The following is a 53,134-nucleotide window of genomic DNA, read 5'->3' as shown; positions in this document are numbered from 1 at the left end:
ATCCAGACCGGGCCCGCCTCCCCGGCTTCCGCGCGGCGACGGGCCTCGGCGTTGGTCGAGTCGATTTCGTCCAGGACGACGACGGGCGCGGGCGAAAGAGCGCCCGTCACGTCACGCGTGGCCAAAGGCCGCCGCGGCGGCCCTGGCCGCGGGGTCCAGCCAGATCAGCGCGACCAGCACGATCGGGAACGAGAAGGCGGCGGCCACGAATCCGACCGCGCGGGCGATCGGCTGCGGCTTGTCCACCGCGCCGGCCGGTGCGTCGAACCACATCGTCTTGATCAGACRCAGATAGTAGAACGCCGCGACCACGCTGCCGACCAGGCCCAGCACCGCCGCCCATTGCAGCAGCACGTCGCCCGAACCCATGGCCGCGCCGAAGACGTAGAACTTGGCCCAGAAGCCCGAGAACGGCGGCATGCCCAGGGCCGACAGCGAGAACGCGGTCATGGCCACGGCGATGCCCGGACGGTGCTTCACCAGACCGGCCATGTCCTCGATGGTCTCCATCGGCTTGCCGTCGCGCGACAAGGCTTGAAGGCAAGCAAAGAAGCCGGTGACGTCGACCATGTACAGGGTCATGAACAGCAGCATCGAGTGCAGCCCGGTCTCGCCGCCGGTCGCCACGCCCAGCAGGGCGTAGCCGACATTGGCGATCGAGCTGTAGGCCCACAGGCGCTTGAGGTTGTTCTGGGCCAGGCCCGCGAAGGCGCCGACGAAGACCGAGGCCAGGGCGGTGATGACCAGGATCTGGCGCCACTGGGCCACCGAGTCCGGGAAGGCGTCGCCCAGCACGCGGGCGAACATCATCATGGCGGCCAGCTTCGGCGCGGCGGCGAAGAAGCCGACGACCGGGGTCGGGGCGCCTTCGTAGACGTCCGGGGTCCACATGTGGAACGGCGCGGCCGAGACCTTGAACGCCAGGCCGCAGAGCAGGAACACCAGGCCGAACAGCAGGCCCGTGCCGTGCCCGCCATGGGCCATGGCGGCGCCGGCGGCGGCGATGTCTTCGAAGCGGGTCGAGCCGGCGAAGCCGTAGATCAGCGACGCGCCGTACAGCAGCAGGCCCGACGACAGCGCGCCCAGCACGAAGTACTTCAGGCCCGCTTCCGACGACTTGGCGTCGTCGCGGCGGAAGGCGGCCAGGACGTACAGCGCCAGCGACTGCAGCTCGACGCCGATATAGAGGCTGATCAGGTCGCCGGCCGAGGCGGTGACGCCCATGCCCAGCGCCGACAGGATCACCAGCACGGCGAACTCGAACTTCTGGTCGCCGCGAACGGCCAGCCAGCGGTCGCCCAGCACGATCGCCACGGCGCTGAAGCCGAAGATCGCGACCTTGGCGTAGGTGGCGGCCGCGTCGGCGGAATAGACGCCGTTGAAGGCGTGGCCGTGCGGCCCGACCACGGCGGCGACGGCCGCGCCCAGCAGGGCCAGGACGGCCGCGCCGGTGAACAGCGGCGTGACCTTGCCGTGGAAGGCGCCCCAGACCAGCAACACCAGGGCCGAGGCCCCGAGGATCACTTCGGGAAGAACGAGGGAGAAGTTGGCGGCGAACGTCATGGGGTCCCTCACCCGCCCACGGCGGCGCGCCAGGCGCCGACGAGCCCGTCGACGGACGACGCGGTCAGGTTGAAGATGAGATTGGGATAAACACCGAGCACCAGGGTGCCGATGATCAGCGGAGCGAAGATCAGGATCTCGCGCTTGTCGAGGTCGGTGATGGTCTTGAGCTCGGGATTGACGATCTCGCCGAACATCACGCGACGGTACAGGTTCAGCGCGTAGACCGCCGACAGGATCACGCCCGTCGTGGCGACGATCGCCGTCCAGGTCGAGGCCTGGTAGGTCCCGGTCATGGTCAGGATCTCGCCGACGAAGCCCGAGGTGCCCGGCAGGCCGACATTGCCCATCGTGAACAGCATGAACACCGCCGCATACCAGGGCATGCGGTTGGTGAGGCCGCCGTAGAAGGCGATCTCGCGGGTGTGCATGCGGTCATAGACCACGCCGACGCAGAGGAAGAGCGCGCCCGAGATCAGGCCGTGGCTCAGCATCTGGAAGATCGCGCCCTGCTCGCCCGCCACGTTGCCCGAGAAGATGCCCATGGTCACGAAGCCCATGTGGGCCACCGACGAATAGGCGATCAGCTTCTTGATGTCGGTCTGACGGAAGGCGACCAGTGAGGTGTAGACGATGGCGATGGCCGACATCGCGAACACCAGCGGCTGGAACAGCTCCGAGGCGTTGGGGAACATCGGCAGGCTGAAGCGCAGGAAGCCGTAGCCGCCCATCTTCAGCAGGATGCCCGCCAGGATCACCGAACCGGCCGTCGGCGCCTCGACGTGGGCGTCGGGCAGCCAGGTGTGGACCGGCCACATCGGCATCTTGACCGCGAAGCTGGCGAAGAAGGCCAGCCACAGCCAGGTCTGCAGCCACGGGGCGAACTTGAAGACCATCAGCGCCGGGATCGACGAGGTGTGGGCGATGGCGATCATCGACAGGATGACCGCCAGCATCAGCACCGAGCCGAGCAGCGTGTAGAGGAAGAACTTGTAGGCCGCGTAGACCCGGCGCTTGCCGCCCCAGATGCCGATGATCAGGAACATCGGAACCAGGCCGCCCTCGAAGAAGAGGTAGAACAGGATCAGGTCCAGGGCGCAGAACACGCCGACCACCAGGGTCTCCAGGACCAGGAAGCAGATCAGGTACTCGACCACCCGCTTGTCGACCGACTTCCAGCCGGCGATCACGCAGATCGGCAGCAGGAAGGTGGTCAGCAGGACGAACAGGATCGAGATCCCGTCCACGCCCATGCGGTAGTGCAGGCCCGCGAACCAGTTGAGGTCTTCCACGAACTGGAAGCCCGGGTTCTTCGGGTCGAACTGGGCGACCAGCACGACCGACAGGGCGAAGGTGACCAGGGTGGTCGCCAGGGCGATCCACTTGGCCAGGTTGTCCGTCTTGGCGCTGTCGCCCTGCATGGCGCGAACCGCCAGCAACAGGACCACGCCGACGAGCGGGGCGAAGGTGGTGAGGCTGAGAAGGCCGGTCATCGATCTTCCCTAGTGGAAGCGGAACAGGGCGTAGGCCAGCAGACCGGCGACACCGAGCAGCATGACGAACGCATAGTGGTAGAGGTAGCCGGACTGCAGCTTGCCGGTCCGACGGCCGACGCCGTAGCTGACGGCGCTGACGCCGTCCGGTCCGAAGCCGTCGATCAGCTTCTGATCGCCGCCCTTCCAGAACAGGTCGCCGAGGAACTTGGCCGCGCGCACGAAGGTGGCTTGGTACAGCTCGTCGAAGAACCACTTGTTGTAGAAGAACACATACAGTGGGCCGTTGCGGGCCGCCAGGGCGGCGCCGAGGCGCTCGTTGCCCTTGATCAGATAGACCCAGACGGCGATCAGCAGGCCGACGATCGAGGCGATCAGCGGGCTCCACTTCACCCACTCGGCCACTTCGTGGGCCTCGTGCAGCACGTGGTTGGTCGGGGCGTTGAAGATCGCGCCGCGCCAGAACTCTTCCTGATGGTGGCCGACGAAGAAGTCGGTGAAGAAGAAGCCGGCGAAGATGGCGCCGACCGACAGCACGATCAGCGGAACCAGCATCACCCAGGGGCTCTCGTGCGGCTTGTGATCATGGCCGTGGCCATGGTCGTCGTGTGTATGATCGTCCGGCAGCGGCTCGTCGTGGGTTTCGATCTGGGCGTGCGAGGCATGGTCGTCATGACCATGCGCATCATGCGCGTGATGATCGTCGTGACCCCAACGGGCCTGGCCGTTGAAGGTGAAGAACGCCAGGCGCCAGGAGTAGAACGAGGTCAGGCCGGCCACCAGCACGCCGATCACCCAGGCGAACATCGCGATGCCGTTGTGACCGCCGGCGGCGTAGGCCGCCTCGATGATGGTGTCCTTCGAGTAGAAGCCGGCGAAGCCAAGGTGCAGGGGCGGAAGGCCCAGGCCCGTGATGGCGATGGTGCCGATGGTCATGGCGAAGAAGGTCACCGGCAGCAGCTTGGCCAGGGCGCCGTACTTCCGCATGTCCTGCTCGTGGTGCATGCCGTGGATAACCGAACCGGCGCCCAGGAACAGCAGCGCCTTGAAGAAGGCGTGGGTGAACAGGTGGAACATCGCCGCCTGATAGGCGCCGACGCCGGCCGCGAAGAACATGTAGCCCAGCTGCGAACAGGTCGAATAGGCGATGACCCGCTTGATGTCGTTCTGGGTCAGGCCGACCGTGGCCGCGAACAGGGCCGTGATCGCGCCGATCACCGTGACGATGTTCTTGGCGACGGGCGCGTATTCGAACATCGGCGACAGCAGGCACAGCATGTAGACGCCGGCGGTGACCATGGTCGCCGCGTGGATCAGGGCCGAGACCGGGGTCGGGCCTTCCATGGCGTCCGGCAGCCAGGTGTGCAGGAAGAACTGCGCCGACTTGCCCATCGCGCCGATGAACAGCAGGAAGCAGGCGATGTCGACCAGCGGGAAGGTGTGGCCCGCGAACTCCCAGGTGCGCGCCGCGCCGGCGGCGATCTGCGGGAAGATCTCGTGGAACTGGATCGAACCGAACGCCCAGTAGGTGGTCATGATGCCCAGGGCGAAACCGAAGTCGCCCACGCGGTTCACGACGAAGGCCTTGATGGCCGCGGCGCTGGCCGAGGGCTTCTTGAACCAGAAGCCGATCAGCAGGTACGAGGCCAGGCCCACCCCTTCCCAGCCGAAGAACAGCTGCATGAAGTCGGCGGCGGTGACGAGTGCCAGCATGGCGAAGGTGAACAGCGACAGGTACGCGAAGAAGCGCGGCTTGCTGTCGTCCTCGGCCATGTAGCCCCAGGAATAGACGTGCACGAGGGCCGATACCGTCGTCACCACGATCAGCATCACGCACGACAGGGCGTCGATGCGGATGGACCAGTTGGAGACGAAGTTCCCCACATGGATGAAGGGCAGCAGGTCGACCGTGAAGGCCTCCATGTGGCCCCAGGTCCACTGGCTGAACGTGTACCAGGACAGGCCGCAGGCCAGCAGCAGGCCGCCGGTCGTGATCGCCTGCGAGGCGACGTTGCCGATGCGGCGGCCGAACAGGCCGGCGATGATCGCGGCGATAAGCGGCGCGAAGACGATGATGGTGACGAGAGTCTGCACTGCGATCAGCCCTTCATCACGCTGGCGTCGTCGACGGCGATGTCTCCGCGGTTACGGAAGAACGTCACCAGGATGGCCAGGCCGACGGCCGCTTCGGCCGCGGCGACGGTCAGCACGAACATGGCGAAGACCTGCCCCACCACGTCGTGCAGATAGACCGAGAAGGCCACCAGGTTGATGTTCACCGCCAGCAGGATCAGCTCGATCGACATCAGGATGACGATGATGTTCTTGCGGTTCACGAAGATGCCGAAGACGCCGATCGTGAACAGGATGGCGGCGACGACGAGATAATGAGACAGGCCGATCATTCGCTGATCCCCGCGCCGGGCTTGATCTGCACGATTTCCATTCCGGTCTTGGGCGTGCGGGCGTTCTGCTGGCCGATGTTCTGGCGCTTGACGCCCGGCTTGTGACGCAGGGTCAGGACGATGGCGCCGATCATGGCCACCAGCAGCACGAGGCCCGCCAGTTGGAAGAAGAAGATGTAGTCGGTGTAGAGCACCCGGCCGATCGCCTCGGTGTTCGGCACGCCGCCCGGTGAGGCGTTGGGGATCGCGTTCTTGCCGGCCGCGCCGCCCGTCACCACCGAGGCGGCGACCATGATCATCTCGATCGTCAGCACCCCGCCGACCAGACCGCCGACCGGCAGGTACTGGGCGAAGCCCTGTCGCAGCTCGGCGAAGTCCACGTCGAGCATCATCACGACGAACAGGAACAGCACCGCGACCGCGCCCACATAGACGACGATCAGCAGCATCGCCAGGAACTCCGCGCCCAGCAAGACGAAGAGACCGGCGGCCGAGAAGAAGGCGGTGATCAGGAAGAGCACCGAGTGCACGGGGTTCTTGGCCGAGACGACCAGAAGACCCGCCGCCACGGTCGCTACCGCGAGCAAATAGAAAGCTATCGCCTGCAAGGCAGGTGCTCCCTCAGAAAACCACAAAAACCCGACGTGCCGGACGGCCCCGCCGCTAACCCTCGGAATCGCGACCCGTCCTTTAGCGGTAGGGCGCGTCCAACTCCAGATTCTTCGCGATCAGCCGTTCCCAACGGTCGCCGTTGTCGAGCAGCTTTTCCTTGTCGTAGTAAAGTTCCTCGCGCGTCTCGACGGCGAACTCGATGTTCGGCCCCTCGACGATGGCGTCCACCGGGCAGGCCTCCTGGCACAGGCCGCAGTAGATGCACTTGACCATGTCGATGTCGTAGCGGGTCGTGCGGCGGCTGCCGTCGTCACGCGGCTCGGCCTCGATGGTGATGGCCTGGGCCGGGCAGATGGCTTCGCACAGCTTGCAGGCGATGCAGCGCTCTTCGCCCGACGGATAGCGGCGCAGGGCGTGCTCGCCGCGGAAACGGGGCGACTGCGGGCCGCGCTCGTTCGGATAGATCACGGTCTTCTTGGGCGCGAGCATGTACTTGATGCCCAGGCCGAAGGCGCCCGCGAAGTCGAGCAGAGCCACGCCCTTGACCGCCTGTGTGATGCGCTGGAACACCAGAGCTCTCCTAACACTTCATCTCTTGGGAGGGACGAACGCCCCTGCCCGCGTCGATCCGTTCGCGGCCGCCCACCCACCGGATGAGGACCGTTCGCGTCACTTGCCCGACTTCGGGATGACGCAGGTGTAGTTCGAAAGCTGGGTGGGGTCGCCCCCGTCCTGCTTGGCTTCGATCTTGCCGCCGTCGGCGGCGCATCTCTCGCTGTCGCGACGCAGCTGGTCATAACCGGCCGTGCCGCGCCCCAGCGAATAGGACGTCTTGGCCGGAGCCGCGCCGTCGGTCGCGCAGCCGGCCAGGATCAGGCCGAGGGCGGCGACCGCCAGATATGCCCTTCCGCCGATCACCCCTGGATCCCGAAGACGCGCCAGGCCGAGACCAGCATCACCAGCACCAGCGACATCGGCAGGAAGACCTTCCAGCCCAGGCGCATCAGTTGGTCGTAGCGGTAGCGGGGCACGATGGCCTTGGCCATGGCGATCATGAAGAACGCCACCACGATCTTGAAGTAGAACACCAGGGCCAGCAGGAAGTTGACCAGGAACGGCGGCCAACCGGCCGTGAAGCCGATCGGGAAACCGGGGTTCCAGCCGCCGAAGAACAGGACGCTGATCATCGCGCACATCAGGACGATGTTCGAATATTCGGCGACCATGAACAGCAGGTACGGGGTCGAGCTGTACTCGACCTGGTAGCCGGCCACGAGTTCGGATTCAGCTTCCGGAAGGTCGAACGGAGGGCGGTTGGTCTCGGCCAGGGCCGAGATGAAGAACATGCCCATCGCGATGATCATCACCGGGGCCAGGATGATGTTCTTCAGGCCGGAGCCGCCGAACACGTTCCAGTTCCAGATCCAGCCGGCTTGCTGTTCGACGATGGAGCTGAGGTTCATGGTGCCGGCCAGCAGGATCACCGTGATGATGATCAGGCCGATCGACACTTCGTACGACACCATCTGCGCCGCCGAACGCAGCGCGCCCAGGAACGGGTACTTCGAGTTCGAAGCCCAGCCGCCCATGATGATGCCGTAGACGCCCAGCGAGCTCATCGCCAGCAGGTACAGGATGCCGACATTGAGGTTGGAGACCACCCAGCCCGGCGCGAACGGCACCACGGCCCAACCCACGAAGGCCAGGACCAGGCTCAGCAGCGGGGCCAGCAGGAAGATCACCTTGTCGGCGCCGGCCGGGATGATGATTTCCTTCAGCACGAACTTGAAGAAATCGGCGAAGGACTGCAGCAGGCCGAACGGACCCACCACGTTGGGGCCCTTGCGCATCTGCACGCCGGCCCAGATCTTGCGGTCGGCCAGCAGCAGGAAGGCCAGGCTCAGCAGCACCCAGATCACCACCAGCAGGATCCCGCCGGTGGTCAGCAGGGTCCAGGTCACGGCGGGGTTGGAGAAGAATTCGCTCACCGGCCTACTCCGCCGCGATCTTGGCGGCGCCGGAAACCGTGGCCGCGCATTCGGCCATGGTCACGCTGGCGCGCGCGATGGGGTTGGTCAGGTGGAAGGCCTTGATCGGGCTTTCGAACGGGGCGTCCGAAAGCTCGCCGGCGGCGCCCAGGCCCGCCAGGTCGAACGACGTGGCGATCGAGCCCGGCGCGAAGTCGATCTGGCCGAAGGTCGGGTGCTCGGCGAAGAGCTTGGCGCGCAGCTGGTCCAGGCTGTCATAGGGCAGCTTGACGCCCAGGTGCTCGGAGAGGGCCCGCAGGATCGACCAGTCTTCCTTGGCGTCGCCCTTGGGGAACACCGCCCGCTCGCCCATCTGGACGCGGCCTTCGGTGTTCACATAGAGGCCGTTCTTCTCGGTGTAGGCCGCGCCCGGCAGGATGACGTCGGCCTTGTGGGCGCCGGCGTCGCCGTGGGTGCCCAGATAGACCTTGAAGGCGTCCGAGGCGGCGGTCTCGCACTCGTCTGCGCCCAGCAGGAACAGCACGTCCAGCGCGCCCGGCTTCAGCATCTCCGAGGCCGACAGACCGCCCTCGCCCGGGAGGAAGCCGAGGTCCAGGCCGGCCACGCGGGCGGCGGCGGTGTGCAGCACGTTCCAGCCGTTCCAGCCGTCGCGCACCACGCCGAAGGTCTTTGCCACCGCGGCGGCCGCCTTCAGCACGGCGGCGCCGTCGGCGCGCGACAGAGCGCCCTGGCCGATGATGATCGCCGGACGCTGGGCGTTCTTCAGGGCCGTGACGAAGTCGCTCTTGCTCTTGGCCAGGCCCGACAGGGTCTGGGTCCCGGCGCCGAGATAGTCGTAGTCGAAGGTCAGGTCGGCCTGTTCGCCGATCACGCCGAAGCGGGTCTTGCCGGCGATCCACTGCTTGCGGAAGCGGGTGTTCAGGACCGGGGCCTCGAGGCGCGGATTGGCGCCGATGAACAGCACCACGTCGGCGTTCTCGATGCCGGCGATCGTCGAGTTGAACAGCCAGCTCTCGCGCGGACCCGCGCCCAGGGCCGAACCGTCCTGGCGGGCGTCGAGGTTCTTCACGCCCAGGGCGGTGAACAGGTCCTTGGTCGCCTTCAGGCTCTCGGCGTCCTGCAGGTCGCCGGCGATCACGCCGATGCGGTCAGCCGGAGCGGCCTTGATCTTGGCGGCGACGGCGGCGAAGGCCTGGGCCCAGCTCGCCGGTTGCAGCTTGCCGCCGACGCGGACGTACGGGCGGTCCAGGCGCTGACGCTGCAGGCCGTCCACGGCGTAGCGCGTCTTGTCGCTGATCCACTCTTCGTTGACGTCCTCGTTGACGCGCGGCAGCACGCGCAGCACCGCGGCGCCGCGGGCGTCGACGCGGATGGCCGAGCCCAGGGCGTCCATGACGTCGACGCTCTCGGTCTTCTTCAGCTCCCAGGGCCGCGCCTCGAAGGCGTACGGTTTGGAGGTCAGGGCGCCGACAGGGCAAAGATCGATGACGTTGGCGCTGAGCTCCGACGTCACCGCCGCGCCCAGATAGGTCGTGATTTCAACGTCTTCGCCGCGCGAGATCAGGCCGATCTCCGGCGAGCCGGCGACTTCGGTGATGAAACGGACGCAGCGCGTGCACTGGATGCAGCGGGTCATCACGGTCTTGATGAGCGGGCCCATGGCCTTCTCTTCGACCGCGCGCTTGTTCTCTTCGTAACGGCTGTCGTCGCGGCCATAGCCCATGGCCTGGTCCTGCAGGTCGCACTCGCCGCCCTGGTCGCAGATCGGGCAATCCAGCGGGTGGTTGATGAGCAGGAACTCCATCACCCCTTCACGGGCCTTCTTGACCATCGGGGTCTTGGTGAAGATCTCCTGGCCCTCGGCGGCCGGCAGGGCGCACGACGCCTGCGGCTTGGGCGGGCCGGGCTTCACCTCGACCAGGCACATGCGGCAGTTGCCGGCGATGCTCAGACGCTCGTGATAGCAGAAGCGCGGGATCTCTTCCCCGGCCAGTTCCGCCACCTGCAGAACCGTCATGCCGGGCTCGAACTCGACCTCGACGCCGTTGACCTTGGCGATTGCCATAATCGTTTACTCCGCCGCGATCAGCTTGGCGCCCTGCACGTGCAGGCGACCGCTACGATAGGATGCGATCCGGTCCTCCACCTCGTGGCGGAAGTGACGGAACAGGCCCTGGATCGGCCAGGCGGCCGCGTCGCCCAGGGCGCAGATGGTGTGACCCTCGACCTGGGTCGTGACGTCCAGCAGGGTGTCGATCTCTTTCGGATCGGCCTCGCCGGTGGCCATGCGCTCCATGACCCGCCACATCCAGCCGGTGCCTTCACGGCACGGCGTGCACTGGCCGCAGCTCTCGTGCTTGTAGAAGTACGACAGGCGGGCGATGGCGCGGACCAGGTCGGTGGACTTGTCCATGACGATGACGGCCGCGGTGCCCAGACCCGAGCGCAGGTTGCGCAGGGCGTCGAAGTCCATCGGCAGGTCTTCGCACTGTTCGGCGGGGATCATCGGCACGGACGAGCCGCCCGGGATCACGGCCTTCAGGTTGCCCCAGCCGCCGCGAATGCCGCCGCAGTGGTCTTCCATCAGCTGACGGAAGGGGATGCTCATGGCTTCTTCGACGTTGCACGGCAGGTTCACGTGGCCGCTGACGCAGAACAGCTTGGTGCCCGCGTTGTTCGGACGTCCGAAACCGGCGAACCAGGCCGCGCCGCGACGCAGGATCGTGCCGGCGACGGCGATCGACTCGACGTTGTTGACCGTGGTCGGCATGCCGTACAGGCCCGCGCCGGCCGGGAACGGCGGCTTCAGGCGCGGCTGGCCCTTCTTGCCTTCCAGGCTTTCCAGCAGGGCCGTCTCTTCACCGCAGATATAGGCGCCGGCGCCGTGATGGACGTAGAGGTCGAAGTCCCAACCGTGGACGTTGTTCTTGCCGATCAGCTTGGCCTCGTAGGCCTGCTTGATGGCGGCTTCCAGCACTTCGCGCTCACGAACGTATTCGCCGCGAATGTAGATGTAGCAGGCGTGGGCCAGCATGGCGCGCGAGGCGATCAGGCAGCCTTCGATCAGGAGGTGCGGGTCATGCCGCATGATCTCCCGGTCCTTGCAGGTGCCCGGCTCGGACTCGTCTGCGTTGACGACCAGGTAGTGCGGACGACCGTCCTTCACTTCCTTGGGCATGAACGACCACTTCAGGCCGGTGCCGAAGCCCGCCCCGCCCCGGCCGCGCAGGCCGGAGTTCTTCATGTTGTCGATGATCCAGTCGCGACCCGCGTCCAGGATGTCCTTGGTGCCATTCCAGCAGCCGCGCTTCTTCGCGCCCTCGAGGCCCCAATCGTGGAGACCGTAGAGGTTCGTGAAGATGCGGTCCTTGTCTTCGAGGATACCGACCATGACTCAGCTTTGCGGATCGAATGGATGGGCGCGCACATAGCGCGTCCGACGAATGATGACATAGGCGAAAAGCACCCAAGCGGCGCCTATCACCAGGAAAGCGACAGGAACGGCCCAGGCGGGCGCTTCCGGGCTCATCCGGCCCCAGATCAGGAGCAGAGCCCCGACCAGAGAGCCGAGCAGGCCGGCGATGCGCTCGTTGCGGTAAAGACCACGGATGGTCCTCACATAGGCCACGCGCTTGGCAAGGAGTTGGTCGTCGGTCACGACGGCTTGCCCTCCTCGTCCTGCTTGGCGGCCTTCATCCAGCCCAGGATGAACCAGATCTGCGCGCCCAGGCCGACGGCGATGGCGCCGATGAACACGGGCGCCAGCCAGGCGATCTTGGCGGCGACGAACCCGATGATCGCCGCGCCGGCCAGCACGAAGCAGACCACGTCGATGGCGAACATCGTGGTCAGGCGCTTCTTCTGGATGGCGTCGGCGTTTTGCATCAGGCCGCCGGCTCCGTCTTCGGAGCCTTCTTCGGCTTTTCGGGCAGGTTCGGGATCTTGATCTTCTTGGCCAGCGAGCCGTCGAACAGCTTCGGGTCCGTCAGGGTCTGGATCTTGCCCTTGGGTTCCGACGCGCCACGGCCTTCATAGCTGCCCGGCTTGGGCGAMTTGCCGGCGGCGAAGTCGTCGAGGATCTGGGCCAGGCTCTCCGGCGTCAGGTCCTCGTAGTAATAGTCGTTGATGGCGGCCATCGGCGCGTTGCAGCACGCGCCCAGGCACTCGACCTCTTCCCAGCTGAACTTGCCGTCGGCCGAGACGTCGTTGGCTTCGCCGATCTTGGCCTTCAGCACGGCCTTCAGGTCCAGCGCGCCGCGCAGCTGGCACGGCGTGGTGCCGCACAACTGGACGAAGGCGACCTTGCCGACCGGCTGCAGCTGGAACATCACGTAGAAGGTGGCGACCTCCAGCACGCGGATGACCGGCATGGTCAGCTGCTTGGCGATCTCCTGGATGGCGGGCTCGGAGACCCAGCCTTCCTGCTTCTGGGCCAGCCACAGCATCGGGATCACCGCCGACTGCTTGCGCTCGGCGGGATACTTGGCTTTCCACCAGTCGGCCTTGGCCTGGCTCTCGGTCGAGAACGCGAAGCTGGCGGGCTGGTCCTTTGCTAAACGACGGACGCTCATCGTGCGAAATCCACGCGGGCGATCTTGTCGCCCCTGAAGGTGTAGATGGCGGCGACCTGGAAGGGCGCGTCGCCGTTGCCGCGGTCGACGTGCTCGTGATCGATCACGTTCGCGCCCACCACGATGCGGTTGAGAAGCTTGGCCTTATTGTTCGGGAACTGCGCGAACGCGGCCTCGTACCACGCGCGATAGGCCTCGATCCCCGTGCGCGCCACGTCGCCGTTCAGGCCGGCGACCACGACGTCGTCGGCGAAATGGGCGCAGTGGGCGTCCAGGTCCTGGGCGTTGTAGGCGTCCAGCTGGGCCTGAGCGATCGCTTCCAGGCTCACCGGTCGACCTCGCCGAACACGATGTCGAGCGAGCCCAGGATGGCCGAGACGTCGGCCAGTTGGTGGCCGCGGTTCATCCAGTCCATCGCAGCCAGGTGCGAGAAGCCTGGAGCCTTGATCTTGCAGCGGTACGGCTTGTTGGTGCCGTTCGACACCAGGAACACGCCGAACTCGCCCTTGGGGGCCTCGACCGACGCGTAAACCTCGCCCTCCGGCGTGCGGAAGCCTTCGGTGTAGAGCTTGAAGTGGTGGATCAGGGCTTCCATCGACCGCTTCATCTCGGCGCGGCGCGGCGGGCTGACCTTGTTGTCCTCGGTCATCACCGGGCCGGGCGTGGCGCGCAGCTTGGTGATGGCCTGCAGGATGATCTTGGTCGACTCGCGCATCTCCTGCATGCGGCACAGATAGCGATCGTAGCAGTCGCCGTTCTTGCCCAGCGGGATGTCGAACTCGAAGTCGTTGTAGCACTCGTAGGGCTGGTTGCGGCGCAGGTCCCAGGCGATGCCCGAGCCGCGCACCATCACGCCCGAGAAGCCCCAGGCCAGCGCGTCTTCCTTGGTCACCACGCCGATATCGACGTTGCGCTGCTTGAAGATGCGGTTGTCGGTGATCAGGCCTTCGATGTCGTCGCAGATCTTCGGGAAGGCTTTCGCCCACTTCTCGATGTCGTCGATCAGCGACGGGGTCAGGTCCTGGTGGACCCCGCCCGGACGGAAGTAGTTGGCGTGCAGGCGAGCGCCGCAGGCGCGCTCGTAGAACACCATCAGCTTCTCGCGCTCCTCGAAGCCCCACAGCGGCGGCGTCAGGGCGCCGACGTCCATGGCCTGGGTCGTGACGTTCAGCAGGTGGTTCAGCACCCGGCCGATCTCGCAGAACAGCACGCGGATCAGGCTGCCGCGCATCGGCACGTCCACGCCCAGCAGCCTCTCGATGGCCAGGCAGAACGCATGTTCCTGGTTCATCGGCGCCACGTAGTCGAGGCGGTCGAAGTACGGGATGTTCTGGAGGTAGGTGCGGGCCTCCATCAGCTTCTCGGTGCCGCGATGCAGCAGGCCGATGTGCGGATCGACGCGTTCGACGATCTCGCCGTCCAGCTCCAGCACCAGGCGCAGCACGCCGTGCGCGGCCGGGTGTTGCGGGCCGAAGTTGATGTTGAACTTGCGCACCGGGGTTTCCGGCACGGCCGGCAGCGACGGCGCGTCGTGGAAGAAGTCGGTCGCGGCGGCGGGGGAGTTGGAACCAGTCATGACTCTTACGCGTCCCCTGCCCGCTTCTCGGCCTTCTCGTCGCCCGGCAGGGCGTACTTGGCGCCCTCCCACGGAGACATGAAGTCGAAGGCGCGGAACTCGGTGATCTTCACGGGCTCGTAGACCACGCGCTTCAGCTCGTCGTCGTAGCGGACCTCGACATAGCCCGTCATCGGGAAGTCCTTCCGCAGCGGGTGGCCGTGGAAGCCGTAGTCGGTCAGGATCCGGCGCAGGTCGGGGTGACCGTCGAAGAAGATCCCGTACATGTCGAAGGCTTCGCGCTCGAACCAGTCGGCCACCGGGAACACCGGCGTGACGCTGGGAACGGCGGTGTCCTCGTCGGTCTGGACCTTGAGGCGCACCCGGTGGTTCTTGATCAGCGACAGCAGGTGATAGACGACGTCGAACCGGCGCTCGCGCTCCGGGTAGTCCACGCCGGTCAGGTCGACCAGTTGGTGGAAACGGTAGTCGGGGTGGTCGCGCAGGTAGGTCAGCGCCTGGACGATGCGGTTGGCCGGACCCAGCAGGTTCAGCTCGCCGAACGCCACGGACCAGGCGGTGATCGCGCCGGCCGAGTTGGCGACAATCGCCTGGCCCAGGGCCTCGAGCGGCGACAGGGCCGGCTCGGGGGTCACTTCGGTGGAAACAACGTCGGTCATCGCTCGATCGTCCCCGTGCGACGGATCTTCTTCTGCAGCTGCAATACGCCGTAGACCAGGGCCTCGGCGGTGGGCGGGCAGCCGGGAACATAGATGTCGATCGGCACGATCCGGTCGCAGCCGCGCACGACGCTGTAACTGTAGTAGTAGTAGCCGCCGCCGTTGGCGCAGCTGCCCATCGAGATGACGTAGCGCGGCTCGGGCATCTGGTCGTAGACCTTGCGCAGAGCCGGAGCCATCTTGTTGGTCAGGGTGCCGGCGACGATCATCACGTCCGACTGGCGCGGGCTGGCGCGCGGCGCGAAGCCGTAGCGCTCCAGGTCGTAGCGCGGCATGGCCGAGTGCATCATCTCGACGGCGCAGCAGGCCAGGCCGAAGGTCATCCACATCAGCGAGCCGGTACGGGCCCAGGTGATCAGGTCGTCGGCGGCCGCCATGACGAAGCCCTTGTCGGCCAGCTGGCCCGACAGACCGTCGAAATAGGGGTCGTGCAGCTTGGGGTCATAGCCCTGCACGGTCGACCGCGCGGCCGAGCCGGCGGGAACGAGCGGGGAGCTGGGCGCCGCGCCGGTGGGGGGAACGATCACTCCCATTCGAGGGCGCCCTTCTTCCATTCGTAGATGAAGCCGACGGTCAGAACACCCAGGAAGACCATCATCGACCAGAACGCGAAGGCGGCCACGTCATGCGGCAGCTTCATCAGCGAGACGGCCCACGGGAACAGGAACGCCACTTCCAGGTCGAAGATGATGAACAGGATCGAGACCAGGTAGAACCGGACGTCGAACTTCATGCGCGCGTCGTCGAAAGCATTGAAGCCGCATTCGTAGGCGGACAGCTTTTCCGGGTCCGGCGCCTTGGGCGCGAGCACCGCGGCGGCAAGGATGAAGGCGATGCCGATGACCGCCGCGATCCCTAGGAAGATCACGATCGGCAGATACTGGAGAAGGAAGGCGTTCATGACAGCCCTTGGCTTGAATCGAGCGGGTTGTAGCCCAGTGTCGCCGACGCTTCAAACGCCTGCGCCACATTGAGAAACGGTCGCAACTAGACCGCCTTTACCTAACGGCGATCTGTGAAAAACGGACACCGGCGCGTGCATCGCGAACAGCACGTCGGATTGTTGCTTTTTGGCCGGTCCGGATGAAATCCCGCCCGCCTCGGCCACGTTTTGTCGCTTCTTCGATATGGCCGTTGACACGAGTCTTCGCCCGACATATCAGACGCCCCTCGCCGCACGGCGGGTCGCACTTCGCTTCGGCGGAGCCTGATGCGGATGTAGCTCAGTTGGTTAGAGCGCCGGCCTGTCACGCCGGAGGTCGCGGGTTCAAGTCCCGTCATTCGCGCCACTTCCCTGAAGTTGGCTGCTTCCCACCGCCAGGCTAGTCTATGGAACGACCGCGCCGGACATTGGTTCGCGCCCGACGCGGATGTAGCTCAGTTGGTTAGAGCGCCGGCCTGTCACGCCGGAGGTCGCGGGTTCAAGTCCCGTCATTCGCGCCACTTCCCCTTCCCTTGCAGATCAGCCGCCACGACGCGTAGCGGCCGGCGGATCGCTGGCCGGAAAGCTTTCTTCCAGCTCCTCATCCAGCACGATGTCCTGATGCAAGTCATCCAGCACGGCGTCATGCACGGGCCTTTCGACGGGTTGTCCTGCCAGCCAGAGCGCCACGTTACGCGCATAGAGCCTGATGTCGCGTTGAGCCTGCGGCGAACGCGACAGGGTGTCGCCGGGCGGTTCGGAGACGAAGCTGGGCGCACCGACGGCGGGATCCCAGTTGTAGTTGGCGAAGTGATGGAACGTGGATTGGGCCACCGCGGGGCCGCCATCCGGCGAGGGTTCGAACGCCACGGCCAGGTTGAAGGCCGCGCCGCTGACTTTGCTGACGCCCGTGGCGATCACCCGCGCGGTCGAATCATCGGCCGGCGCGCCGACCGCCCCTTCGTGAGGATGCGACGGCAGGAAGCGTATGGCCCCGCTTTCCGAGGCGGCGTCGCTCAGGACGGGATGGACGTCGCCCACGATCTTGATGGTCTGGAAGTCGCCGTTCGCGCCGGAATGATAGTTCGGCCAGCTGATGTAGGTCGTGAACGGGTCGTCGATCTGGTGGCGTGATCCGTCCGGATCCTGATTCTTGCTGTGAAAGTAATGCGCCGCCCCGACCCCGCCCAAGGTGCAGACGCTGCTGCCCAGGTCCTGGTGGTCGCGCGTCACCATCAGGCCGCCGCCACGAGCCCGGAACCGCGAGATGGCCGTGCATTCGTCAGCGCTGAGCCCGTCGCCCACATCGACCGCAAACAGCCACATCGCCGCGAAATCCGACTCCTCCAGCTCCGATAACACCGGATCGGGCCTGTCGAGCGGTCCACGGTCGCGAGCCACGACCTCGAAGACCGGTTCGCCGTCAGGGTCGCGAAGCTGCCCCAAATAGTCCGCCAGCATCGAGAACCGGGCGATCGACCAGTCTTCGGCGGCCGTCTGGATGGTGGTCTGGAGGAGAATCTTGCTCGGCTTGCCCATGGCGGAGGTCTCGACGCTCGATCAATAGAAACGTGGGATGGGCCCAGGATGTGGGGTCGGCGCATCGAATTCGAAGAACTCCTCGTCGACATAACACCATCCCCAGCCTTCCGGCGGGTCGTAGCCCTCGATGATCGGGTGGCCCGTCAGTTTGAAATGCTTGGTGGCGTGCTTGTTCTTGGACTGGTCGCAGCAGCCGACATGACCGCACGTGCGGCAAAGCCGAAGGTGCAGCCAAAGATCGCCGGACTGCAGGCATTCCTCGCAGCCGGCCGTTCCCGGCGTCACGTCCTGGATCTGGTCGAGGTGGGTGCATTTCAAGGCCATGGCCGTCTCCCGCTCACCGCCAGCGCGGTCTCACATCGCGATTAGTGCGCGGATCGCGATGACGCGGCTAGTAGGAAGCTGCTGCCTTGAGGTTCGCCCTTCGCGTCCCGATCTAGCGTGCATGTCGCACGCCCATCCCCTGCCCTTTTCCGTCCTCGACCTGGCCCCCGTTCCGCAAGGAACCAGCGTCGGCCAAGCCCTTCACAACAGCCTGGACCTGGCTCGCCACGCCGAAGGGCTGGGCTATCACCGCTACTGGCTGGCCGAGCACCACAACATGCCGGGAATCGCCAGCGCCGCGACCGCCGTGGTCATCGGCCACGTGGCGGCCGGCACCTCGACGATCCGGGTCGGTTCGGGCGGCGTCATGCTGCCCAACCACGCGCCGCTGATGGTGGCCGAGGCGTTCGGGACCCTGGCCGCCCTCCATCCCGGCCGCATCGACCTGGGTCTGGGCCGCGCGCCCGGCACCGACCAGGCCACCATGCGGGCCTTGCGCCGCTACATGGGCGCGGTCGACAGCTTCGCCCAGGACGTCGTCGAGTTGCAGGCCTGGTTCCAGCCGGCCCAGCCGGGCCAGGCCGTGCGCGCCGTGCCTGGCGAAGGCCAGGACGTGCCGCTCTGGCTCTTGGGCTCCAGCACCTACAGCGCCCAGTTGGCCGCCGCCCTGGGCCTGCCCTTCGCCTTCGCCGCCCACTTCGCGCCCGACCAGTTGATGGAGGCGATCGCCGTCTATCGGCGCACCTTCAAGCCGTCGGCGGCCTTGGCCCAGCCTTACGTCCTGGTCTGCATCGGGGTCTGCGCGGCCGACACGGATGACGAGGCCCGCCGCCTGTCCACCTCAAGCCAGCAGCAATTCGTGGCCCTGCGTCGCGGCAAGCCGGGCCTGCTGCCGCCGCCGGTCGACGATATTCGCGAGGTCGCCTCGGAGGCCGAGATCGCGGGGCTGGACCACACCTTCCGCTATTCGGCGATCGGCTCGCCCGACACGGTCCGCGCCAAGATCCAGAAGGTGCTGGACGCCACCGGCGCGGACGAGTTGATGGCCGCCTCGCAGATCCACGATCACGGGGCGCGCCTGCGGTCCTACGAGATCCTGGCCCAGGTGCGCGGCCAGCTGACGAAGGCCGCCGCCTAGTTCCAGCCGATCAGTTCGGGGACCGGCGCGGCGGCCACGTCCTCGAAGGCGGCGCAGCCGGTGAGCCGGCCGTAGATCGCCGACAGCTTGCGAAACACCGGGTCCCAGCCGTGCCGCAGCTCGGCCCGCTGTCGCGCGGCCTGGCCCAGGGCCCTCACGTCGCGGGCGAACACCGACTCGACCGCCTCGGCGAATGCGCGGGCCTCCGAGGCCGTGGCCAGGGCCCCGACCGTTTCGTCCACCGACTCGGCCACGCCGCCGGCGTCGACGCCGATCACCGGCAGGCCGCAGGCCATGGCCTCCAGCACGATCAGGCCGAACGGCTCGTTGTCGTTGGCGTGGACGAAGGCGTCGCAGCCGGCCAGCACGGCGGCCAGGCTCTGCGGGTCGCGCTGATAGTCCATGCAGATCACCCGATCGCTGGACGGCGCTCCGGAGCCCGCCCCCACGAACAGCAGCACGTAGGGATCGCCCAGGCGCTCGACCGCCTCGACCAGCACGTCCAGCTTCTTCTCCTTGGCCGGACGACCGGCGAACACCAGGATCCGATGACGGCTGGTCAGGCCCAGCTTGCGCCGCAAGGCCTCGCGGTCGCCGCGGTGCGGATTGAAGATCTCGGTGTCGACGCCCAGCGGCAGGCCGATGGCGTTCTGGACCCCCGCCTCGATCAGCCGCCCGGCGATGAACTGGCTGGGCGCCACGGCCTGGTCGAACTGGCTGTAGATCGCCGCCCAGCGTTTCTGCACCGGCTTTTCCGCCCATTCGCCGATATGCAGCGCCGCCAGGGCGCCCAGATCGGTGTGGCAGAAGCCGACCACCGGCACGCCCAGGGCGTCGCCGGCCTTCAGGGCCGCCAGACCCGGGGTGTACGGATCACCGGCCTCGATGATGTCGGGCCGCTGGCGGATCAGGCGCTCCATCCAGGCGTTCTTGACCACCGGCCAGCGATAGCCGTCGCCGAACGGCAGAGGCGCCGCGTAGATCGAGACTCGTCCGTGACCGTCATGCGCGTCGCGCGGACCGGGCACCACGAGCGTGTGCCGGACCTGGGGCCGATTCGCCGCGATCCACGTCCGCTTGGAGTTCAAATAGCGACGCACTCCACCGCTGCGAGGCGCGTAGAGCATGGTGGTGTCAACCAGCCTGACCGGCTTGCCGCCGGACCGGACCGCCCTGAACAGGGGTTCTTCTGCCTCGTTGAACGCCGAGGGCGGATCAAACCTCAAATCCATCACGCCGGAACCTCGCTTAGTCAGCCGCGCCCACCGAGGCGGCCACAGAGCCTTAAGACACTCACGGGGACGGAGGTTCCTCCGAAGCTGAACCGCTGTCCAGCGGTCGCAGCGCACCGCGGTGCAACAGGGCTTCGCGCAATAGCATTTCGACCTGGGCGTTGACACTACGCAGTTCGGCCGCCGCAAGATGTTCGACGGCGGCCAGCACTTCGGGGCGCACGCGCATCAGGAACGCGCGGCGCCCGCTTTTCGGCGACTCGGGTGGGGACGCGGCCAACGGATCAGCCGTAGAGCGTGCCGGTGTTGACCACGGGCTGGGCCTCGCGATCGGCGCACAGCACCACCAGCAGGTTGGACACCATCGCCGCCTTGCGCTCGTCGTCCAGGACGACGACGTCCCGCTCGCTGAGCTGTTGCAGGGCGTTCTCGACCATGCCGACCGCGCCGGCGACGATCGTGCGGCGCGCCGCCAGCACCGCTTCGGCCTGCTGGCGCTTGAGCATCGAGCCGGCGATCTCCGGAGCGTAGGCCAGATGCATCAGGTGGGTCTCGTCGATCGCCACCCCGGCCACCGCCGTGCGGCCGCGCAGATCGCTGCGCAGGCGCTCGCCAACCTGGTCTGCGTCGGCCCGCAACGTGGGTTCGCCGCTGTCGTCGTGGTCATAGGCGTAGTGCGACGCCGTTTCCCGCAGCGCGGTCTCGATCTGGATATTCACGAACGCGGTGTAGTCGTCGACGTCGAACAGGGCCTGGGCTGTGTCCGACACGCGCCAGACGATGTTGGCGGCGATCTCGATCGGGTTGCCGCGCTTGTCGTTGACCTTCAGCCGCTCGCTGGTGACGTTGCGCACGCGCAGGCTGATCTTCTTGCGGCCGTACCAGAACAGCACCCAGCGCAGGCCGGTCCGGCGATCGGTGCCGACATAGGTCCCGAACAGGGTGACGACATAGGCCTCGTTGGGCTGCAGCGAATAGAAGCCAAGGCTGGTCAGCAGGAACAGGACGATCAGCACGGCGCCGACCGCCGGCAGGCCGTGCGTGAAACCCCAGACGGCGGCGGCGATCAGCAGGGGAAGCGACAGCAACGGCAGCCCGCCGCCGATCCCGCCAAAGGCGCGTTCGGTCGATCGGTTGATATTCGGCGCGTCGGACATGGAGCCCTCCAGGTTTGATGTCAAAGTGATATCACTTTGATCGCTTATAGCAAGGCTCGCCCGGACCGCGTAGGCAGGCATCCCCAAGCCTGCAAAAAGCGGGGCGTGCGAGGTCGGATGGCGCGATATCTCTTCACCACCTGGGAAGGCGGCGGCCATGTGCAGCCCATGCTGCTGGTCGCCTGCGACCTGGCGGCGCGCGGCCACGCCGTGCTGGTCCTGAGCGATCCGTGCAACGCGCCCGACGCCGCCGCCCTGGACGTGCCGTTCGGGGCCTGGACGACCGCGCCGTTCCAGACCGGCAAGACCCGTGACGACGACCGGCTGAAGGACCACGAGGCCGACAATCCGCTGGCGGTGATCCAGCGCCTGCTGGACCGGGTGATGGCGGGCCCCGCCCTCGCCTACGCCAAGGACACGCTGGCCGCGATCGACGCCTTCGCGCCGGACGTCGTGGTCTCGCAGGAGCTGCTGCTGGGCCCGATGGCGGCGGCGGAGGCGCGAGGCCTGCCGCTGGCGCTGCTGGCCGCCAATGTCTGGTCGCTGCCGACGATGCCGGGCGCGCCGCCGTTCGGGGCCGGCATGCTTCCGGCGACCAATGACGAAGAACGCGCCATGCACGCCATGGTCGGCCAGATGAGCCGGACCTTCTTCCAGGCCGGCCTGCCCGACCTGAACGCCGCCCGCGCGGCCCTGGGCCTGCCGCCGCTGGCCGACCTGTTCGACCAGCTGGAAGTCGCCAAGACGATCCTTCTGGCCACCAGCAAGGCGTTCGACTTCACGCCGGATCCCCTGCCCGCCCGCTTCGCCTATGTCGGCCCGTATTTGGCCGATCCGGCCTGGGTCGAGCCGTTCGCGCTCCCGTCCGGCGACGCGCCGCTGGTGGTCGTGTCGTTCTCCAGCCTCTACCAGGCGCAGGAACCGGCCCTGCGCGCGATCATCGCCGCCCTTGGCCAGCTGCCGGTGCGCGGCGTGGTGACCACCGGCCCGACGATCGATCCGAGCGAATTCGACGCCCCGGCCAATGTCGCCGTCGTACGGAGCGCCCCGCACGGCGCGTTGCTGAAAGACGCGGCCCTGTTCGTCACCCATGCCGGCCACGGCTCGACCCTGCGGCCGCTGCTGGCCGGCGTGCCGCTGCTGTGCCTGCCGATGGGCCGCGACCAGAACGACAACGCCGCCCGCGTCGCCCATCGCGGCGCAGGCTTGACCCTGCCGGCCGACGCCGGCGTCGAGGCCATCGCCGCCGCCGTGCGGCGCCTGCTGGACGAGCCTGCCTTCAAGGCCGCCGCCGAGAGCCTGGGCGCGGCGATCCGCGCCGACGAGGCCGCCCGGGACGCTGCGCCGGCGCTCGAGGCGCTGGCGACCTAGGTCTCGACGACGTCGATGCGGACATCGTGGACGGCGTTCTTGGCGGCGAAGGCCAGCAGGCGCTCGCCCTCTTCCGCCAGGGCCCTGGCGACGGGCTTGGCGACCTTGTCGAACAGCTCGATCCGCAGGACCGACTCCGCCTTGCCGTCCTCGATCCGCCAACGCCCCGCCGTGGACCCGTCGACCAGGACCGCCGCGCGCAGGATGCCGTTGGCGGTGTAGAGCCGGCTTTTGTGCTCGGCCGATATGATCCGCGAACGGTCGTCGTGGGCCAGCAGCACGTTGTCGAACTCGCCCAGGAAGCGGACAGGCGCTTCGGCCTCGCCCGGCGGCCTGTCCGCCTCGGGCAGATCGAACAGTTCCTGGCCGTCTTCGCCATGAAAGACGGCCAGGGATGGCCGCAGCGCCTCGAACGTGGGCGCCAGACGACTGAGGCCCAGCCAGATCTGAGCATCCGCGACGCTGGCGGGCCCGAACGCCGCCAGGTAGCGCATCACGAGATCGGCCAAGGTCAGGCCCGGCTTGGGCGCTTCGAGCCGATCGGCCATCGCCGCCAGGGTCGGCTGGCCGCCGCGCCCCCACAGACCGCGCGGCGGCAGTTGCAACATCGGCAGATGGATGCGCGCCGCCATGGCCAGGGACTGCGGATCGCGATCGGGCCAACGCGCCGCCAAGGCATCGCGGAGTTGCGCCGCGGTCAGCGGTCCCCGGCCCAGCAGATTCCGCGCGGCGTCCACGACCTCGGCCTGGTCCAACCCGGCCAAGGCGCGGCCATGGACGCTGCCATCGGTCAGAAACCGGTCCAGGCCGCGCTGGATCAGCGGGCGGATCGCCGCGAAGTCGGCCGCCATCGCCACGTGCAGCGTGCCGCGCATCAAGGTCCCGCGCGCGACGCCGAGATCCTCAAGCCGCGCCGACAGGTCGTCGGGCGCGAAACTCTTCAAGCGGGTCCACAGCGCGAAATAGGGCGCGGGCGCCGCCTGGGCCTGAAGAGCGATCAGCCGGTCCAGCGCCTGAGGCACGGAGATTTCGGCGCGCGTCAACAGATGCTGCCGCGCCAGCAACGCGCGGTTCAGCGCCCGTCGGTTCAAGGTCTTCGCCATGGAGCTCACGCCTGGATGCAGCTCGGGCCCGCCGTCGGCCCGCTGTCAGCTAGCGGCGTCCCGAACGTCACCCGGTAGAACGCCGTCTCCCGCCCCTCGACCCCGAAGTCGTTGTCGGTGCTGAGCAGCAGGTCCCGGTCCGAAAGCAGCGCCATGCCCTCCAGGTCGGGGTCGATCCGGGGCCAATCGTCGGTCGAGAGCACCAGGGTCTTGGTCAGGACCGGCGCATCCAGGGTCACGCGATAAAGCTTGGAAGTCCGCGAGATCCGCTCGAGCACCAGCAGCCGGTCGCCGCCCAGCGACACGGCCTCGGAGATCTTCAGGTCATCCGGCCCCACCGGCCCGGCCTCGGCGTCGCGGCGGAAGGTCTCGGGCGCATCGAACGGATAGAAGTGTTCGGCCAGCGGCGCGCCGGTCCGGGCGTCCAGCGTCCAGAGCCTGGCGCGCCCCCGCCCTTCGGCGACGACTTCGTCCTCCGGCGCCAGCGGGCTTTGCAGGATCACATGCAGCCGCGCCTCGTCCGGCGACAAGGCCAGGGCCTCGAAGCCGCGGTTCAGGCGCCGGCGGGCGGACAAGGCCGGCAGCACCGCCTCGACCCGATAGGCCGCCCCCGCCAGGCCCGCGCTCTCGCCTTCTGGAACCCAGCGCGCCTGGACCACGCCGTCGGCCGCCACGACCAGGATCGAGGGAGCGTACTCGTCGGCCACCCGGAAGGTCCCGTCGGCCAGGGCCGCGACACCCTCGGTGTCGCCTCCCCTGAGACTTTCGCCCAGCAAGGCGCCCGACAGGTCGAAGGCGGGCTCCATGGCCGCTGTGTCGCCTCCGGGGCCCGGAAGGCCGTCGAAGGCCGCGCCGGTCGCGTCGCGCAGGGGCAGGACCTGGAGGCAGGTGACCGTGTCGCCCTCGACGCGCAGTTGGGCCAGCATCGGACCGATCGCCGGACGCGGCATGATCTTGGCCCCCTCCCGCCCGACCAAACCCGACAGGTGCGCCAGGCCGTGATCCTCGACCGCCGGCCCGACCTTGATGTTGGGGCCGCGATCCCCGATCGCCCAGACCACGCCGGGCGGATCGCCCGCTCGCCGCGCCAGGCCGGAGCCCAGGCCCAGGGTGATGGCCAACCGCCCGCGCGGCGTCTCGACCTCGTCGAGAGCATGGTCGGTCCAGGTCAGGCGGGTGACGGTGATCGCGGCGGCCATGCCCGATCAGTGCGGGCGGCGGAGGCGAAAGTCCATCGCCCGTCGGACCGTGAGTTCGAAGTGGGATTTTGGTGGGCGGTGAGGGGATCGAACCCCCGACCCTCTCGGTGTAAACGACCTGCCTTATGGGTCGGATATTGAAATCTCACATCTTTTCGTTCGCTACCGTGCGCCTGAATCACGCTCTGTTCACGTCAGAATGAGATCAATTTGGGGAGTTTCTGGGTAGCGCGTCCTGAGGGCCAGCCAAACGTGCCGAGAGCCAAGCCCAAGACCGACGAAAACGGCGACCGCCAGGCGCGCTATCGTGGCCGGCCCATCGTCCCTGTCGTCTACTTTGTCCAGGCCGTCACCATGGGCCTGATCAAGATCGGCATGACGGTCGATATGTCAGACCGCCTCAAGACCCTGCAGGTTGGCTGCCCTGACGAACTGAAGCTTCTCGGGGTCATCTATGATCGACGCGCCCTCCGTATCGAGCAGGCCCTGCATGCGCGCTTCAACGAGCACCACGTGCGAGGCGAGTGGTTCCGGCCGGACCCAAGTCTACTGGCCTACATCGCGCAGTGGCCCGAGGAGCGCATAGCGGAGCGGGTGCGCGTTGAGGTTCTTCACGCGCTCGGTGGTCCGCGACCTAAGCGCCGGTCTTTGATCATCCCGTGGCCGGACGCGTGCGCGATCACCCTCACCCCTCTACAGGAGACATGAAATGGCCATCCCGCATGAAGACCTGCTCATTGAGCACATCCCTCTCCGCGACCGCGAGCATCTCGGGTCGCTGCGCCTGAACGACGGAAAGCACGCGCTTCGGGTCACGCACATCCCGACCGGCCTCCGCGTCGAGATTCAGCACGAGCGCGGTGGCGGCCTCAAGATGCGCGACAAGGCCATCTCGATGATTGAATGGGGCCTGCTGCCCTAGGCGATTGACCCCCGCCCTCTCCCGCCCCACCTCTGGCGCATGGAAGCCGGAGTCCCACTTCACGACTACCGCCGCCTCGGCGCCGACGTGCTCCTCTTCTGCCGAGCCTGCGTCTACGACAAGGTCATCCCGCTAGAGGAGGTGATCGCCAGGCTGAACGCTCGCGGTTTTGACGGTGAGAACGTGGGGATCGTGGAGCTTTCCCGGTTCACGACGCACGCCTGTCCGAAGTGCGGGGCGCGGTCGTGGGAAACCCGGCCGAACTTCTACGGCACTCCTGGCCAGGATGGGTTGCCGAGGGACTGGGATCGGAGGGGGTGAATGCGGGAGGGGCGACGCCTAGCCGCTGTGCCTACCAGGATCAATCCTGGCCCCTCCTGCCGTCACGCTTACTTGCTGCGGGCCGAGGTGCCGAGGCTTTGCGCCAGCCTGAACGCCCGAACCTGAAGCGGTAAGCCGCCGCAGCCCCACCAATATAGCGCGAGACCGCTGGAATCTCTAGGGTTTTCGTAGTAAAGTTCGGGGATGGAAGATCACCCGACCGCAGCGGAATTTCGGCAGACCGGCTTCACCGCCGACGCTGTCAATCACCCGCATTCGAACGCCGGGTTCCACTGGCTGTGCAGGTTCAACGGCATATCGCCCGAGATGGCCCCGAGAACATGGCGCTACGCGTCAAGTGCCGGGATGCGAACCTACATTCAGCGGAAAGCCGAGGAAGATGATCGACTGGAAGAACCTGGAGCCGTTGCCGCTTAAACGGCGTGATCGCGACGACCGCGAGCGGCTGGCCACTGCATCGTTCGCCAAGAAATGCGCTCGCCACAAGGGCCGGGCGCACTGGTACCCCTGGCAGAAACGCCAGATGGCCAAGACTGCTGCCGTGGGTCACCGCAAAGCTGGTGAGATCGGAGCTTCGGCCCGCTCGCGCTTCCTGGCTCAGGCGCGGGCCTATTGGGCTGGCGAGATCGACGAGCATCCCTGAGTCGGATCGCTCACACCGCCCTCCCCGTTCCCCTGGCCATGCTCACGGTCAAGGGCCGCACGTTAGCTTTGGCACAAACGAAAACGGCCCGCGTCCTGGCAGACGGGGCCGCTCGTGCAATGACTACGACCGGGAAACGGCAATAGACAAAGCCCTCCAAGAACCAAGATTCTTGCACGCCCCGGTCGGTTTTTCAACCCCGGGAACGGCCATCGCCGGTCGAGTTGATGTTCGGGTCGCGAAGGGGCGGAAGGCCCCGGAGAAGGTCGCCGAGGAGGCGCTGGGGCAGCTCGTTACGGCTTGGGCTTCTCGCGGCTAGCCGTCCAGCCCGCCGAGGGCGATCAGCGCCTCAATCATCGCCCGCATAGCCTCCGGCCGTGTCGTGCCGTGCTTGGCGGCCCACTGATCGATCTGGACGAGGAGCGCGGGCGGTACGCGCACCGTCACCGGGACCGCGCCGACCGGGGGCCTGCCGCGCGGTTTTCTGACATTATCAATTGACGGCTCGGCCATGATTATCTAATGTCAGAAATCAGAGGCGCGGGCAAGCCTCGCTCTTAAGGAGGCCAAACAGATGGCCGAGGACCAGACCGCGAAAACGACGGCGGATTACTTCCGAGATTGGGAGGGGCACGCCTTCGGGTTTGGATACGGCACCGGCGAACCCGCAATCATCCCGGTCATTAAAGACTTCCTCGCCGCTTTCGGCCGCGACGATAGCCTCCGCGCCTACGACTATGCCGCACTGGAGCGTGCCGTTGGCGCGCCCACTGCGTGGCTGCTGATCAACCGGTTCTGTCAGCTCAACGCAATCGAGTACGGCACGTCTCCGCGCTATGGCTGGCTGACGACGAGGGGCGAGCGCCTACGGGACTACTTTGCGGCGAAAACCGTCGACGAGCTCCTAGAGGAACTGGAGGGGCCGGAAAACTACCACGGCTGTTATCCGGACCACTGCAACTGCGATGGTCCCGCAAAGTGCGTGAACCCGTTCTGGACCGACGCCACCCTCACCCCTAAGGAGACCTGATAGATGGCTGAGTGGCTACCGATCGAAAGCGCGCCGAAGGACGGGGTGAAGGTCACCGTGGGCAAGATGAACGCCTACGGTCATGTGCCGTGGCCGATCGACGCGCGGTTCCTCGACGGGATCTGGAAGTTCAACTTGGGCGCGGATCAGTGGTCGCAGTTTGAACCGCAGCCTACTCACTGGACGCGACCTGTGACGGGCGTTGTAGTGCCCCTCCCCGCCCCTCCTGCCATAAAGGAAGAGACATGAGCGAGCTTTTCAGCGAACCGTTCATCAGCTCCACCGCTCGGGCGCGGGCTGATGCGGACTACAGCTACTTGCCCGATGACGCGCGCAGGGCTGTGGCGCAAATCTTGACCGCCATGGAAGCCGTCGAGGAGCAGTTCTGCCGCCCGAAGGAGAATACATTCGAGGCGACTCAAACCGCCCTCGCCCAAATAGAGGCTCAGGCTCGCAGGCCGTTAACGCAACGCGAGATCGCTGAGATGTACGAGGATTTCCGCCGGGCGATTGACCCGCTTACTAAGCTGCTGGTCGACGTAATGAGCTTCTATCCGCGACCCATAATCGTACGGGTAGACCGCCGCTAACCCCCACACCCCCGCTCTACCAGAGACACAATCGTATCCCTGGTAAGGGCGGTTGACCTCAAAGCCCAAAAGGCTCAGCGTCCTCCCATGATCACCGCCCTCGCCCTCGCCTCGCTGCTCCAGGTCGCGCAGGCCACACCCGACCCGGCCAAGACCTTGATCGGTCCAACGCTGGATCAGGCCCTCAACTACGACGTCAACAAGAGCCCACATATCAATCCCGGCCAGATCCGGGACGGAGATCCGTCGCTTCGTCGCCAGGCCCCCGCGCAGGATGACGCGCGGTACATCCCCATCGACGAGTTGACTGAGATGGTCCGGGCCAGCGCTCCGGCCCCTCAGAAGACCGACGAGAAGCCCGCGCCCAAGCCCTAGCCGATCACCCACACGGCGCCGGTCGAGTACACCGGCACGAGGTTCGCGCCGCCGCCGGTCGGAATGGTGCCGATCGCAGCGCCCGAATAAGCGACTGTCGCGTCGCTGACGAAGGCCTTCTGCCGCGGGATCAGGGCGGAGGGCAGGCCCGCGACCGTATAGACCGGCAGCGATATGCCGTCGCTGAAGATCTGGCGCGCTGTCCACGTGTTGATGTTCGCCGTCCCGGTCGGCCTCGGAACGTGAACCGAGGCCGCGCCTAGTAGGTGGTCCGCGCTGATACCGTTGCTGGCGACGATGGTCGGGCCGTAGAAGTTGCGGTTCGAGGTGCCGGTTTCCTCGATCCCGTAGTCGGAGTTGTTCGCGCTCTGGATGTTAACGAAGAGGGCGTCCGACGTGTTCTCCATCCGCAGGCCGGAGCCGTAGTTGGTGTTGACGTTCAGGTTCATAACCATGACGGTCAGGCAGCTCTTGAACGTCACGCCATGGCCGCCCGCCACGCTGCCGGTCTTGGTGTAGGAGCCGCGCCCGCTGAGATTGGTGCAGGTTACCAACTCGCAAGTGTCGAAGACCACGCCCAGGCCGAGGGACGAGAACGCGCCGACCTGATCGGTCACGATGTGCTGGATAGCCGAGAACGAAATCCCGAACCCGCAGGAGCTTTCCGAGCGCACAAGGCGGAGCCAGATGAATTCGTCGAAGGCGGTCGGGGGGCTGGGGCCACCAACGAAGCTGAAGCCGCCGCAGGTCGGAATGAACGCCGCACCGGTGTCCTGGTTCAGGACCAGTTCCTGCCCCGTGTGGAAGCACTCGTTCATCTGGAGGCCGGCAAGCTTGTTGCAGGTGAAGGCGACCCAGGTCTGCAGGTAAGCGCCAGTGTGCGCCCACGTGTAGTCCATGTTCAGATAGTCCCAGCGCTGGAAGCCCTGGGTGAAGCGCAGATTGACGTCCGGGCCCTTCTGGTACCGGGTCTTGATGTTGTAGTAGCGATTGTCGGCGATGTAGTGGGTGCTGCCCTCGTCGCCGAAGGAGTTGTAGCAGTTGTCGAACTGCATATCCCAGACACGCGTGCCGTAGACTGAGGCGTCGAAGTTCAGGAATCGGATGGCCGACGAGGCGGCGCCCGCGCCTTCCATGTCGATGTTCATCCCGCCCAGGCCGCTCGCTTTGATGGAGGTGCCGGCCAGGCCGAAGAGATAGCTCGTCGTCTGCGAGAACACTTTGACGAAGTTGTCGCCGTAGACGAATTGCCCGGTCGCGATGATGAACGATGCGGTGCCGAAGTTGTAGCCGTCACCGCTCTGGTCGGTGAGGACGACGCTTCGGCCGGTGGCTAGGGCCTTGGTCAGGGCGGCGCTGTCGTCGGTCACGCCGTCGTTCACGGCGCCAAAGTCCAGGATGCTGACGACGTCGGCGTCCTTGCTGCGCTGCGTGCGGCTGACGGCTCCGGTGAACGGCGCGAGGTAGGTCACCTCCGTATTGCTCAGGGGCAGCGTGACCGCGCCGGAGATGTCCGTGACTACCTGGGTCGCTTGGACATCCTCGTAGGAAGCTCCAGGCAGCATCACGCCTAGCGGACTAAAGCAGGTGACGGTGTAGAGCTCGCCAACCTCAGCGAAGATCGACGGGAACACTCCCGAGGCGTTGGCCACGACGGGATTGGTTAGCGGAATGTCCAGGTCGGCAGTGGTGTATACCGCCTTTCGGGTCCCAATGGCTTCATTCTCGTAGAAGTTCATCTCGGCCCCCGGCACGGGGCGGCCATTGCCGTCCAGCGCCGGCATGCAAGGCAGGATGATGCGTCCAGCGGCCATGCGCGGGCTCCAATGCGGAAAAGGCCCGCGCCAGAAGGCGGGGCCTGTGATAAGGTTCGGGAATGCGGGACTTTAAGCGGCTCAGCGGAGCCTATATTCAGCGGCCCGGCGAAGATGAGTTCGACGTGATCTTCCGCACGTCGGAGTGGTCTATCGGGATCTTCGTGATCTGGGTCGCCGTGGTCAGGGGCGCGCGGCTGCTAAGGCGTTTGCTGGCCGACGTGCTGCGTCGCTTGACCGTCCAGCGCCTTGCGCTCCCGCAGCCCTTGCTAGCTTTGCCGCCGCCGCGCGACGAAGAGCGCTTACCGCCGGTGACATAGGCATGGCTGCGATCTGCCGCTGAACCGCCGCCAGTTGAGACGCCGTCGCGTTGTCCGACGAGATGACGCGCAGGACCTCGGCCACGTTCTTCTGCGTCTGCCGGTCGGCCAAGTATTTGGCCCCGAGTCCGATGGCTCCAGGTACAGCCCCGAGCGGCCCAGCGATGGCCGCCGCGCCGAGGTTGCCCGCCGCCATCAGCCCGTTGCCCGAGGGCGACAGCTTTCCGGCCATGCGCAAGGCGTTCTGGCCCTTGCCGCCGAGAACCACCAGCTCCAAGGCCGCGCGCTCTTCCGCCGACAGGTTCGGAGTCTTCTCCATCACCACGCGCAGGTTCTGACGGGTGGCGTTGTCGATGTTGCCGCCGGAACCGGTCGATCCGGCGCGCAGCCGGGCCTTTTCCACCGCGCCCTCGACCGCTTCGACCTTGCGCACCCGGCCGTTGAGGTCCCGGGCCCTGGCCAGCAACGTCGGTGCATCGCTGGCCTTTCCGGCGTTCACCGCATCGGGGCCGGCTTTCTCGATGAAGTTGTCGATGCGGTCGATGATCCGGCGCCCGAAGAACTTCTCGGCGGGATCGCTGGCGCTGGCCACGTCGCGCCGCACGACCTGGCGCAACTGGTCCAGTTCCGTCAGGGTCAGGGGCTTGCCGCGCATGTTCTTGAGGTCGTCGACCATCGACGCTGCTTTCGGGTGACGCGTGGCGCTGATGTTGGCCTTCGACACCTCGCCGACGATGTCGTCGACCATGCTGGAGATGGCGTCGGGCTTGTAGTTGACTCCGGCATTGTCGACAGCCTGATAGGCGGCGGTCTTGGCTGAGCGCAGTTGATCCAGCGGCACGGCCTGGCCCTTGGAGGTCTTGACCGGCTTGGCCTTCACGCGGGACGGAGCCACTGCGCCGCCGGCCGCGCCCAACGCAAGCGTCAATGGGTCACGAGCGGTGCGACCGGCTGCATCGAAGCGTTCGGCCGCCGTGCCGCGATCCGCCAGGGCGTAGGCGGCGCCTTCCGTACCGGCGACAACAGCGCCTCGCGCCGCGTTGAGCAGGCGGGGCGATTGAGCGAAGGCGTTGGCCGTGGTGGTGGTCGGGACAGCCAGGGTCACAGCCGTTCCGCTCCCTCGCGCCAGGGCGGCGGTGACGGGCTTTTGCGCTGCGTAGGTGTCCTCGCGGTCGCGCTGAGCACGCATGTTCTGGGAGAAGGCGTTGCCGACGTTGCCCAGAAACTCGCGGGTTTTGCCGTTCTTGACCTTGCCGCCCAGAACGTCGGCGGCTGTGGCGAAGCCCGCCTCCAGCTCGTCGCCGATACCCAGGCCCCGGTTGAAGTTGGCCATGGAGCCCGCCGAGGGCAGGAAGGGCAGCTCGCCGGGCAGGCGGCCGCTCTTCATCCCGCTCGCGGGCTTGCTGATCGGCGGCACGAGGCCCCGACGAGCGGCCTCCTCGTAGGCGGCTTTTCGATCAGGCGGCAGGAGCCCGCGACGATAGGCTTCGGCCAGAAGTTCGGCTTTGTCGGCCATCAGAGCCCCAATGCTGCCTTGAGGTCGTCATCGGACAGTGCGGCCGGACCAGTCTTGCCCGGCTTGGTGTCGCGGGCCTGACCAGTGGTCGGATCGAACTTCGGGTTTCCGGCGTCGCCGTTGTCGTTGCGACGCAGATTGCCCCATCGGTCCTTGTAGTAGGCCCCCAGCGGCAGGTTGGCCCGGCTCTCGCCCTTGGACAGGTCGAACGGATTGCGACGGCTGCCTTGGGTGTACTGGCGCATGTCGATGTATGGTGCGCCCTGAGCTCCCCGCCGCTGGTTGATCAGTTGGGCTTGCAGGCGGGCGCCGCGGGCGTTGATGTCCTGGATCTCGCCGAGACGCTGCTTGACCAGCGCCGGGTCATTCAGGTTCGGCAGCAGTTCGTTCCATGCCCGTTGAGCGTCGCCTTCGGTCTGCACGCCCTTGTTCAGGCGCAGGCTGTCGTTGCGGAGCTTTTCGAGGTTGGCCCTGAAGCTGGTGTAGTTGCGGCTGCTGTCGTCGCTGATTCCGAGGAAGTTGCGGGCCGGAGCCAGAGCGTTGGCCACAGGACCGAGTTTCAACTTGCCCTGCGCCATCTGGTCCAGCGGCGTCTGAAGGGATTCCGACAGGGCGTTGGCGGTCTGCACCGCACCGAGCCCCTCGCTCTCCTCCTTCTGGAGGTTCGCCGGCAGGCCGCCTTGCTGAAGAACGGTGATGCCGCCCTTGGGGCCACGATAGACCACGTCGCCGTTCGGAAGACGCGTGGCCCCCGGGAGCGCCGAGGCGTAATCCTCCTGCCCGCCGGCGTCCAGGCGCACGGTCTGGCCGTTGCGATAGACGACCCGCGTACCGTCCTTGAGTTTTCCGGTTTGACCTTCGTACGGCATGGTCAGTGATCCCACTCAACGTCGTCGTCACGAATGGTCGACTGGCCTGGCGTGGCCAGCATGCCGCCCACGCCGGCGCGCCTCGGCGCGAAGACCTTCGGGTTGCGGGCGACGATCTCGCCACGGCCGCGATCAAAGACCATCGCGCCGTTGCCGACGCTGATCGGCCGATCCTCCACCGCCTTGTTGTGGCGCTGCGTCTCGGTGAATTTCTCACGCGACAGCTGCTGCTCGAGCACACCTTTCAGGCCGAGCACCTGGCCGGAAATCGCGTCGATGTTGGCGTCGGTCGGGTCGAAGCTGTCGATCTGTTCGGCGGGCATGCCGGCTGCCACGAGCTGCGGCTTGATCGAGGCGATGGCTTGCTTTCGCATCTCGACCGGGTAGGTCTTCAGATTGGCCAGCACACCGGCCTGGACGTTCACATGCTCCAGGGCCAAGGCCTTTTGCTGGTCGTCGAGCTTGGCGATGTGCGAGGCGGCGTCGAAATCGCCCCCCGAAAGGGTTGCGGTGCGCGCTCCGGCATAGTCACCGCTGGCGGCCATCGCGCCAGCCCGTTGGCGCAGCGCATATTGCTCATCATCCCTGCCCTGGCGCTGCATGCGCATGGCCAGTTCCGGGTCCTCGACAACCAAGGCGTTCATGCCGCCGGCCCGATCACCGCTGGCGTACTGCGACAGGGCGTTTTGCCGGCGGCGATCCTGACCCTGCTGTCGGCCGGCGGCGAAGGCACTCAGAGCCGTGCCGAGATAGTTGGGGGTGTCGTATTCGGCCACGATCAGGCTCCCATGTTCTCGTTCCAGGCGAAGGCGTTCTTCCCGCCGCCGTAACTGGACCCCGTCGTCTTCCCGAGCCCCTGCCCGTAGGCTGCGGCTCCGCCAAGCGTAGAGAACAGGTTGGACAGGGCGTTGCCCTGAGCGACCGTGGATCCGATCTGCGTCTGGGCCTGGTTGTTGTTGGAGGCCACAGTTTGGCCCAGCATGGCCGAGTTGTTGCCGGCCAGTGCGTTGGCGGCGTTGAACGCGCTGTCGCGGCTGTTGCCGACCTTGCCAAGCCAGTTTTCGGCATAGGTGTCCGCTAGGCCGGTCTGGAACTTGGTCAGCGCCTTCAGCGCCGATCCAGACTTCAGCAGCCCCTTGGCGGCGTTAGACGAGTTGAGCGTGTCAGAGCCGTTGGCCAGGTTGAAGTTGTACCCCGCCGCGTCCTTGTAGCCGCTGAACTTGCTTGCCGCTCCAGCCTGCGCCGGCGCGCCGTTCAGGCCGATGAAGTCGTTGTAGGTCTTGCCGGCGGTGTTGTTCGGATCAGTGTAGGGCGACAGCAGGGCCGTGTTCTGACCCTGAGTCTGATCGATCTCGGCCTGGTTTTGGGCGTTGATGTTCTTGGCCGTCTTGCTCGCCTTGTTTGCCGAATAGACGGTGGAAGCGGTACCGGCGATGGCGGCTCCGACGATGGCGGTCACGACCATTTCAGCGCACCTTCAGGAAGAAGAGTTCCCCAGCACGCAGGGTGACGATGGCGTCTTGCACATCGACAACCGGTGGGTGTTCGGAGAGCAGTTGCAGGGGCTCGTAGCCGGTCACGGTCGACCAGCCGTTGTAAAAGGCGATGGCCTTTCGGGTGTTGCCCGCCTTGATCATCGCGAAGGTGGCGCCCACGATCCGGTCATGGGCGTCGCAATCGGCGTGAGCCACGCGGTCGGAACCGGCTTGAGTCTTCGCGGCCTCCAAGCCCTCATGAAAGGCGCGGCCGACGAGAAGGGTCTGCTCATCCAGCATCGCCCAGCGGATCAGCGGCAGGCTGAAGAAGTGGGTGTCATGCAACTGGCCTTCGTGATTGAAGGACCCGTCCTGGACGAAAGACGGCAGAAACCCTGACTGCTTGGTGTAGGCCAAGGCCGCCCGATTGAATGACGGAACCCGGGTGATGACCTCTATGCAGTCGGTGTGCGTGAACAGCCACCGGAAGCCCTCGTCGCGCGCCTTCGTCGCCTCTTCGCCGCGCCCCTCCGGGAGAAACTGAGAATGCGCCTCGTAAACGCCGTGCATGTATGGATGCCGGGCGAGGATGTAGCCGCCATGCTCCGTTTGAAGGGCGATATTGGCCGGGTCCGCTATCACCTCGGTCAGGTCGATTTCGCCGGATCCTCCCATCCACGGGCGGATTTCCGGATGATTGACCACGGCGTTGAAGTGCGCGGCGTCCAGGGTTCGGATCATGCCCGCCTCGCGTAGATGTAGCCGAGAAGGCTGTTGATCGTCGGGCCGGAGGTCTTGCGGAAGTCGATGCGGTAGTCGACGGCGCCGGTCGAGACGCGCGCCGACAGCACCGCCGAGACGGCGGCAATATCGGTGTTGAACACGAGCGCCGGATAGACCCCGGGCGCTTCAGGATCAGCGGCGACAGACGCTGTCATGCTGAATGGCCCGAACACCGTTCCATCCACGCCGCCGATCACCTCGACGACCCGGAATTCCCCAACGAAGCTCACCTGGTTGATGTTGGTGATGGTCAGGGTGACGTTGTCGTCCTGCTGCGGGCCCGTGCCGGTGATGGTGAGGTCGCCGGCGGCCACGCCCGTCAGGCTGACGATCGGTCCGGCGGTCCAGCTCACCGTCGAGCTGACCGTGATCGACGGGTTCGTCGCCGAGCCGGACTTCTCGGTACCGCCGCCGGCGCTGTCAGCCGCCGATTGGGCGGCATTGGCCGCTTGCTGGGCCGTGTTGGCCGCCTGAACCGCGATACCCGCCGCGTTGAGGGCCTGCACGATCGCCGCGTTCAGGGCGTCCTGGCCGTTCTCCTGCGTCTCGATCTTGCGGCACATCTTCTCCCAAAGGGCGATGAAGGCCGAGGACGGCGCGCGGCTGGCCTGGACGATAAAGGTGTAGGCGCTGAGGCGGTCGAGCTTGAAGGCCATCCTACGGCCTGTTCTCGTTGATCGTCGCGCCGGAGAAGGTGACGAGCACCGGATCGGTGACGCGCCACTCGAACACCCGGCCCGGCGACTCCATCATGCCTAGCTGGCGCCAGATCGGCTTGACGCTGTACTCGCCCTGCATGCCGAGGCTTTCGGCCTCCCACGCGCTCCAGGTCTGACCCGCGTCATCCGAGTAGCGCATCTCGACCACGGGCCGGGAGCCCGGTCCGGTCGCCAGGCCAACGCCTCGGGCGCACTGCAGCATGACGTTGTTGCAGCGTATAGCGCCGGACTTGACGAGGGCCCCGCCGGAGATCAGGCGGGTAAGCGGTTCGCCATTGTCGCTGAAGGCCTCCGGGTCGAAGCGCCAGATCTGGTTGGTCTCGTCGTCGCCGAAGGTCGTCTCGCCGTCGATCGATAGCGGATAGCGAGCGCGGAACACTGTCCGGTCATACGACTGGAACTCCGCCCACTGTGTCGTGGAGACGTCGTAAGCGAAGCTTCCCTGCCCCGGAATGTGCAGGATGTAGAGGATGTGGCCGTCGTGGGCTACAACGTCTGCCTGCACATCCTCCAGGCTCACGCATTGGCGGAGCCGCTGCTCGATGCCGTGGGTCGAGATGCGAAGCGGCGTGTCGGAGGCACGATAGGCGATCCGGTCGCTGCCCACCCAGAAGATCGTATTGTCGGCCGCCTGCATCGAGCCGATGCACCCGCAACCCTTGTCGTAGGTAGCGCTCTGCGTGCTCTGGTACGGAGCGTCGGCGTCGCCCGTGGGGTAGAGCCATTCAACCGTGTCGGCTCCCGCCAGGGCAAGTTGCTGACCCCGCTTGGCCAGAGCCACCCCGCCGTCAGCCGCCGTCTCGGCCGTGGCGAACGACAGGGCGTTGATGGTCTTCAGGTCCGCGACCTCGGTCCAGTAGTAGCGGCCCGAGCGGGTCAGAAGTACGGCTCGGCTAGACAGCACCTCGATATCGACGAAGTACGGCAGCGTGTCGGGATCGTCGTCCTCGAAGGCGGTGATCGGCTCCAGGGTCGTCCCGTCATAGACGTAGTAGACGCCGTCCCGGAGCAGACCGAGCTGGTCCAGCGCCGTCGCCTCGTCGTCGTCGCCGTAAAAGGCCCATTGCGGCTGACCCGCGCCGGGCAGATCGTCGATCAACACCCCTTCGCGGTAGAGCTCCGTGCCAGAGACTTCGAAAGCCTCGCCGTCGAAGGCTCCAGACGCCCGAAACCTCCCCCGCGAGGCCCCCGAACCCACTGTTCCGTTCAGGGTGAGCCCGGGACGCCCGAAGCGCGCGGCCTCGGTCGGCCCGGCGGGCGTCGGCTCCAGCAAGCAGTTGATCAGGCGCGCCTCGGGAAGCCCAAGACCGGGACGGCCGTAGGCTTGCGAGGCGAACTGCAGAACGGGCATCTAGGGCGCGGCGCTCCGGCACGCGGCGATCACCGGCTCAACCCGCGACAGGCGCGCGTTGCGCTGAATTCGGCCGGCGGCAAGCAGTTGGAAGCGGTCCTCCGGGCCAGCGGCGGACTTTAAGGCATCGTCGGTGTCGACGTAGGCCTGAGGCTCGGAAAGCCCAGCGGGGACACAGGTCACGGGTACCGGAACCTTCACCTCGACGGTGCGCACGACCGGTTCTGGCGCAGCGATGTGCGTGCAGGCGGCGCAGGCCGAGGAGACACACGGCGAGCGCCACCTTGACGGCGATGTCGAGCATGGGGCGGCTCATCGCAGGCTCTCCAACAGGCGCTCGTCCGCCTCGATCACGCGTTGACAGGTGTCGGCGCCAACGAGGGGTTTCAGCAGCTTGGCGATGCGGACCTGATCGGACGCGGCGCGCTTGTCGGCGGCTGCGATGGCCGCGTTGGCTGCAGCCAAGCGCTTGGCCCCGTCCGCCTTCAGAGCGTCGATCTGGCCGTTCTGGGCCTCGATCCCGGCCCTCAGGCTGGCGGTGTTGTTCTGACAGGTGGTCAGGCGCGCGGCCCAGCCGGTGACGGGCGTCTCGATGCTGGTTCGCAGGGCGTCACGGTCGGCTTGGGCGTCGTGAAGACGAGCGGTCGAGATCGACAGGGCGATGGCCAGACCAAACGCCACGGCCGTCGCGCCGATGGTCCCGACCTGCCAGACGCGGGCTTCAAGCCAGGCGATCATGATGCACCTCGGTATATGTCGGCTTCGGCCGTCCGACGTGTCGTCAGGCCGTTGAGAACGCGCCCTGCCTGCTTGTTCCAGCGAGCGAACTGCTCGGCCGCACCAGCGTAATCGCCGGCCTTGTGCATTCGCAGCAGCGTCGAGGTCTTCAGGCCACCTTCGCCATATCCGACGTTGTAGGCAAAGCTGACCAGCGCATCGAACTGGGCCTGGGTCGTGGCCGCCGCGCCGAGGAGGGCTGACACGTGGCCGGCGAACCGCGCCAGATCAGCGGCGAACCGCGCGTCGGCCTGCGCTTGGCTCCAGACCAGGCCCAGCTTTACGTCAGGTCCGGTCGTGCCCCAGCCGATCGTGGGCACATCGTCCTTAGTCGGCAAGTAGGCCTTCAGGCGGCACTTCTCGTAGCCCTTGATGAAGGCTTCGATCTTGGCGGAAGGCGTCATGGCTTGGGCTCCTCGGGAGCAGCGGGGGCAGACGACGCGTTCAGCGACAGCGAGACGCCGCCTCGCGGCGCATCCTCGGAGCTAGGCTTTTTGTTGCCCCATCGGGCGCCCGTGTAGAGGCCGAGCGCACCGCCCACGGTACCGGAGACCAGGGCGGCGAATATGGGCAGGTTGGCTTGCGGAATGGTGACGTAGACCAAGGCCCAGCCCGCGCCGCCGAGCATGAGAAGGCAGGCGCATACGACGATAGCGTCCAAGGTGCGGTAGTCGCGCGTCATCGGCCATAGTCCCGGGCGGCCTGGCGCTCCTCGGCGACCGACACGCGGCGGTCGATCCTATCGATTGTGGAGTTCATCGCCGCTGTCCGCTCATCGAGCCTGGCGATAGTCTCTCCGGCGCTGGCCGCGGCGCTGATCTTCTGCTCGACCGTCGCCATGCGCTGGTTCATGGAGGAGCCCCACCAGACGATCCCGCCTGTCTGGAGTAGGATGGCGAAACCAAGAGCGAGGGCGCTCCATTCGATCTTCCGTTCGCTGCTGGCCAGCTTCTCGAGAACGGGTCCGGCGCGCTCAGCCATGAAGGCCCGCCGCGTTGCAGTTCAAGGCGTCCATTGCCCATCCCTTGACTCGGAGTTTCGGTTGATCACCCATGGCCGAGCCTGATCAGGCTCCACTCGTCCATTGGGTGGAAGGCCCGGGGGTGTCCAACCACCCTCGGGCCGCGTGAATCTAGGCCGCTACTAGACCTCGGGCGCGAAGATGGTCTCCGGTTCCAGGGCCGCGAAGGGCAGCGTCAGCAGGTAGTCGATCATGTCCGGGCACTGCTCGATGTACATCGGGTCGTCGACGATGCGCTTCGGCGCGACGAGGGTGCCGGTCAGGGCGATCGGGTCGCCCGGGTCGTAGTTGATGGCCTGGTCGTTCAGGTTCAGGCCGATGCCGGGCGAGGCGTTGTCCACGGCGCGAGGGAAGATGGCTGCCGTGGGGCCGTTCAGGGTCACGGCGATGTCGCGTTCGGCCGGGGTCAGGACGAAGAAGTTCATGGTCGGCATGGTGGATCTCCTTAAGCGCCGGCCATGTAGGCGGCGATGATGGTCTGGGCAGAGGCCGCTTGAGGCGCGGTCCAGCCGCCGGAGATGATGCCGGCCAGGATCGGCAGGCCCGCCGTGTATCCGGCAGCAGCGGCCGACAGAAAGGTCAGGTTGACGCTGCTGAGCGCGCTGGAGGCCCGCACGATGTTCTGGACGGCCACTCCAGCTTGATAGAGATCGTAGCCCGCCGCGCCGGTGCGGCAGTTGCCGAACAGGGTGTTGGCCAGGATCGGCGTCGTGCTGCTGTCGTTGGTCGTCGTGGTGTTGCGCGCCAGCTGGTTGTTGTTGGTCGTGCTGCGGCCGATCCGGTTGTTCAGGTTGCCGGCCGGGAACGACGTCGCGGCGATGGGGATCGCGCCGACCCACATCCACAGGCCGTTGCTGTTGAGCGCGAAGTTGCCGCCCGCCGTGGCCGGGTTGAAGTTCGTCTCCAGGTCGCTGGTCGAGCCGTCGCTGACGAAGCCCGCGTCCGCCGTGAAGACGGGCGAGTTGCGGGCCGTGGCTGCGTTGGCGGCCGTCTTCCAGTCCAGCAAGGCAGCCTGCGAAGTGTGGGCCTTGGTGACGTGCAGCCGATCGATGGTGGTCCACAGCCCCGCCGCCTTCAGGGCAACAATGGTCGCGTTGATGTTGGCCTTGCGCGCGTCGCTGGGCTGAACGGCCATGGCCGCGAACAGTGCGGAGGCGCTCGCGTCGTAGCCGGCAACGGCGCCGGCCGAGAGGCTGAGGCCCAGACCAAGGCCCAGACCGATCATCTCAGGTCCAGGCCACGATGTTGGTTGCCGTGGTTCCGGTGCTCAAGACCTTGGTGGCCTGAACCGGCAGCACCGAGCCCGCAAGAACGCCGACGTGAGTGGCTGAGGTCCCATCCGCGAACGTCACCGCGACGTCACCCGCCCCGCCCACATAGAGAGCGCGGACATTGGTCAGGACGGTGACGTCGCTCTTGGTGACGACCGCGCCGCCCCGAGCCGAGTAAACGGCTGAGTTCGTACCCATCGAGGGCTCCGATGCTGAGATTAGAAGTGTTGGGCCGGCTGGAAGTAGGTCGGCTCGGTTTCCTGGCTGTCGGCGGTCAGGGCGCCGTAAAGCCGGTCAGCCTCGGCCTTGACTTCCTGGTAGTTCAGGTCGGCCGCGACTCCGAATTCCGGACCAAGACGCTTGGCCAGGCCGTAGGTCAGGGCGTCGAGCCATTCCTGCGGGACATCTGCCTCATCGTTGAGGCTGTCGACATCGTCGATCACGCGGGCGTAGGTGTATTCCAGGGTGGTGTTGGCCGCGTTCCAGGCGTCCGGCGTCTGCCAGATGTAGAGCGTGCGGGTCGAGCGTTGCGGGTCGAAGAACCACGTGTTCGGAAACCCCTGCGCCGACTTGGTGGGCAGATTGTTGTAGTCCTCGCGGCTGGCTGAGCAGAGCGGCGTGTCCAGGCCGGCGGCGCGACGGCGCACGGAGATCACCCGGCGCGCCAGAGGCAACTCATAGGCGGCCTGGCCCTGAACGAGAGGCTCGGAAGCGTCCTCGATCAGCCACAGGCGTTCGATCGTTCCCCAGGTCTTCAGCAGCATGGTCAACCGCTGCATGGCCGTTGCGGCTTGAGCGCCGCTCGGTTCGCGGCCGGCGGCGACCACGCCGATCATCCGCAGGGCGTCCGTACAGATGTCACGCGCCGTCAGGGTGAAGTCGGTGGACTCGGAGGTGGCCATCTACAAGTCCTCGGCCCGCACGGCGTTGGTGGCGATGAAGACGTCCGCCGACTCCGGCCGCGTGAACGGCACGGTGGGGTTGTCGGGGACGCCCCTCACGAAGTCCTGCGGATGGCGCTGCTCGGCCGACTGGCGGCGAACTCGGAGACCATTCCACTCAAGCACGGTCTCCGAGGCCCAGCATTCGAAGCCGGTCCGGTCGCAGATGACCTTCCAATCACCGATGCGCTGTTCGCCCTTCATGGCCTAGCGCTGCTTGCTGGCCAGGAGGTAGTCGACGCTCATGGTCTTGGCGACCGCCTCGCCGTTCTGGATGGCGAAGCTCACCGTCAGTTCGGTATCCGGCAGGTAGGTGCTGGAGGCGTCCAGCGTGCCCAGTTGCACGTCATTGACGAAGTACGTCAGCGCACCCTTGCCGTCGTAGTACCAGCCCACCGTCAGGTAGGTGTCGGCGACCACGGTGGCGATGGCGGTGGCCGAGGTCGAGCCGGTCGTGGCGTTCTTGCGGCAGATCACGTCCATGGTCGCCGCGCCGTCGGTCTTGAGGAAGTAGATCCCGTCGGTGACGTCGAGCGGCGTGGCGTCGGTGATCTGCAGACCGATCGCGAAATCCGACTGCGTGGCGTCCGAGACCTTGAACCTGGCCTTGAAGAACGCTTTCTTGCCGGCCTCCAACAGAAAGCCTTCGCCGACCTTCTGGAGCGCGTTCAGGTCGTCGTCGGCGGCCGAGTTGGTCAGCAGCAGCACGCCGCCGTCGGCGTCGGTCAGGGCCTGGGTAGCGCCGGCCTGCGTCTCGGTGACGACCCAAGCGCCAGCCGTATAGGTGTCGAAGTCGTCGAAATAGGTGTGCCAGCCGGTCGGATCGGGAAGCCCGAACTGGCCCAGCGTGGCGATGGCGCGCGCCGTGGTGACGCCGCCCGGGAAGCGGGTGGGAGAAGCCATGTCGATGTCCTTGGCGTTCGAGGCGAACGCGGCTCAGCGGCCGCGCCAGGGAAAATGGTGGGGAGGGCCCGAAGACCCTCCCCTTGCAGCGCTAGGCGCCGCCCGAACCGTAGAGGCCGCGGAAGTCGCTCCAGCCGAAGCTGTAGCGCTCGTAGCCCTTGAACTTCAGGTTCGAGGTGTCGAAGTCGTTGTCCTGGTCGAACTCGGCCGCCTCGCGCTCGAAGTGCTTGAGGCCGTCCGGCGCGTCGGTGCGGATGAACCAGGCGTCGGCGTCGGTCAGATAGTGGTTGACCTTGGCCCCTTCCGGGAACACGCCGCGCGAGCGCAGGGCGTTGATGGCGTTGTTGGCCGTGTCGTTCTGGCCAACCGACTTCAGGATGCGCTCGGCTTCGAAGACCAGGGCCGTCGGCACGATGAGCGACTTGGGCATGAGCTGGATCCGAAGACCCCGCTCATCCACCGCGTTCATCGATTGGACGACCAGATCCTCCAGGGCGGCTTCCGACATGTCGGCGGCGGTCGCCAACGTGTTGGACTGGTTGCCGGCCAGGGTCGGGTGAGCCGTCGAGAGCAGGGCCACGCCGTCCGCGCCGAGATACGACCCGGAGAACGCCCGGTTGTAGACGTTGGCGCCGACGTTCTCCTTGGTCTGCTTGAAGGACCGGGCCAACTTCTTCGTGCCGCGCATGGCGGACTTTTCGTAGAGGTTGTCCTTGATCGCCTCGCGAGTGACCACGAAGCCCAGCGAGTAGGCCACGTGGGTGTAGCGCGAGGTCAGGCCCTGGGCCATGGTGTCGTAGACCGTCGCCGAGCCTTGCGGCTTGATCGGAGCCAGACCCAGGCCGTAGACCAGTTGGTCCTCCTCGTAGGCCTTCTCCGATGTCTCGGTGTCGAAGAGGTCCCGATATTCCATCGGGTGATCCTTGTAGTCGGACCCCCAGATGGCGTTCAGGCCAGGCATCAGCAGCTTGGCGATATTGCCGGTGTTGATCACGCTCATGGCCTAGATCCCCGCGACTTGGTTGGCGAAGCGGTGACGGTTCAGGCGAACCAGCCATTTCGCGTTGGGGCCCACCTCGTTGTCGGCCCGATTCACCAGCCCGACGATTTTCACGTCGAGGGTGTTCGTGGTCGCCTCGGTGGCGTTGTTGAGCTCCATGGCCGACAGGCCAGAAACGGTGGAGCCGGTGCCCACGACGATATCGGCGTTGAGGCCGATGGCGTTGGCGTCCAGCGGCGTGCCGCCGGAGACTTCCTGGATCTCGAACAGGAGAGCCGGGTCGTCGGCCACCAGCACGAGGCGCTGGGTGGAGGCGGCGCGGTAGGTGAGCGAGGACGAGGTGACGGGCAGCACGCCCACCACGACGCCCTGGAACACCCCGCCGGTCGCCGATTGGGCGACGTCGGCATAGGTCACGCCGTCGATCACCTGAGAGGCGCCGGTGGCGGTGACGAGATCACCCACGAAGAGTGCGACGGCATCACCGGCGGCGGTCGAGTAGACCCGCGCGCCGCCGGTGTATGCGCCGCTGCTTCCGTGAGCCACGGGCTTGAGCCCGCCTTTCACATTGGCGTTGGCCATGATGGATATCCTTGGGGACTAGCCCCGGTTGATGGAGGAGCGGGTCGACGGGACGTAGGCGTTCTCGACCTCGCCCGTGGTGTCCGCGCTGGAGCGAATGGCTTCCTCGAACGGCTTCAGCCGCTCTTCCTTCTCGGCCACGCCGACTTCGAACTCGGAGACCGGAGTCTCCATGAGCACGAGCCGCGTGGGCGCTCCGTTCTGGTCCTTGCCCGCATGGCGCTCGATCCGAGTGCCTTGGCCCTGCGTGCGCCTGGAGCCTTCGCCTGCTTTTTCCTGCGCGAAGTCGTAGCCAAGCTCATGCATGTGGGCGATGCGGCTGGGGTCGTTCAGAACAAACCGCCGGACAAATCCGGGGCGCTGGGGAGCATCCAGCTTCAGGGCGAGACCGCCCACGGAGCCGCGCCGGCGGCGCAGCGACTTCGGCGCCTTGGCCGCCTCGGGGGCGGTTTCGGCGGTGATCGACGGGGTTTCTGCGATGTCGGTCATTGCGCGAAGAAGTCCTTGACGTAGTTGTCCCGGCTGAAGCCCTTGATCTGCGTGACGAAGCGGTCGCATTGGGCCTTGGCGTCGGGCGGGAGGTCGGAATAGGTCTTTCCGGCCTTGCGGGGCGGGGTGGCGCCTTCCACGGGCGCCGGAGCGGCGCGGCGCTGGTTCTCGAACTTGTGTGGAAACTCCACCTTGATGCGCTTGGACACCTCGGCGAGCTGCTTGACCGGGTCGACCAGGCCGGAGATCGCCAATTCCTCGGCGATCGCGTGGGCTGCAGCCGTCATCACCGAGTCCTTCTGGAACCACGGGTTTTCGGCCCGGAAATCGGTGATGTGCTGTGGCTCGCCGTCGTCCTGGCCCACCTTCGGGACCTTGGAGACCTCCTTGCCGAGGTCGACGATCTGCTCAGTCGTGGCGCGGACGCCCTCGACGTTGCCCTCGGCCGCGAAAGCGTCTTGTTGGGCGATCAGATCGGCCAAGGCGCGCTGGTAGGCCCGCTCCTCGGACTGGGTGTGGTAGTCGCCGAACTCCTTGAGGGTCTTTTCGAGCTTGTCGGTGCGCTTGTTCGCCTCGGCGAGCGCCTTTTCGAGCGCCTTGGCGTTTGCCTGGACGATCGGCAGAATTTCTTCGCCGCGCTTGACGAAGGTTTCGGCGTCGATCCACTTGGACTGGTCGCCCTTGAACTCGGCTTGCGGCCGCCAGCCCATGCGCGTGGCCTTGGCCTCGGCGGTTTCGGTGGGCGCGGCGTCTTCGGCCGGAGTTGCGGCAGCCTTGGCGACCTCTTCAACCGTTTCAGCGCCAGTCGCGGCAGCATCATCGGTGGCGAAGCAGATCGCGGCGCCGGACATGAGGGTGCGGGACATCATTGGGCCGCCTCCAGCCGCGCGATGATGTCCTCATCGTTGCAGAGGCGGTATTCCGCGCCGTCGTCGCCCTTGATGTTGATGCCGGCGTACTGCGCGATCACCACGCGCTGGCCGGGCTTGGGCTTGGTCTCGCCGCTGCTCCAGTCGTCGAAGGCCGAAGCCCCGACAGCGGTCACGGTGGCCTTGACGGAAGCGTACTTTTCCTTGTCTCGCACCATGTCGGGCCGGATGATCCCGCCAGCGGTCTTTTCTTCGACCGGGTCAGGACGCACGAGCACCTTCACGTCGAGAGGGATGATCCCACTGGCGTTCATGTCTTCTCTGTTTTCTTCGAGAGACCCGGTCTGCCCGGGTATCGGCCCACTACGGGCGGATTATTCGGCGTCTTCGCCGTCATAGAACGAGGCGACGTCAGACCAACTCAGGTCCGACAACTCCCCCATCAGCTTCGCCCTGGTCTGACTCTCCGGGGACAAGCTCGCCCCCGCCATCCATTGCTGCGCCAGGCTCGACTGCTGCTCCTTCAGGAACGCCAGGAACGCCAGGCTGAGCGGGTGGTTCTTCCACTCCTGGAATGTCTTCTCCGTGAACCGGGGGCTCGGCGTCATCTTGGGCTTCCTGCGCTGCGACTTCAGCCTGAGCCTCGCCCAACTCCGTTACGGCGGTGCCGTGAACCTGTTCGAGCAGCGCCAGGGCGCCGGGTGAGAGGCCGTGCTGTCCCGGGATCGTCTCTCCGTCCGGCCCCTTGGTGTCCTGGCCTATGCGGCTCAAGACCTCCAGGGCGTCGGCATAGGCCTTGGTATTGGTCGCCTTCGCCCTGGAGGCGTCCAGGGCGAACTGGCGCTCGGCCAAGTCCTGCCTGTCGTCGGCCTGGTCGACCTCGCGAGCCTTCAGCTTCAGTTCCTCGGTCTTCAGCAGCACTTCGGGCGGCGGCCCCGGAGGCGTCTTGGGCATCAGCCCCTTGACGTCGGAAATCCCGCCCGCCTCCAGGGCGCGCTTGTTGATCTCCATGTCGTCCAGGCCCATGCCTCGGAACTGCAGCATGTACTGAGCTCGGCCCAGGCGCTGCATGTCGGTGACGACCGTTGGGTCGGAGACCGGGATCACGTCCACGTCGTCGGCGCGGTAGTCGTCCTGTGCGACCACGCCCTGCTTGTCCTGGAAGTTGAAGTAGGCCTGCGGATCCAGATAGAGGCGGTTCAGGCGACGAAGGCAGGCCAACTCCCACTTGAGCGACCGATGGATGCGCTTGTAGATCGAGGTGTAGACCTTCAGACCCTGCTCGATCGCCGCCAGGGTGGTTCCGACAGCCTGATTGGAGCCCTGCGTCTCGCCGGTCAGGATGTCCTTGGTGTTGGTGATGTCCTTGGCCGCTTCGATCAGCATGCCAAGCAGCGAGAACAACACCGCCGAGGGCGCCGCGACCGGGAACGGGACGATGTTGTCCTTCAGCGATCCGCCGCTGGACGAGACCTTGTGCCACTTGCCAGGCGAGCGCTCCAGCTTGCCAGACTTGAGGGTGACACCCTCCCCGATCATGCCATCGGCGAGATTGGACAGGTGGCCGGCGTCGAGCAGCTGGTTGATGACGGCGTTGATGGACTCGTTGATCGCGTTGAGCAGCGAGCCGAACCCGATGTCGTAGTAAGAACCGTCCAAGCTAGGGATGAAGCTGTACTTGATGAAGTAGTCGGTCGGGGTGATCTTCACGACCACCTTGCCCTTCATCGTCACGCCGTCTTCGTCGTAGCGGGCGACGATGCGGACGACTTGCGAGGTCTCCTTGTGGACCGTGACGATGTACGGCTCGGGGTAACCGTCGCCGTCCAGGTCCCACAGCCGGTGCTGCTCGAGGAACTTGTGCGCCGCGTCTTCGTCACCATTGACGTTCGCGGCCTGGCCGATCTGGACCTCTCGCCAGATTTCACCGCGGAACCGCTCGGTGATCTGGTGGGGGTAGTACTCCATGACCTGCGTCATGCGCGGGCATTCGTGCTTGGCCCAGTAGTTGACGACCAGCTTGTCCGGCGTGATCAGTTCGGAGCGGTTGCGCTTGGCGACCGGATCGAACCACACCTTTCGGAACATGCAGCCGACGACCGGAAGCATGTGGAGCATGCGGTCGGTGTCGCCCTCCCACTCGACCATCTCCTCCAGGAGCTGGTAGGACATGTGGGTCGAGATGCGCTCGGCGCGGGCGGTCTTCAGGTCGCTCGGCTCGCCCAGCACCTTGCCCTTGACGACGTTGAACCCATCGACGATCGCCGCGTAAGAGCGCGAGCCGAACTGGATAGCCGCCGTCGTGACCAGCGGGTACTTGATGTTGGCCGCGTTCGGCCACGGGTAGGTTTTGATCTCCTTGACCTGCATGGCCAGCTTGACGGCCTGCTCGTTGATCTCGTCCCAACCCTCGGCCTTGCGGGAGTTGAGGTCGATCTCGTAGTCCTCGACCACCTTGCGGCCGATCTCGGCGAGCGTCTGGCTGTCCAGGTCGAAGGCCAGGTTCGGCGAGCGGATGTTGGCGATGATGTCCATGGGCCGGACGGCCCCGGCCTCGCCCTCCTCAGTATCCGCTTGTCGCATTGCGTTCACGGCCATGGGTGAAATCGTCCTCGTGGTCGTAAGCGTCCAACACCGGCGCAGCGAAGGTCAGAGCGACCGCGTCCCACTCGTCGGGCGAGCGGACACCGCGCTTCTTCATGTCTTCCTTGCTCTCCAGGAGCAGGCTTTGGTTCGTGTCTCGGTGGTAGCCGGGGCCGCAGGCGTCCGCCTGGAGCGCGTCGCTGTCGGGGATGTCGGCTCCGCCCTCGTCTTCGAGCCAGTCGCGTGAGTTGCCCCACATTTCCGCTCGACGATTCTTCGGGCCGGCCATCGGCCGCTTGTTCGCATCCAGCTTTCGCGGCGCGATGGGCGCCGATCCGAAGTTCACCAGCTTGACGCGCGCTCCGTAGTCCCAACTGACCAGGACGTCGTAGATGCCGCCGCCGCCGCCTGCGTCGATAAACACCATGGCCGGGCGATCCCGGTCGATGATGTCCTTGATCATCCCAGCGGCACGTAGCGTGTCGATCGGAGCCGGATCGCTCCAGACTTTGATCAGCTTGCGACCGCGCCGCCAGGCAACGGCGAACCTGTCGGTGCCCTCTCGCTTCGGATCGACGCCAATGACGAGCGGGCCGAACGCCTCACCGATACCCACCACATGCTTGCGAGCGCGTAAGACGACGTCCGGCTTGATGAAACTGTCGTGCCCTGTGGTCTGGAAAGCCTCAGCCGCCGTAGCCGGGTATTCCTGCTTGAAGAGCAGCGGGTCCTTCAACTCAGCGATCTTGGCCCGACGCCAGACCATCTGCCCCAAATCGGTTAGGCCGACAGTTCGGTAGAGCGAGAAATACTCGGCCTCTTCCTCGTCGAGCACGAAGCCGTCGGGAACGGTCCGTCGATACTCTGGCTGCCAGAACCACGGGATGAAGATGGCCTGATAGTCGCCGATCCCCGCCTCGGCCTGCTGCCAGCGCTCGTGGAACTCGCCGCCGACTCCGTTCGCGGTGCTCTCCAGGACGATCTCGGTTCCCGGCAAATCCGGGATAGCCTGCACGACGCCGGCGAAATGGGTTGGCGCGTTAGGCCAGAAGGCGACCTCCGAGCCGTGGAAGAGTTGAACCGTCTGGGACCGCCCCACGGCCTTGGCGCCGGCCGTCCCGACCGCGTAGCCGCTCTCCAGCTTGTCGAACAGCAGTTCCTTTGCGTTGGAGGCTCCGGTCGAGGGCTTCACCAGCGCCGGGCAGTGGCTGTGGTACCGATCCACCATGCCGAACAGGTTGTTCGTGGCGTCCTGCTCGTGGGTCAGGATGAAGACCCGCAGCCCCTTGCGATGCGTAGAGCGCCAGTAGTAGCGGCCTCCGAGATAGGTGCTGATGCCCTGCTGCCTGCCCTTCAGAACGAGAGCGCGAACCCTGCCAGTAGCGGCGCGCTGCTCCTCCAGCTTGGCGTGGAGGTAGAGTTGGGCCTGGTTTAGCTCCAGGGGCTCGATCGCCCCAGACTTGGACCGGATCTTCAGGCACTTGACGGCGTAGTGGGGGAAATCGTCGCGCAGGCGTCGGCGGATTTCCCTTTCCCTAGTCGTCAAGCTCGTCAAGGGCGGCCTCGTGGTTGAGCGTCATGCCGCCCGAGTGCTCGATGCTGGCCAGTTTGGCGTGGACGTAGGGTGCGGCGGCCTTGGCCATGTCGAGACGCTCAGAGCGCTCAGCGGCTTCGTCGCGCATGACCTGCAACATGAAGTCCAACGGCAGGATTCCGCCCTCTTCCGCCTTGGCTAGAGCCTTGGCCGTCGCCTTGTTGATGGCGCCGGGCTTGCGACCCGCCCCTTTGCGAGCGCCGCCACGTTTGATTTCGGTGTCGCTCATTTGATTTCCGGCCAGTTTTTCAAATGGGACGAGGTTTCGCCCGGCCGCGACGAAGCGCCAGGGTGCTATGTCAAGCCGTGGGTGCAGGGCTGTCGGGCGCGGGCGAAAAGTGATCGCGCTAGGCTGCGAGGTTCTTGGACCGCAGCGTCTTACGATGGTGATAGTAGGCAGCAAGTGCGTTCATTGCCAATGCGAGCGTTATGTAGCCATTTTCGATAGCCCGTCGATCACCTTTCAGCAGGATTTCGATGCGGTCTCCGGCGATAGCCACGCGCTTGAAGAGCTCCAGCGGCAGAAGCCCTGCGTGCTGCAAGATGTACCCATTCATGCACCGAACAGCCTTGGCGTCTCGCCTCGTTCGGTGCTCACTGAGGTAAAACTCGACCGCCTCGCGCGCTATGGACTCCAGAGGAGTGCGGGCTGCGATCCGCTCAATCAGGTCTCGATCCCGATCTTGTCGTTCTTGCTGGCCCAAAAAGCGCTCTGTGACCTCGTGAATAACCTCAGCGCAGAGATCGGCTGCTGCGCTCGCGTCGATGTTGAACCACTCGCCTCTGCGATGATGATCGATCAAGCGCCCATGAATCAGCCCCTCGATAGTTCCAGCGATCAGGGACGAGACCGGCAACGCCTTGTGGACGATTAGAGGGTCAGGGCACCCTATTTGCAGTTGGATAACGCGCGACGTTACATCCGCTGCGAACCCGATCTTGACCGGGTTGTCCTGCGTGCCGAGGATGTAAATGAAGCTGATGTTCATGTGGCTCCGCCGTTTGAGTTTTAGCGCAGACCTTGAACGTTTCGAAGGTGCAGTGTTTCGATTGAACGGTCAAGTGGCGCTTAGCGGCGCAGCACCGTGATTTCGCCACCGCTGTTTATATCCAGCATGATAGCTGCGGCTACGGCCTGTTCTGCGGTGGCGCCGGCGGCCATCGCACCGAGGGCCACGTCGGAGCCCGAGCCCCAGGCCGAGAAGCCGCCGTAGGGCTGGTTTACCCACTGCGATGATGGACCGAAGACTGCCACCGCGCCATCGGGCATGACGATGAAGCCCTCGGCCCAACTCTTGTCCGGATCGCCCATGTAAGGCGGCTGGCCCTTGCACCCGGTCATGAACCAGACACGGAAGGCTTGGCACATGTCGGCCGAACCGCTGGCGCCCGCCATTAGATTTGCCTTCTTGGCGATCTTGCAGACCGTGCCTTCGCGGTTGCCGTAGCGAGTCGATAGACTGTCAGCGGCCAAGACACCGTCACGGTAAGCGATGGTCGTCACGCCATCGCCCTCCTCGGCGCCCGATCCAGCTCAGCGTAGACCAGGGCCAGTTCCTTGCAAGCGTGGCGGACGGCGCCGGCCTGCGCCATCGCGTCCTCCTCGCCGGTGATGTACTGGACGATCGACCGCCAGGACTGGTGGTTGAGGCGAATGACGTCGGACGGGCTCGCAAGCTCTGACAGCAGCCATTGGGTGTGCCCGCCGAGTCTGGCTAACACGGCCTCGATTCGCTTGGCGGCCGCGATCATGGCGTCCGTGCGGTCGGTGGGGGCGTCGCAGTCGACCCTGTCGAAGTTGCGACCCCGGTCCTGCTCCCCCTTGCGGATGGTGATGTCGGTCTGGAGTCGGCGGGCGGCGACATAGCTGGCGGTCGGCATGCCGCTTTCGAGCGCCGCGAAGGCGTCCATGCGCTTGGCGGTCTGGACCTGGCGGGATTTGACCTTGTCCATCGTCACGGCGACGTTGGCGTTGGCAGGCATGGTCAGCGACGAGACGTTGGCGCCCCAGGCTTCCGGAGTCTTGTCGGCGACCTTCTCCCGGGCGCGCTGCTCGGCCTCCTCGGCTCGGCGCTTCACGGCTTGAGCCTGGATCTGCTCCGGCGTGGCGGGCTTGGGGGATCGGCGGCGGCTCATGCGGTCTTCTCGCTGTCCTGGGGCTTGAGATAGGTCGGGTCGTAGTCGGCCCTTACCGAATGGATGCAGCGGCCCAGCATGTTCGCCACGGCCTGCCAGCGGGTGGAGCCGTTGCGGGTGCAGCGCTCGATGATGCTGGCGGCCATCGGGTCGAAGGAACCCGGAGCCCTGGCCATGGAGGGCGCAACGGCGGGGCCGGCTTGCTTGGGGCGGTAGGCGGTCATGCTGCACGGTCCTTGGCGATCTTGGCTTTCATGGCCTCGGTGACGCCGGATTCAGTGGTGGGACCGGAGCTGTCGGGCAGATTGGCCTTACGAGCAGTGGCTTGCGCGGCCTTCCGGGCGTCGTCCTGAGCGATGTAGTCGCGCATCTGGCGCTGGACGCGGGCCTTGTCGGCGGCGCTGGGCTCCAGCCGGAGGCCGCCGATCTTCAGTTCCGGCAGCGGTACCTTGGGCCCGTCGTCGACCGGCGGCTTGTCGGCCATCTCGATAGCCTGGCGAGCGCGGTCGAAAGCCCGCACGGCGCGGTTCTCGGTCATCAGGGCGATCTCCCGAAGCTTGGCGGGCTTGGGGAGGAATTCGATCTTCGGATCCTTCAGGATCGCGTCCATCGCGGCCTTGAGGGCGGAGCCTGGCACATCGGCGAGAACGGTGTGGTAGTCGGCCCAGAACATCGCCCATTCGGCGTCCGTGCGCTCGGGCTGGCGGTAGGTGGCGAACTTGGCGCCGATGATCTGCTCGACCTCGTCGTTCGTCGCCGGCAGCGTGGCGCGGCCCCGGATCGCGGGCAGCACCCGGCGGCACTCGTCCAGCAACATCGGAGTCCTGGCGATCTCAGAAACTGCCCTCAGGTTCGATGGCTCGAAGGCGAGCAGCGAGTTGAGACCCGGCGACAGCTCGCTCAAGATTTGCCTGATGGCGCTCGAACTTGTCGGTTGGTGGGTGACGGCGTTCATGGGGTTGGCCCTGGGCCTGGGGTTGATGCTGTTCGGGTTCGTCCTTCCACCGGCCCTGGTTCAGCCAGGTCGCCGGGTGGGGGATCATGTCCGGTGGCCGGTCCAGCCATTGCCGCTGTCGGTCGCGGGTCACTCCGGCGACAAGCTGGCCGATCGTCGCTCCGCCACGGATCGCCGCCACGAACTTTCGCCGGGCGTCGTCCTTGCCGATCTTCCGGGGGTAGGTCGTCCAGAACAGATCGAACTCGGCGCTGTCCTCGCGTGCGGGTGTATTTATATCCCTACGGGTGGGGGTCGAACTCGGCGCTGTCCTCGCGTGCGGGTGTATTTATATCCCTACGGGTGGGGG

The 53,134-nt window shown here is 66.2% G+C and carries 66 protein-coding genes, 2 tRNA genes and 1 pseudogene; 11 read left to right on the top strand and 58 right to left on the bottom strand.

Annotation, left to right across the window (positions count from 1 at the left end; genetic code table 11):
• The 19 genes and pseudogenes from AC1DYP_RS16140 to AC1DYP_RS16050 form a co-directional block, all read right to left on the bottom strand.
• Positions 1–110 (bottom strand): annotated as a pseudogene (locus tag AC1DYP_RS16140) (biotin--[acetyl-CoA-carboxylase] ligase); the annotation flags it as partial.
• A 1-nt stretch (position 111) separates the two neighbouring features.
• On the bottom strand, positions 112–1,563 hold the full coding sequence (nuoN, locus tag AC1DYP_RS16135) for an NADH-quinone oxidoreductase subunit NuoN (protein ID WP_477047187.1): 1,452 nt from the start codon (positions 1,561–1,563) through the stop codon (positions 112–114).
• A gap of 8 nt (positions 1,564–1,571) precedes the next feature.
• Positions 1,572–3,056 (bottom strand): NADH-quinone oxidoreductase subunit M, encoded by a 1,485-nt coding sequence (locus AC1DYP_RS16130; RefSeq protein ID WP_477047186.1) that lies wholly within the window; start codon positions 3,054–3,056, stop codon positions 1,572–1,574.
• Between the two features lie 9 nt (positions 3,057–3,065).
• Positions 3,066–5,150, bottom strand: a complete 2,085-nt coding sequence (gene nuoL, locus AC1DYP_RS16125; RefSeq protein WP_477047185.1) for an NADH-quinone oxidoreductase subunit L — start codon at positions 5,148–5,150, stop codon at positions 3,066–3,068.
• A 5-nt stretch (positions 5,151–5,155) separates the two neighbouring features.
• On the bottom strand, positions 5,156–5,461 hold the full coding sequence (nuoK, locus tag AC1DYP_RS16120) for an NADH-quinone oxidoreductase subunit NuoK (protein WP_056446651.1): 306 nt from the start codon (positions 5,459–5,461) through the stop codon (positions 5,156–5,158).
• On the bottom strand, positions 5,458–6,069 hold the full coding sequence (locus AC1DYP_RS16115) for an NADH-quinone oxidoreductase subunit J (RefSeq protein WP_477033923.1): 612 nt from the start codon (positions 6,067–6,069) through the stop codon (positions 5,458–5,460). The genes nuoK and AC1DYP_RS16115 overlap by 4 nt, the downstream gene beginning before the upstream one ends.
• An 82-nt stretch (positions 6,070–6,151) precedes the next feature.
• A complete protein-coding gene (gene nuoI / locus AC1DYP_RS16110) occupies positions 6,152–6,643 on the bottom strand; it encodes an NADH-quinone oxidoreductase subunit NuoI (RefSeq protein WP_477033924.1) in 492 nt (163 codons plus the stop codon).
• 99 nt (positions 6,644–6,742) lie between these two features.
• Positions 6,743–6,991, bottom strand: coding sequence for a hypothetical protein (locus AC1DYP_RS16105; RefSeq protein WP_477033925.1), 249 nt, complete (start codon positions 6,989–6,991; stop codon positions 6,743–6,745).
• On the bottom strand, positions 6,988–8,061 hold the full coding sequence (gene nuoH / locus AC1DYP_RS16100; RefSeq protein ID WP_477033926.1) for an NADH-quinone oxidoreductase subunit NuoH: 1,074 nt from the start codon (positions 8,059–8,061) through the stop codon (positions 6,988–6,990). Before nuoH ends, AC1DYP_RS16105 begins: the two co-directional genes overlap by 4 nt.
• Positions 8,062–8,065: 4 nt before the next feature.
• On the bottom strand, positions 8,066–10,126 hold the full coding sequence (nuoG, locus tag AC1DYP_RS16095) for an NADH-quinone oxidoreductase subunit NuoG (protein WP_477047184.1): 2,061 nt from the start codon (positions 10,124–10,126) through the stop codon (positions 8,066–8,068).
• A gap of 6 nt (positions 10,127–10,132) precedes the next feature.
• Positions 10,133–11,452, bottom strand: coding sequence for an NADH-quinone oxidoreductase subunit NuoF (gene nuoF / locus AC1DYP_RS16090; protein WP_477033928.1), 1,320 nt, complete (start codon positions 11,450–11,452; stop codon positions 10,133–10,135).
• Between the two features lie 3 nt (positions 11,453–11,455).
• Entirely contained in the window at positions 11,456–11,719 is a 264-nt protein-coding gene (locus tag AC1DYP_RS16085) for a hypothetical protein (RefSeq protein ID WP_477047183.1), read from the bottom strand.
• Entirely contained in the window at positions 11,716–11,946 is a 231-nt protein-coding gene (locus AC1DYP_RS16080) for a hypothetical protein (protein WP_477047182.1), read from the bottom strand. The genes AC1DYP_RS16085 and AC1DYP_RS16080 overlap by 4 nt, the downstream gene beginning before the upstream one ends.
• Positions 11,946–12,632 carry an NADH-quinone oxidoreductase subunit NuoE gene (gene nuoE, locus AC1DYP_RS16075; protein WP_477047181.1) on the bottom strand — a complete coding sequence of 229 codons (687 nt, stop codon included), beginning with the start codon at positions 12,630–12,632 and terminating at the stop codon, positions 11,946–11,948. The genes AC1DYP_RS16080 and nuoE overlap by 1 nt, the downstream gene beginning before the upstream one ends.
• Positions 12,629–12,961, bottom strand: coding sequence for a nuclear transport factor 2 family protein (locus AC1DYP_RS16070; protein WP_477033932.1), 333 nt, complete (start codon positions 12,959–12,961; stop codon positions 12,629–12,631). Before AC1DYP_RS16070 ends, nuoE begins: the two co-directional genes overlap by 4 nt.
• Positions 12,958–14,208 (bottom strand): NADH-quinone oxidoreductase subunit D, encoded by a 1,251-nt coding sequence (locus tag AC1DYP_RS16065; RefSeq protein ID WP_477047180.1) that lies wholly within the window; start codon positions 14,206–14,208, stop codon positions 12,958–12,960. Before AC1DYP_RS16065 ends, AC1DYP_RS16070 begins: the two co-directional genes overlap by 4 nt.
• A gap of 5 nt (positions 14,209–14,213) precedes the next feature.
• Complete coding sequence (locus AC1DYP_RS16060; RefSeq protein WP_477047179.1) at positions 14,214–14,867, bottom strand: NADH-quinone oxidoreductase subunit C; 654 nt, start codon at positions 14,865–14,867, stop codon at positions 14,214–14,216.
• Entirely contained in the window at positions 14,864–15,481 is a 618-nt protein-coding gene (locus AC1DYP_RS16055) for a NuoB/complex I 20 kDa subunit family protein (RefSeq protein WP_477033935.1), read from the bottom strand. Before AC1DYP_RS16055 ends, AC1DYP_RS16060 begins: the two co-directional genes overlap by 4 nt.
• Positions 15,451–15,828: an NADH-quinone oxidoreductase subunit A gene (locus tag AC1DYP_RS16050; protein ID WP_035074791.1), complete on the bottom strand. Its 378-nt coding sequence runs from the start codon at positions 15,826–15,828 to the stop codon at positions 15,451–15,453. The genes AC1DYP_RS16055 and AC1DYP_RS16050 overlap by 31 nt, the downstream gene beginning before the upstream one ends.
• Before the next feature lie 311 nt (positions 15,829–16,139).
• Between AC1DYP_RS16050 and AC1DYP_RS16045 the strand changes: the two genes are divergently transcribed.
• Positions 16,140–16,216 (top strand) — tRNA-Asp (locus AC1DYP_RS16045).
• 77 nt (positions 16,217–16,293) lie between these two features.
• Positions 16,294–16,370, top strand: a tRNA-Asp gene (locus AC1DYP_RS16040).
• Positions 16,371–16,389: 19 nt separating this feature from the next.
• Here the strand turns inward: AC1DYP_RS16040 and AC1DYP_RS16035 are convergent.
• Both AC1DYP_RS16035 and AC1DYP_RS16030 read right to left on the bottom strand, forming a co-directional pair.
• Positions 16,390–17,388, bottom strand: coding sequence for a hypothetical protein (locus AC1DYP_RS16035; RefSeq protein WP_477047178.1), 999 nt, complete (start codon positions 17,386–17,388; stop codon positions 16,390–16,392).
• Between the two features lie 21 nt (positions 17,389–17,409).
• Positions 17,410–17,715: a UBP-type zinc finger domain-containing protein gene (locus AC1DYP_RS16030; RefSeq protein ID WP_477047177.1), complete on the bottom strand. Its 306-nt coding sequence runs from the start codon at positions 17,713–17,715 to the stop codon at positions 17,410–17,412.
• A gap of 58 nt (positions 17,716–17,773) precedes the next feature.
• Between AC1DYP_RS16030 and AC1DYP_RS16025 the strand changes: the two genes are divergently transcribed.
• On the top strand, positions 17,774–18,853 hold the full coding sequence (locus tag AC1DYP_RS16025; protein ID WP_477047176.1) for an LLM class flavin-dependent oxidoreductase: 1,080 nt from the start codon (positions 17,774–17,776) through the stop codon (positions 18,851–18,853).
• Here the strand turns inward: AC1DYP_RS16025 and AC1DYP_RS16020 are convergent.
• Together AC1DYP_RS16020 and AC1DYP_RS16015 are read right to left on the bottom strand one after the other, a co-directional pair.
• The gene (locus AC1DYP_RS16020; protein ID WP_477047175.1) at positions 18,850–20,085 is read right to left on the bottom strand and encodes a glycosyltransferase family 4 protein; all 1,236 of its coding nucleotides are present in this window, start codon (positions 20,083–20,085) and stop codon (positions 18,850–18,852) included. The two genes, AC1DYP_RS16025 and AC1DYP_RS16020, sit on opposite strands and share 4 nt — an antisense overlap.
• A gap of 284 nt (positions 20,086–20,369) precedes the next feature.
• Positions 20,370–21,242: an SPFH domain-containing protein gene (locus AC1DYP_RS16015; RefSeq protein WP_477033940.1), complete on the bottom strand. Its 873-nt coding sequence runs from the start codon at positions 21,240–21,242 to the stop codon at positions 20,370–20,372.
• Positions 21,243–21,359: 117 nt separating this feature from the next.
• On the opposite strand from AC1DYP_RS16015, the gene AC1DYP_RS16010 reads away from it, so the two are divergent.
• Positions 21,360–22,613, top strand: a complete 1,254-nt coding sequence (locus AC1DYP_RS16010; RefSeq protein WP_477047174.1) for a glycosyltransferase — start codon at positions 21,360–21,362, stop codon at positions 22,611–22,613.
• Here AC1DYP_RS16010 and AC1DYP_RS16005 read toward each other — a convergent pair.
• Positions 22,610–23,716 carry a winged helix DNA-binding domain-containing protein gene (locus AC1DYP_RS16005; protein WP_477047173.1) on the bottom strand — a complete coding sequence of 369 codons (1,107 nt, stop codon included), beginning with the start codon at positions 23,714–23,716 and terminating at the stop codon, positions 22,610–22,612. The two genes, AC1DYP_RS16010 and AC1DYP_RS16005, sit on opposite strands and share 4 nt — an antisense overlap.
• Before the next feature lie 5 nt (positions 23,717–23,721).
• Entirely contained in the window at positions 23,722–24,915 is a 1,194-nt protein-coding gene (locus AC1DYP_RS16000) for an esterase-like activity of phytase family protein (RefSeq protein WP_477047172.1), read from the bottom strand.
• 252 nt (positions 24,916–25,167) lie between these two features.
• On the opposite strand from AC1DYP_RS16000, the gene AC1DYP_RS15995 reads away from it, so the two are divergent.
• The 3 genes from AC1DYP_RS15995 (at position 25,168) to AC1DYP_RS15985 (ending at position 26,822) form a co-directional block, all read left to right on the top strand.
• A complete protein-coding gene (locus AC1DYP_RS15995) occupies positions 25,168–25,623 on the top strand; it encodes a GIY-YIG nuclease family protein (protein WP_477047171.1) in 456 nt (151 codons plus the stop codon).
• A 1-nt stretch (position 25,624) separates the two neighbouring features.
• Positions 25,625–25,837, top strand: a complete 213-nt coding sequence (locus AC1DYP_RS15990; RefSeq protein WP_477047170.1) for a hypothetical protein — start codon at positions 25,625–25,627, stop codon at positions 25,835–25,837.
• 721 nt (positions 25,838–26,558) lie between these two features.
• The gene (locus AC1DYP_RS15985) at positions 26,559–26,822 is read left to right on the top strand and encodes a hypothetical protein (protein WP_477047169.1); all 264 of its coding nucleotides are present in this window, start codon (positions 26,559–26,561) and stop codon (positions 26,820–26,822) included.
• Positions 26,823–27,137: 315 nt separating this feature from the next.
• Here the strand turns inward: AC1DYP_RS15985 and AC1DYP_RS15980 are convergent, their stop codons facing one another.
• Complete coding sequence (locus AC1DYP_RS15980) at positions 27,138–27,335, bottom strand: ribbon-helix-helix domain-containing protein (RefSeq protein WP_477047168.1); 198 nt, start codon at positions 27,333–27,335, stop codon at positions 27,138–27,140.
• 61 nt (positions 27,336–27,396) lie between these two features.
• On the opposite strand from AC1DYP_RS15980, the gene AC1DYP_RS15975 reads away from it, so the two are divergent.
• The 4 genes from AC1DYP_RS15975 (at position 27,397) to AC1DYP_RS15960 (ending at position 28,817) form a co-directional block, all read left to right on the top strand.
• Positions 27,397–27,852: a hypothetical protein gene (locus AC1DYP_RS15975; RefSeq protein ID WP_477047167.1), complete on the top strand. Its 456-nt coding sequence runs from the start codon at positions 27,397–27,399 to the stop codon at positions 27,850–27,852.
• Positions 27,853–27,855: 3 nt separating this feature from the next.
• Positions 27,856–28,101, top strand: coding sequence for a hypothetical protein (locus AC1DYP_RS15970; protein ID WP_477047166.1), 246 nt, complete (start codon positions 27,856–27,858; stop codon positions 28,099–28,101).
• On the top strand, positions 28,098–28,442 hold the full coding sequence (locus tag AC1DYP_RS15965; RefSeq protein ID WP_477047165.1) for a hypothetical protein: 345 nt from the start codon (positions 28,098–28,100) through the stop codon (positions 28,440–28,442). Before AC1DYP_RS15970 ends, AC1DYP_RS15965 begins: the two co-directional genes overlap by 4 nt.
• Positions 28,443–28,529: 87 nt before the next feature.
• On the top strand, positions 28,530–28,817 hold the full coding sequence (locus AC1DYP_RS15960) for a hypothetical protein (protein ID WP_477047164.1): 288 nt from the start codon (positions 28,530–28,532) through the stop codon (positions 28,815–28,817).
• Here AC1DYP_RS15960 and AC1DYP_RS15955 read toward each other — a convergent pair.
• The 32 genes from AC1DYP_RS15955 to AC1DYP_RS15800 all read right to left on the bottom strand — a co-directional run bounded on the left by AC1DYP_RS15955 (position 28,814) and on the right by AC1DYP_RS15800 (position 52,785).
• Complete coding sequence (locus tag AC1DYP_RS15955; protein ID WP_477047163.1) at positions 28,814–30,631, bottom strand: pectate lyase family protein; 1,818 nt, start codon at positions 30,629–30,631, stop codon at positions 28,814–28,816. The genes AC1DYP_RS15960 and AC1DYP_RS15955 overlap by 4 nt on opposite strands.
• Before the next feature lie 183 nt (positions 30,632–30,814).
• Positions 30,815–32,467 (bottom strand): hypothetical protein, encoded by a 1,653-nt coding sequence (locus AC1DYP_RS15950; protein ID WP_477047162.1) that lies wholly within the window; start codon positions 32,465–32,467, stop codon positions 30,815–30,817.
• Positions 32,467–33,336: a hypothetical protein gene (locus AC1DYP_RS15945; protein WP_477047161.1), complete on the bottom strand. Its 870-nt coding sequence runs from the start codon at positions 33,334–33,336 to the stop codon at positions 32,467–32,469. Before AC1DYP_RS15945 ends, AC1DYP_RS15950 begins: the two co-directional genes overlap by 1 nt.
• Positions 33,337–33,338: 2 nt before the next feature.
• Positions 33,339–34,112 (bottom strand): hypothetical protein, encoded by a 774-nt coding sequence (locus tag AC1DYP_RS15940; protein WP_477047160.1) that lies wholly within the window; start codon positions 34,110–34,112, stop codon positions 33,339–33,341.
• 2 nt (positions 34,113–34,114) lie between these two features.
• On the bottom strand, positions 34,115–34,795 hold the full coding sequence (locus tag AC1DYP_RS15935) for a hypothetical protein (RefSeq protein ID WP_477047159.1): 681 nt from the start codon (positions 34,793–34,795) through the stop codon (positions 34,115–34,117).
• 7 nt (positions 34,796–34,802) lie between these two features.
• Entirely contained in the window at positions 34,803–35,552 is a 750-nt protein-coding gene (locus AC1DYP_RS15930) for a GNAT family N-acetyltransferase (RefSeq protein WP_477047158.1), read from the bottom strand.
• Entirely contained in the window at positions 35,549–36,250 is a 702-nt protein-coding gene (locus AC1DYP_RS15925; RefSeq protein WP_477047157.1) for a hypothetical protein, read from the bottom strand. The genes AC1DYP_RS15930 and AC1DYP_RS15925 overlap by 4 nt, the downstream gene beginning before the upstream one ends.
• A 1-nt stretch (position 36,251) precedes the next feature.
• Positions 36,252–37,664, bottom strand: coding sequence for a hypothetical protein (locus tag AC1DYP_RS15920; RefSeq protein WP_477047156.1), 1,413 nt, complete (start codon positions 37,662–37,664; stop codon positions 36,252–36,254).
• Positions 37,665–37,880 carry a hypothetical protein gene (locus tag AC1DYP_RS15915; protein ID WP_477047155.1) on the bottom strand — a complete coding sequence of 72 codons (216 nt, stop codon included), beginning with the start codon at positions 37,878–37,880 and terminating at the stop codon, positions 37,665–37,667. It lies immediately after the preceding gene.
• 96 nt (positions 37,881–37,976) lie between these two features.
• Complete coding sequence (locus tag AC1DYP_RS15910) at positions 37,977–38,402, bottom strand: hypothetical protein (protein WP_477047154.1); 426 nt, start codon at positions 38,400–38,402, stop codon at positions 37,977–37,979.
• The gene (locus AC1DYP_RS15905; protein ID WP_477047153.1) at positions 38,399–38,845 is read right to left on the bottom strand and encodes a lysozyme; all 447 of its coding nucleotides are present in this window, start codon (positions 38,843–38,845) and stop codon (positions 38,399–38,401) included. The genes AC1DYP_RS15910 and AC1DYP_RS15905 overlap by 4 nt, the downstream gene beginning before the upstream one ends.
• A complete protein-coding gene (locus AC1DYP_RS15900) occupies positions 38,842–39,123 on the bottom strand; it encodes a hypothetical protein (protein WP_477047152.1) in 282 nt (93 codons plus the stop codon). The genes AC1DYP_RS15905 and AC1DYP_RS15900 overlap by 4 nt, the downstream gene beginning before the upstream one ends.
• Positions 39,120–39,422, bottom strand: coding sequence for a hypothetical protein (locus AC1DYP_RS15895; protein ID WP_477047151.1), 303 nt, complete (start codon positions 39,420–39,422; stop codon positions 39,120–39,122). The genes AC1DYP_RS15900 and AC1DYP_RS15895 overlap by 4 nt, the downstream gene beginning before the upstream one ends.
• A 162-nt stretch (positions 39,423–39,584) precedes the next feature.
• Positions 39,585–39,896 (bottom strand): hypothetical protein, encoded by a 312-nt coding sequence (locus tag AC1DYP_RS15890; RefSeq protein ID WP_477047150.1) that lies wholly within the window; start codon positions 39,894–39,896, stop codon positions 39,585–39,587.
• A gap of 11 nt (positions 39,897–39,907) precedes the next feature.
• The gene (locus AC1DYP_RS15885) at positions 39,908–40,687 is read right to left on the bottom strand and encodes a hypothetical protein (RefSeq protein WP_477047149.1); all 780 of its coding nucleotides are present in this window, start codon (positions 40,685–40,687) and stop codon (positions 39,908–39,910) included.
• A 1-nt stretch (position 40,688) separates the two neighbouring features.
• The gene (locus AC1DYP_RS15880) at positions 40,689–40,931 is read right to left on the bottom strand and encodes a spike base protein, RCAP_Rcc01079 family (protein WP_477047148.1); all 243 of its coding nucleotides are present in this window, start codon (positions 40,929–40,931) and stop codon (positions 40,689–40,691) included.
• 20 nt (positions 40,932–40,951) lie between these two features.
• Complete coding sequence (locus AC1DYP_RS15875; RefSeq protein WP_477047147.1) at positions 40,952–41,635, bottom strand: hypothetical protein; 684 nt, start codon at positions 41,633–41,635, stop codon at positions 40,952–40,954.
• Positions 41,636–41,878, bottom strand: a complete 243-nt coding sequence (locus AC1DYP_RS15870) for a hypothetical protein (RefSeq protein ID WP_477047146.1) — start codon at positions 41,876–41,878, stop codon at positions 41,636–41,638.
• 3 nt (positions 41,879–41,881) lie between these two features.
• Complete coding sequence (locus AC1DYP_RS15865; RefSeq protein WP_477047145.1) at positions 41,882–42,577, bottom strand: hypothetical protein; 696 nt, start codon at positions 42,575–42,577, stop codon at positions 41,882–41,884.
• A gap of 91 nt (positions 42,578–42,668) precedes the next feature.
• Complete coding sequence (locus AC1DYP_RS15860) at positions 42,669–43,577, bottom strand: hypothetical protein (RefSeq protein ID WP_477047144.1); 909 nt, start codon at positions 43,575–43,577, stop codon at positions 42,669–42,671.
• 3 nt (positions 43,578–43,580) lie between these two features.
• Complete coding sequence (locus AC1DYP_RS15855; RefSeq protein ID WP_477047143.1) at positions 43,581–44,159, bottom strand: hypothetical protein; 579 nt, start codon at positions 44,157–44,159, stop codon at positions 43,581–43,583.
• An 18-nt stretch (positions 44,160–44,177) separates the two neighbouring features.
• A complete protein-coding gene (locus AC1DYP_RS15850) occupies positions 44,178–44,648 on the bottom strand; it encodes a hypothetical protein (protein WP_477047142.1) in 471 nt (156 codons plus the stop codon).
• Positions 44,645–45,514, bottom strand: a complete 870-nt coding sequence (locus tag AC1DYP_RS15845; RefSeq protein ID WP_477047141.1) for a hypothetical protein — start codon at positions 45,512–45,514, stop codon at positions 44,645–44,647. The genes AC1DYP_RS15850 and AC1DYP_RS15845 overlap by 4 nt, the downstream gene beginning before the upstream one ends.
• Positions 45,514–45,831: a GroES family chaperonin gene (locus tag AC1DYP_RS15840; RefSeq protein WP_477047140.1), complete on the bottom strand. Its 318-nt coding sequence runs from the start codon at positions 45,829–45,831 to the stop codon at positions 45,514–45,516. Before AC1DYP_RS15840 ends, AC1DYP_RS15845 begins: the two co-directional genes overlap by 1 nt.
• Before the next feature lie 97 nt (positions 45,832–45,928).
• Positions 45,929–48,052, bottom strand: a complete 2,124-nt coding sequence (locus tag AC1DYP_RS15835; RefSeq protein ID WP_477047139.1) for a hypothetical protein — start codon at positions 48,050–48,052, stop codon at positions 45,929–45,931.
• Positions 48,053–48,080: 28 nt separating this feature from the next.
• The gene (locus AC1DYP_RS15830; protein ID WP_477047138.1) at positions 48,081–49,655 is read right to left on the bottom strand and encodes a hypothetical protein; all 1,575 of its coding nucleotides are present in this window, start codon (positions 49,653–49,655) and stop codon (positions 48,081–48,083) included.
• Entirely contained in the window at positions 49,636–49,923 is a 288-nt protein-coding gene (locus AC1DYP_RS15825) for a hypothetical protein (protein ID WP_477047137.1), read from the bottom strand. The genes AC1DYP_RS15830 and AC1DYP_RS15825 overlap by 20 nt, the downstream gene beginning before the upstream one ends.
• Before the next feature lie 118 nt (positions 49,924–50,041).
• A complete protein-coding gene (locus tag AC1DYP_RS15820; RefSeq protein WP_477047136.1) occupies positions 50,042–50,683 on the bottom strand; it encodes a GIY-YIG nuclease family protein in 642 nt (213 codons plus the stop codon).
• Between the two features lie 80 nt (positions 50,684–50,763).
• Entirely contained in the window at positions 50,764–51,198 is a 435-nt protein-coding gene (locus AC1DYP_RS15815) for a hypothetical protein (protein WP_477047135.1), read from the bottom strand.
• Positions 51,195–51,830: a hypothetical protein gene (locus tag AC1DYP_RS15810; RefSeq protein WP_477047134.1), complete on the bottom strand. Its 636-nt coding sequence runs from the start codon at positions 51,828–51,830 to the stop codon at positions 51,195–51,197. Before AC1DYP_RS15810 ends, AC1DYP_RS15815 begins: the two co-directional genes overlap by 4 nt.
• A complete protein-coding gene (locus tag AC1DYP_RS15805) occupies positions 51,827–52,054 on the bottom strand; it encodes a hypothetical protein (protein WP_477047133.1) in 228 nt (75 codons plus the stop codon). The genes AC1DYP_RS15810 and AC1DYP_RS15805 overlap by 4 nt, the downstream gene beginning before the upstream one ends.
• Complete coding sequence (locus tag AC1DYP_RS15800) at positions 52,051–52,785, bottom strand: hypothetical protein (protein WP_477047132.1); 735 nt, start codon at positions 52,783–52,785, stop codon at positions 52,051–52,053. Before AC1DYP_RS15800 ends, AC1DYP_RS15805 begins: the two co-directional genes overlap by 4 nt.
• Positions 52,786–53,134: the final 349 nt, after the last annotated feature.

It is taken from the genome of Caulobacter sp. P1_D6 (genome assembly GCF_056406095.1).
This window is presented reverse-complemented; position numbering and strand designations above follow the sequence as displayed.

What these genes read in the sequence shown, in the direction of transcription:
- AC1DYP_RS16130 (WP_477047186.1), bottom strand. Translation starts at nt 3,056, where the DNA reads ATGACCGGCCTTCTCAGCCTCACCACCTTCGCCCCGCTCGTCGGCGTG.
- nuoK (WP_056446651.1), bottom strand. Translation starts at nt 5,461, where the DNA reads ATGATCGGCCTGTCTCATTATCTCGTCGTCGCCGCCATCCTGTTCACG.
- nuoG (WP_477047184.1), bottom strand. Translation starts at nt 10,126, where the DNA reads ATGGCAATCGCCAAGGTCAACGGCGTCGAGGTCGAGTTCGAGCCCGGC.
- nuoF (WP_477033928.1), bottom strand. Translation starts at nt 11,452, where the DNA reads ATGGTCGGTATCCTCGAAGACAAGGACCGCATCTTCACGAACCTCTAC.
- AC1DYP_RS16080 (WP_477047182.1), bottom strand. Translation starts at nt 11,946, where the DNA reads ATGCAAAACGCCGACGCCATCCAGAAGAAGCGCCTGACCACGATGTTC.
- AC1DYP_RS16065 (WP_477047180.1), bottom strand. Translation starts at nt 14,208, where the DNA reads ATGACTGGTTCCAACTCCCCCGCCGCCGCGACCGACTTCTTCCACGAC.
- AC1DYP_RS16060 (WP_477047179.1), bottom strand. Translation starts at nt 14,867, where the DNA reads ATGACCGACGTTGTTTCCACCGAAGTGACCCCCGAGCCGGCCCTGTCG.
- AC1DYP_RS16055 (WP_477033935.1), bottom strand. Translation starts at nt 15,481, where the DNA reads ATGGAAGAAGGGCGCCCTCGAATGGGAGTGATCGTTCCCCCCACCGGC.
- AC1DYP_RS16050 (WP_035074791.1), bottom strand. Translation starts at nt 15,828, where the DNA reads ATGAACGCCTTCCTTCTCCAGTATCTGCCGATCGTGATCTTCCTAGGG.
- AC1DYP_RS16035 (WP_477047178.1), bottom strand. Translation starts at nt 17,388, where the DNA reads ATGGGCAAGCCGAGCAAGATTCTCCTCCAGACCACCATCCAGACGGCC.
- AC1DYP_RS16030 (WP_477047177.1), bottom strand. Translation starts at nt 17,715, where the DNA reads ATGGCCTTGAAATGCACCCACCTCGACCAGATCCAGGACGTGACGCCG.
- AC1DYP_RS16025 (WP_477047176.1), top strand. Translation starts at nt 17,774, where the DNA reads ATGACGCGGCTAGTAGGAAGCTGCTGCCTTGAGGTTCGCCCTTCGCGT.
- AC1DYP_RS16020 (WP_477047175.1), bottom strand. Translation starts at nt 20,085, where the DNA reads ATGGATTTGAGGTTTGATCCGCCCTCGGCGTTCAACGAGGCAGAAGAA.
- AC1DYP_RS16015 (WP_477033940.1), bottom strand. Translation starts at nt 21,242, where the DNA reads ATGTCCGACGCGCCGAATATCAACCGATCGACCGAACGCGCCTTTGGC.
- AC1DYP_RS16010 (WP_477047174.1), top strand. Translation starts at nt 21,360, where the DNA reads ATGGCGCGATATCTCTTCACCACCTGGGAAGGCGGCGGCCATGTGCAG.
- AC1DYP_RS16005 (WP_477047173.1), bottom strand. Translation starts at nt 23,716, where the DNA reads ATGGCGAAGACCTTGAACCGACGGGCGCTGAACCGCGCGTTGCTGGCG.
- AC1DYP_RS16000 (WP_477047172.1), bottom strand. Translation starts at nt 24,915, where the DNA reads ATGGCCGCCGCGATCACCGTCACCCGCCTGACCTGGACCGACCATGCT.
- AC1DYP_RS15990 (WP_477047170.1), top strand. Translation starts at nt 25,625, where the DNA reads ATGGCCATCCCGCATGAAGACCTGCTCATTGAGCACATCCCTCTCCGC.
- AC1DYP_RS15985 (WP_477047169.1), top strand. Translation starts at nt 26,559, where the DNA reads ATGATCGACTGGAAGAACCTGGAGCCGTTGCCGCTTAAACGGCGTGAT.
- AC1DYP_RS15980 (WP_477047168.1), bottom strand. Translation starts at nt 27,335, where the DNA reads ATGGCCGAGCCGTCAATTGATAATGTCAGAAAACCGCGCGGCAGGCCC.
- AC1DYP_RS15975 (WP_477047167.1), top strand. Translation starts at nt 27,397, where the DNA reads ATGGCCGAGGACCAGACCGCGAAAACGACGGCGGATTACTTCCGAGAT.
- AC1DYP_RS15970 (WP_477047166.1), top strand. Translation starts at nt 27,856, where the DNA reads ATGGCTGAGTGGCTACCGATCGAAAGCGCGCCGAAGGACGGGGTGAAG.
- AC1DYP_RS15965 (WP_477047165.1), top strand. Translation starts at nt 28,098, where the DNA reads ATGAGCGAGCTTTTCAGCGAACCGTTCATCAGCTCCACCGCTCGGGCG.
- AC1DYP_RS15960 (WP_477047164.1), top strand. Translation starts at nt 28,530, where the DNA reads ATGATCACCGCCCTCGCCCTCGCCTCGCTGCTCCAGGTCGCGCAGGCC.
- AC1DYP_RS15955 (WP_477047163.1), bottom strand. Translation starts at nt 30,631, where the DNA reads ATGGCCGCTGGACGCATCATCCTGCCTTGCATGCCGGCGCTGGACGGC.
- AC1DYP_RS15950 (WP_477047162.1), bottom strand. Translation starts at nt 32,467, where the DNA reads ATGGCCGACAAAGCCGAACTTCTGGCCGAAGCCTATCGTCGCGGGCTC.
- AC1DYP_RS15945 (WP_477047161.1), bottom strand. Translation starts at nt 33,336, where the DNA reads ATGCCGTACGAAGGTCAAACCGGAAAACTCAAGGACGGTACGCGGGTC.
- AC1DYP_RS15930 (WP_477047158.1), bottom strand. Translation starts at nt 35,552, where the DNA reads ATGATCCGAACCCTGGACGCCGCGCACTTCAACGCCGTGGTCAATCAT.
- AC1DYP_RS15925 (WP_477047157.1), bottom strand. Translation starts at nt 36,250, where the DNA reads ATGGCCTTCAAGCTCGACCGCCTCAGCGCCTACACCTTTATCGTCCAG.
- AC1DYP_RS15920 (WP_477047156.1), bottom strand. Translation starts at nt 37,664, where the DNA reads ATGCCCGTTCTGCAGTTCGCCTCGCAAGCCTACGGCCGTCCCGGTCTT.
- AC1DYP_RS15910 (WP_477047154.1), bottom strand. Translation starts at nt 38,402, where the DNA reads ATGATCGCCTGGCTTGAAGCCCGCGTCTGGCAGGTCGGGACCATCGGC.
- AC1DYP_RS15905 (WP_477047153.1), bottom strand. Translation starts at nt 38,845, where the DNA reads ATGACGCCTTCCGCCAAGATCGAAGCCTTCATCAAGGGCTACGAGAAG.
- AC1DYP_RS15900 (WP_477047152.1), bottom strand. Translation starts at nt 39,123, where the DNA reads ATGACGCGCGACTACCGCACCTTGGACGCTATCGTCGTATGCGCCTGC.
- AC1DYP_RS15895 (WP_477047151.1), bottom strand. Translation starts at nt 39,422, where the DNA reads ATGGCTGAGCGCGCCGGACCCGTTCTCGAGAAGCTGGCCAGCAGCGAA.
- AC1DYP_RS15890 (WP_477047150.1), bottom strand. Translation starts at nt 39,896, where the DNA reads ATGCCGACCATGAACTTCTTCGTCCTGACCCCGGCCGAACGCGACATC.
- AC1DYP_RS15885 (WP_477047149.1), bottom strand. Translation starts at nt 40,687, where the DNA reads ATGATCGGTCTGGGCCTTGGTCTGGGCCTCAGCCTCTCGGCCGGCGCC.
- AC1DYP_RS15880 (WP_477047148.1), bottom strand. Translation starts at nt 40,931, where the DNA reads ATGGGTACGAACTCAGCCGTTTACTCGGCTCGGGGCGGCGCGGTCGTC.
- AC1DYP_RS15875 (WP_477047147.1), bottom strand. Translation starts at nt 41,635, where the DNA reads ATGGCCACCTCCGAGTCCACCGACTTCACCCTGACGGCGCGTGACATC.
- AC1DYP_RS15870 (WP_477047146.1), bottom strand. Translation starts at nt 41,878, where the DNA reads ATGAAGGGCGAACAGCGCATCGGTGATTGGAAGGTCATCTGCGACCGG.
- AC1DYP_RS15865 (WP_477047145.1), bottom strand. Translation starts at nt 42,577, where the DNA reads ATGGCTTCTCCCACCCGCTTCCCGGGCGGCGTCACCACGGCGCGCGCC.
- AC1DYP_RS15860 (WP_477047144.1), bottom strand. Translation starts at nt 43,577, where the DNA reads ATGAGCGTGATCAACACCGGCAATATCGCCAAGCTGCTGATGCCTGGC.
- AC1DYP_RS15855 (WP_477047143.1), bottom strand. Translation starts at nt 44,159, where the DNA reads ATGGCCAACGCCAATGTGAAAGGCGGGCTCAAGCCCGTGGCTCACGGA.
- AC1DYP_RS15850 (WP_477047142.1), bottom strand. Translation starts at nt 44,648, where the DNA reads ATGACCGACATCGCAGAAACCCCGTCGATCACCGCCGAAACCGCCCCC.
- AC1DYP_RS15845 (WP_477047141.1), bottom strand. Translation starts at nt 45,514, where the DNA reads ATGTCCCGCACCCTCATGTCCGGCGCCGCGATCTGCTTCGCCACCGAT.
- AC1DYP_RS15840 (WP_477047140.1), bottom strand. Translation starts at nt 45,831, where the DNA reads ATGAACGCCAGTGGGATCATCCCTCTCGACGTGAAGGTGCTCGTGCGT.
- AC1DYP_RS15835 (WP_477047139.1), bottom strand. Translation starts at nt 48,052, where the DNA reads ATGGACATCATCGCCAACATCCGCTCGCCGAACCTGGCCTTCGACCTG.
- AC1DYP_RS15825 (WP_477047137.1), bottom strand. Translation starts at nt 49,923, where the DNA reads ATGAGCGACACCGAAATCAAACGTGGCGGCGCTCGCAAAGGGGCGGGT.
- AC1DYP_RS15820 (WP_477047136.1), bottom strand. Translation starts at nt 50,683, where the DNA reads ATGAACATCAGCTTCATTTACATCCTCGGCACGCAGGACAACCCGGTC.
- AC1DYP_RS15810 (WP_477047134.1), bottom strand. Translation starts at nt 51,830, where the DNA reads ATGAGCCGCCGCCGATCCCCCAAGCCCGCCACGCCGGAGCAGATCCAG.
- AC1DYP_RS15805 (WP_477047133.1), bottom strand. Translation starts at nt 52,054, where the DNA reads ATGACCGCCTACCGCCCCAAGCAAGCCGGCCCCGCCGTTGCGCCCTCC.
- AC1DYP_RS15800 (WP_477047132.1), bottom strand. Translation starts at nt 52,785, where the DNA reads ATGAACGCCGTCACCCACCAACCGACAAGTTCGAGCGCCATCAGGCAA.